Source organism: Methanoculleus sp. (assembly GCF_020696975.1).
Taxonomy (GTDB): domain Archaea; phylum Halobacteriota; class Methanomicrobia; order Methanomicrobiales; family Methanoculleaceae; genus Methanoculleus.
In genome coordinates this window covers 1-55,993 of sequence record NZ_JAJGBK010000019.1, presented here as the reverse complement: position 1 = coordinate 55,993, position 55,993 = coordinate 1, and the positions used below count along the sequence as shown (strand labels likewise).

Sequence of the window (55,993 nt, the reverse complement as noted above, 5' to 3'; positions counted from 1 at the left end):
GGCATATCGTTGTTCACGGCGATAACCGGTGTGGTATCGTTGTGGTAGAACGTCAGGGCGTCGAACTTATCCGTGGCTTCGACGACGCCGACCTTAACGCCGTGCTGCTCCAGCACGTCCATGACGCTCTCGATGGGGTCCAGCCCCAGGTCCCACTCATCGCGAACCCTCAGCGCCACGTCTTCGATCTCGTCCAGGGTTGTTATGCGGCAGTTCGCCGGGGAAGGGAGCGTGAGGGCCTTCTCCTCGCCCAGGATCAGTTCGATCTCGAGATATCTCTCTAACCATTCCCGGACCTTTGCATGGATCTGGCCCTCCTCTTTCTTTTTCAGTGGTTTCCGGCACCGGTACTGCGGTTGTGAGAGGTTCACCCATATGGAGCGAAAGAAGTAGTCGACGTTCACTCCAAGAACCTCGCTCAATTGAATGATAATCCCGGATCTCGGGACGACCTCGCCGGTCTCGTACTTCGAGATTGCCATGGCGCTCAGGCCCATCTCCCGGGCCAGGTCCCGCTGGCTCAAACCCGCGCCGATACGTGCGGATCTGATCCGCTCCCCGATGGTCATATCACCTCACCACTGCACGAGTTTACGATCTCAAAATATTTTATAGTTTTGTAAACTCCAGGGCACCCGTGATCGTTCCAGCTTCCCGGACGAGTCTGTCGGCCGGGGAGGGCGGGAAATGCCCGTCACTCCCTGCTCAATAAGCCTGCACCGGTTCGCATCATGCGATCACCCCAAAAAGGCATCTGAAGCCGGGAAAGGGATGCCTGCAGAAAACCGTGAAAGGGTCGTTTAAACGCGTCGGCAGGGCAGAGCCCGATTGATTACAATCCTTTTTCACTGCATCTCAAATAAGATGTGTACAGCGGCGGTACAGAACCGTCCGCCACGATTATGATCGCGCCAAAAAACGCAATCCGGAACGGATAAGAGTCATCCCGCCAGGAGTAACCACGATGATGCCCCGCCGCATCCGCACCGAACGCCTCGACCTGGTAGCGGCAACGACCGAGATTCTGGAGGCAGACCGCCAAACCCTCGCCCGCCTCCTTGACGCCGCCGTCCCGGGGTCCTGGCCGCCGCCGCTGCTCGACGACGCGATCATCGCGGAGTTCATCCGGATGACGGCGGAGAAGACCGATCCCTGCTTCGTCACCTGGTACTGGGTGCGGGACGACCCCGCCGAAAGCGAACGGGTCCTCGTCGGGACCGGGGGGCTTGCCTCATCGCCGTTCCCCGATACGGTCTTCATCGGCTACTCGGTCCTCGAGGAGTTCCAGTGCCGCGGCTACGCGACCGAGGCGGTCCGCCAGATCGTCGCCGCCGCCTTCTCCCTCCCCGGCGTCCGGCGGGTCATGGCGACGACCTACCCCGAGCTCGTCGGGTCCATCCGGGTGCTCGCGAAGAACGGGTTCGTCCACGCCGGGGAGGGGTTCGAGAAGGGGACGATCGCCTACGTGCTGAAGAAGCCCGGAACCGGAGCCTGATGCCGGAGCAGAGAAGAACTCGCAGCGGCTTTGTGGCCGAGCCAACCGACGCACCCATGGCCGGCAGGGCGGTGGGCCTCACCGGCCGCGCCTGCGTACCCGCGAATCGGGCGCACGGGGAGCCTTCTCCCCCCCGAAGAGCTCGTTCAGGGCTTCACCGAGGATCGTGAGTTCCCGGTCCACGCGGGATCTCAGCATAGGATCGGTGCGATACTCCTCGCAGGTCCTCCCCGCGGTGACCTGTGCCATACGGCCGGCAGCTTGTGCGATATCGGAGAAGCGTCTCCGGTCCTGGCGCGACGGCATAACCATCCTCCCTTGCAGACTCCTCACAGGCAAGCATTCAGAGACTCTGCTCACGCCCCGTAGAGATACCGCCCGCTGATATCCAGGATGTAGTCCCCCCGGTAGAACGGGTACTGCCCGACCAGGTGCTGTTTCAGGGTCGGGACGTCGCTGCTCGCCGCAAGGGCAGACCCAGCGGCCTCAAGGTACCCCACCATATCTGCAAGCGCCTGCTTGTTCGACGGGAGCCCGTGCCCCGGGAGGACGTAGTCGTACTCCTTCTCCATGTAGCGGCCGAGGTGAGCGAGCCAGGGCCCCATCTCCTTCTGCTGCAGGAAGACGTGGACGCGGTTGTAGACGAGGTCCTGGGCGAGGAGGACGCGGCTCTCCGGGAACTCGATGACGAGGTTGACGCCGGCCTCCGCACCCTCGGCCTTCTCATAGGCGAACGTCACACCGTCGATCGTCTCGGTCCCGGGCCGGATGATATGCTCCGGCGCCGTCACCGTCCCCGTGATCGCGTCGCCGAAGATCGGTGCGTAGGCCTGGATCATCGCCTCCCCGCCCCCCACGATCCCGTCCGCGACCTCGGCAAGGGCGTGGATGGGGGCGTCCCGGAAGTACTCGCAGCCGAACCAGTGGTCCGGGTGGCTGTGCGTGATGATGACGCGGTCGATCGGTTTATCCAGGCTCTCGGCATACCGGCGGAACTCCTCCGCGTGGGGACGGAGGAGCTGGGTATCGACGACGACCAGCCTCTTCTCCGTCTCGATGATGTGCGAGTTGACATAGACCGCCGTCTCCGGGGCCTCGTAGGTGTGAATCCTCAGGTTCTCCAGAGGGATGACGGTCATAACGCCGGCTGCCGGCAGCGCGACCGAAGGTCTCCGGGTCATTGACTCTACAATCCGCGAGGTCATAGCACCCGCCCACTGGCAGCTTCCCCCTATATCTACCTTGGGGATTTGGGGGAAGGACCCCCCGGATCCGCCCTGACAGCCCCCGCCGGGGCCAAAGGCCCATCCATCCTCGCGGCATACCGCCATCCCGGCCTCCCGGCACCCCGCACAGCAACGTATATATGAAGTGTTCACAACCAGAGAGACCGCCAACGAGCAGGAGAGATCAACCATGGCATGGCGAAGAACGGCCCGCGGGCCCTGGGGAGAGTTTGAGGATATGCTCGCGAATATGCAGCGGCAGTTTCGGGACACGATGGAACGCATATCGGGGTCTGCGCAGCAGGCACCCGTCCCGGGGGCTGGGACGATGATCGACGTCGTCGAGCACGAGGACGACGTCGTGGTCGTTGCCGACCTTCCCGGCGTCGAGAGGGAGTGGATAACCGTCCGGCTCCTTGACCCACGCACGCTCCGGATCTCCGCCCGGCGGGAGGAGGCACGCGAGGAGGAGCAGGCCGGGTACCACATGCGCGAGCGGAGGATCGGGGCGATCTCCCGGACAGTCTCCCTCCCCACCGACGTCAGGGAGGAGGAGGCACGCGCCACCTTCAAGAACGGTGTCCTTGAGGTGCGGCTAAAGAAGGTCGCCGAGGCCCGCGGCAGGGAGATCCCGGTGGGCGCCGAGGGGCAGCGGGTCGGCACGGCCGCAGAGGAGCGCCGGCACCAGATCGAGGAGGAGTACCGGGAGGACCGGGAGAAGATGAAGCCGTCCGGCTACCTGAGTTCCCGCGACCTGATGGAAGCGGCGCGGAAGATCGAGATCGAGGATACAGGGAGCCCCGAAGAGCAGAAGACGGCCGCAGAACTCCGCCGGCAGAAGGAGAGGATGTACGAGGAGGGGAGGAAGAAACTCCGGTGAGGCGGTCAGGCCACGAGGTCGCGGATGGCTGAGAACCCCGACTCGATCAGGTCCAGGCGGCACCGGTTGCGCCAGCCCGGGTAGGGCAGGCAGAGGAGGCGGGTCTCCTCGTCAGGCGGATCCCGCGCGACCTCCGTGACCTTCCCGGCGCCGGCAAGCGCCGTCGCGTAGGGCTCGATATTACGGAGTCCGGCAAGCGCCGTGCTCCCCAGGGCGACGACGTACTCCGGGGCGAGCGCGGCGATCTCGGGCCCCAGGGTCTCCTTGGCGCTCAGCCGGACGAGGTCCGCCGGGATGGCCGCCTTTCGGTTCTTCCGAAAGACGCACCGCACCGTATCGACAAGGAAGAACCCCTCCGCAACGAAGCGTTCGAGGTTCTCCCGGCGCGACTCTCCATCAAGCCCGAGAAGGAGAAAGAGGTTCTCGGCGAGCCCGCCGGAGAGCGGGCCCCGGGGTCGGCCGGCCGCGTAGCGATCGTTCCAGAAGTATGGGTAATCGGGGCTCCTGCAGTCGCCGGGTCCGGCGACCTCGCGCCTTCCAGCGGCCCAGGGCGGCGATTCCGCGACGAAGAGGACTTTGATGAGGCCGGGCTCGCCACAGGCGCCGCAGACGTCGTGGGGGAGGAGGTCCGCGAGCAGGATCCCGGAGAGATCGGGGCGGCCGGCGGCGTAGCGGCGGTAGACCTCCCGCATCGCGGCGGCGCTCACCCGTGGAGGAGACCGGGCAACCATTCCAGAACGTTCGTCTGCAGAGGAGATATACGTTGCAGGACGGCATCGCAATGCGACATATAAAGATGCATAAACGCCAAGGGATGAGGAGATGGAGAATAACATTACCTTCCAGGATCTCAATATATCGCAACAGACGCTCCGGGCAATAGAAGATATGGGTTTCGAGGAGCCCACGCCCATCCAGATGCGCACAATACCCACGATCCTCGGGGGACGTGACCTGACCGGCCAGGCGCAGACCGGGACCGGGAAGACGGCGGCGTTCGGCGTCCCGGCGATCGAACGGGTTGACCCCGATAGCCGGGAGACCCAGGTCCTCGTCCTCTCTCCCACCCGGGAACTCGCCATCCAGACGGCCGAGGAGTTCGCCCGCCTGGCGAAATACCATAAGGGGATCAGCATTCTCCCGATCTACGGGGGTCAGCCGATCGACCGACAGTTCAAGGCACTACAACGCGGTGTCCAGATCGTCGTCGGGACACCCGGCCGGGTGCTCGACCACCTCGACCGCGGCACCCTCTCGTTTGCCGGCGTGCATCTGGTCGTCCTCGACGAGGCGGACCAGATGCTTGACATGGGCTTTCGCGAGGATATCGAGAAGATCCTCGATGAGACCCCGGCTAAACGGCAGACGGTCCTCTTCTCGGCCACCCTCCCTAAACCCATCCTGGACATCTCAAAGAAGTTCCAGAAAGACCCCGAGTTCATATCGGTCGCACGCCGTGAGGTGACCGTCCCGCAGATCGAGCAGCTCTATCTCGAGGTGCGGAGCCGCGACAAACTCGAGATCCTCTCCCGGCTGCTCGATATGTACGATCCCGATCTGACCCTCGTCTTCTCGAACACCAAAAAAGGCGTCGACGACCTGACCACCCATCTCCAGGCCCGGGGTTACTTCGCCGAAGGCCTCCACGGCGACATGAAGCAGACCCTCCGCGACCGGGTGATGGCGAAGTTCCGTGCGGGGACGATCGATATCCTGGTCGCGACCGACGTCGCCGCCCGGGGCATCGACGTCGAGGACGTCGACCTGGTCATCAACTACGACGTCCCGCAGGATATCGAGTACTATATCCACCGGATCGGTCGGACGGCACGTGCCGGGCGAACCGGCCGGGCCGTGACGTTCGTGGGCCCGAAGGAGTACTTCAAGCTCCGGACGATCCAGAACTACACGAAGATCAAGATCGCCCGGATCCCGCTCCCGACCCAGGGAGACGTCGAGGAGAGCCGGACGCGGAAACTGATCGACCGGGTGCAGCACGTCATAAACGAGGGCGACCTCGAGCGCTACGTGAACCTCGTCGAACGGATCATCGCCGAGGACTATACCTCGCTTGAGGTTGCCGCGGCCCTCCTGAAACTGGAACTGAGTGGCGGCCCGGCCGAGCGGGGCCAGGGCCTGCCGCAGGATATCAGGCCGGTCCCGGGGCTGGCTCTCCTCAGGATCCCGGTCGGGCGAGAGCACCAGATCCGGCCGAAGGATATTGTCGGGGCGCTCGCGGGCGAGACCGGGATTCCCGGCAGCGCCATCGGTGCGATCAACATCTACGACACCTACTCGACCGTCGACGTCCCGCTCGAGTTCGCAGACCAGATCGTCGAGGGGATGAAGGGGAAGACCATCGCACGGGTCAGGCTGACCCGGCCGATCGAGATCATCGGAGCACCCGACGGGCAGTAAGAAGATTCAGACCGGTCCTGGGCGGGGCCGGTTCCAGAGACCTATTTTGCCGGGACGGTGCAATGTAATGGCAAACTCGAACCGGCCTCGAACGGCCATGGAATTGGACCGTCACAGAGCCAGAATACTTTTCCTGATACCAGAACCTCATGGGGTGCGGACCGGCGAAAGCACCTCACGGCAACCCGAAGTGCGGAGGAGTTCCCCAGGGTAGCAGCACTGTTCCCGGTCGTGAGAAACTGTTATATAGCCTGACGCATAGGTTGTCATCGTCTGGGGGGTGATGACGTCAACAGGTATGGATGCAATCACTGAATCTTCCGGAGTCTCATCGCCATCAAAAATATCGAGAATTATCTGCCCTTGACCCGCATACTCGCAATACTATATGGTGAGAAGGTGTGTCTGCAAACTCCTGCCCGGGTTCTGCCAGCCATCTGTGCCATCTGCCCTTGCACCAGGGAGGAAGGGGGCAAATCGACCCGAAGCCCCCTTCCCAGGATAAACCGGGGTTGATATACCGGGTGCCCGGAGCCATACGAGTCCGCCGGGCACCCGGGACGAGGGCGGCCGTGGGATGCCACCCACGGTCCCGCCCTCCGTGGGGGACCCGGAACGTCTCCTCTTTTTAGCACGCCTCCCCATCGGCCGGGGGTATGAGTTCTGCGGTGAGCATATCCAGGTAGTCGGAGAGGAGGCGGGTGATCAGGAAGTGTTGCCGGACGTGCTCTCTGCCGGCACGGCCGAGCCGCTCCCCGAGTTCCGGGTTCTCGAGAACCTGCCGGATCCGCCAGGCAAATCCTTCCGTATCGGTCGGATCGAGGAGGAACCCGGTCTCGCCGTCCTCGATCTGGAGCGGGATCCCGCCGACGCGGGAGGCGATGACCGGCCTGCCCTTCCAGAGCCCCTCGGTGACGGTCAGCCCGAACCCCTCGCGGAGCGACTTCTGGAGGATGACGCACGAGACCCGCTGGAGAGCGTTGACCAGCAGATGGTCTTCAGCGGTGATCAGGATGACGTCGCCGGCCTCGATGAGGGAACGCGCCTTCTCCTCGACCCGCCGGTAGATCGCCCAGCCTTCAGGGTCGTCGGGGGCCATGCTCCCGCAGAGGATCAGCCGGCAGTCGACATGCTTCTTCACCTGCATGAAGACGTCGACGACGCCCTCGGGGTCCTTCCACTTATCGAACCGCGAGATCTGGGTGATCAGCGGTTTGTCGATCGGGACGTTGTATTTTTCAAGGAGGCCCTGGATCTCCGCATCAGAGAGGTCGCGGTTCTTCTCCGAGAGGGGATCGATCGCCGGCCGGCAGATCCACTGCTCCATCGGCATACCCGCCCGCCGGTACTCCTCGTGCGATATGACCATCCGGTCGTAGCCGAGGACGAAGTCCTTGAGGAACGCCCAGAGGTCGGGGTTCGGGTTCGAGAGGTCGACGTGGCACCGCCAGACCCAGGGCTGGGCCTTCCTGTAGAACCGGATCAGGGGCAGGGGCTGGGGGTCGTGGATGACGACCAGGTCGTGGTCGATCGTCATCCGGCCGGAGAAGGACTCGTTCGTCCTGACGTAGAGGTCCTTCGCCTCGTTTGAGAACGCGATCGCCTGCCCCTGGAGCGCGTTATGGAAGTTCTTGGTGATCGTGAAGAAGTCACCCTCGCCGTTCAAGATGTTCCATTGCGTCTTGATCCCGACGTCGTTCATGAGCGGAACCAGCGAGAGGATCATCTCCGCTACGCCGCCGCTCTGGTAGGTCGAGTTCACGTGGAGGACCCGTTTTCCCTGGAGCCCCGCCGCCTTGCGGTGGATCTCGGAGATGACATCGTCGCCGACGATGGGCCGGTGGTCCTCGAGCGTCCGGCCGTTATCGCAGATGCAGGTTATTCCGTCCATGTAGGCCATCGCAGTTCACCCCTCAAAGGTCGTGTGGAGACTACTACATAGAGCATCTGTGCACCCAATTTTATAAAGATATGTATATAAAAATGTGATTTATAATCGAGCCTCACGGTCATACAGCGATTATCCCGGACATAAAAGGGATTAACGCCATGCAGCGCCGAGGAGTATGAGACGAAAAAGGTTAATAAAAGAGCACCATTCCGGGCCGCCCGGACGGCGCTGGACGGGGGAGCGCAAGAGCCCCGATGAGCCGGAGCGCCAAGGCAATCCGTGGGAGAAACGCCCATATAGACCGCAATCCCAACATTATCCAGCACAATGTACCGAATAGATGCCCCGAAAACGGACGGCGGTTCCGGATGCCCGCCCCCGGTCATCACCCACGACGGCGTAACCTTCAGGAGGATGCCGGACGGAACCGACGCCGTCTACATCATCGGCGAGTACCACTTCGACGATATCCGGCCGGACGACATCGTCATCGATATCGGGGCGAACGTCGGTGCGTTCTGCATCCGTGCCGCCCGGCGGTCACGCCACGTTCTAGCAGTCGAACCCGTCCTGGCGCAAGCCCTCCGCGAGAACGTCCGGGCAAACGGTGTGGACGTCACGGTGATCGGCGGGGCGCTCGGCAACGGGGAGAAGGAGCGGATCACCTGGGGGAGCGGGACCGTCACCGTGACGACCCATTCCCTCGGGGCGATCGCCGCGATGGCCGGAGGCTGCGACTTCCTGAAGTGCGACTGCGAAGGGGCGGAGTGGTCCATCCGGCCCGAAGACCTCGACGGGGTCCGCCGGATCGAGATGGAACTCCACATGCCCCCGATCGGGGGGCCGATGAACCGCACGCTCCTCGACTACATCGGGGAACACTACGATTTTACGATCGACCGGACACCCGGCTACGACGTGAAGGGCGTGATGGGGGTCCTGCACGCCGTCCGGAAGAGCGATCGGTGACGGCCCCGCGACCACCTCGCCTCCGGACCGCAACGACCCGAAAATATCACGAGATCGCGCCAGACACCCGCGATCCGGGCCCGGCCGGCACCCATAAATAGGAGCCCGGGATCACCACCCCGCCGGTGAAGCAGTATGGCACAGGCAAAGGAAGGCGATACCGTCAAGGTACACTACACCGGAAAACTGGAAGATGGCACGGTCTTTGACACCTCAACCGAGCGAGAACCCCTGGAGTTCACCATCGGCAACGGAGAGATCATATCCGGGTTCGAGCGGGTCGTGGTCGGCATGGAGCCGGGCGAGACGAAGACCGCCACGATCCAGCCCGAAGAGGCATACGGTCCGCGCCGTGACGACATGACGCTCACCGTGGACCGGGGACAGTTCCCCGAGGAGATCAAACCCGAGCCGGGCCAGCAACTCCAGATCCAGCAGCCGGACGGCCGGGCCGCCATCGTCACCGTCAGCGACGTCTCGGAGTCGACCGTGACGCTGGACGCAAACCACCCCCTCGCCGGGAGACCCCTGACGTTCGATATCCAGCTCGTGGATATCGTGAGGGCTGTACAGGAACAGGCGGCCGGGTAACCCCCTAAGACCGAAGCAGTCTTCGCAACTCCGAAAGCGGCCGGGTGTTCGCGATATCCCCGGCCGAGAGCCACCCCCGCCGGGCGGTCGCGACCCCGAACTCCATGAAGCGGAGGTTCTCCCGGTTATGCGCGTCCGACCCGAGCGAGAACCGGACCCCCGCCTCACGCGCCGAGCGGGCGTTGACGTCCGAGAGGTCCAGCCTGCCCGGGAAGGCGTTGATCTCCATCAGGACGCCGAGCGTTGCCGCGGCGTCAAAGACCGCCGGGAGGTTGATCCGGTAGGGCTCCCGCGCAAGAAGGATCCGTCCCGTCGGGTGGCCGATGATGTCGACGTGCTCGTTTCCCATCGCCGTGATGACGCGTTCGGTCAGTTCCTCCTCGGTCTGCTTGAACCCCGAGTGAACGCTCGCAACCACGACGTCGAGGTCGGCGAGGATGCTGTCCGGGAGGTCGACCGTGCCGTCCATACCGATGTTGCACTCGGTCCCGGAGAGGAGGGTGAACTCGCCGTCAGCCGCCCGGTTGATCCGCTCGATCTCGCGGACCTGGTCGGCCAGGCGTTCGGGGGAGAGGCCGCGGGCGATATGCAGGCTCTCTGCATGGTCGCATATGGCGATATACTCGTAGTCGAGCGCCCGTGCCGCCTCCGCCATCTCCTCAATGGAGTGGGCGCCCTCGCTCCAGCGGGTGTGGACATGGAGGTCGCCCCGGACCGCGTCGTAGCCGACCAGGTCGGGCAGCGTCCCGGCCCGGGCGGCCTCGATCTCGCCCCGGTCCTCCCGGAGTTCCGGCTCGATCCAGGCAAGCCCGAGGGCCCGGTAGACCCCGGCCTCATCCTCACCCGCGATCGTCCGGCCGCTCGCAAGGTCCGTGAGCCCGTACTCGTTCAGCCGCCAGTTCCGCGCGATCGCGAGCTTCCGCATCGCGATGTTATGCTCTTTTGACCCGGTGAAGTACTGGAGAGCGGCCCCGAAATGCCCGTCCTCCACCACACGGAGATCGACCTGGATCCCGGTCGCGAGGACCACCGATGTCTTGGTCGTCCCCCGGGCGAGGACCCGCTCGACCCCGGGGAGGGTGGCGAAGACCTCCATCACCTCTTTAGGGTCCGGGGAGGTCGCGAGGATGTCGACGTCCCCGATCGTCTCCTTTCTGCGGCGGATCGACCCGGCGAGGCTGACCTGCCCGACGCTGGATAGCGAGCGAAGCCGCTTCTCAATATCCCGGGCGACGGGGAGGATCTGCCCGAGGAGACGGCGTTCCTGTGCCGCCCGGCTCGCCTGGATGCTTGCCAGGATGTTCGCCTCCGTCTTCTCGGCAAACCCGGGCAGGTCCCGGATCCGGCCGGCCAACGCCGCCGCCTCCAGGTCGTCGACGGTCCGGACCCCGAGTTCCCGGGAAAGCGCGATCGCCTTCTTCGGCCCGATCCCGGGAAGCCGGGTCAGGTACTGCACGCCCTCGGGGAGTTCCTCGCAAAGGGTGGCAAGATACCCGAGACTGCCGGTCTCGACGATCTCGCGGACCTTTCCGGCGATGCCCTTCCCCACCCCGGGGATATCATCGAGGTCCCCTCTCCGCGCGATGTCGCCGATATCCTCCGGCAGCGTCTCGATCGCCTGCGCCGCCCGGCGATATGCCTGCGGCTTGAACCGGACACCCTTGATCTCCAAGAGATCGGCGACCTCGTAGAGGATCGCCGCGACCTCGATGTTGGTCACCCGTGAGAGCGTCTCCATGCCGCTACACCTCCCGCTGCCGGCCAAAGATCGCCGCGACCTCGGCGGTCGTCGTCGCCTGTTCCGGGCTTTTTTCGTCCCGCCACCGCACGAACCGTGGGAACCGCAGGGCAAGCCCCCGCCGCCGCGCCGGGTCCCAGTTGCAGGTATGGACCGGGCTCTCGGTGATCTCAAGGCCCAGCACCTCGACGACCTGGTGCGGCGCAAACCAGAAGTCGGGCACCGCCGGCGGGTTCACCATCACCCGCGCCGGCTCCCGGTCCACCCTCGCCCCGGCAAGCCGGCCGGGAAGATCCGCGAGGTCCCGGTCCGAGAACCCCGTCCCCATACCGCAGACCGTCTGGAAGAGGTCCTCCTCGTGGTTGTAGGCGGCGCAGAGGACCGAGCCGTAGGTCCCGGCCCGTCTCCCCCGCCCGGCGTTGCCGCCGACGATGACGAGATCGAGGGTATCGGAGATTCCGGGAGCGTAATCGCGCTTCCACTTGATCCACTGCCACTCCCGCGCCCCCGCCCGGTAGAACGAGTCGTCCGCACATGACTTGCAGACGATCCCCTCAAGCCCCCGCTCGATGCAGGCGAGGTAGAACTCCGTGATCCCGTCAGTATCCCCCGTCACGATCCGGTCGGCGGGGGAGATGTGGTCGTCGCGGCGAAGGACCTCCTCGAGCCTCGCCCGGCGGTCGGGGTAACTTTGGTGGAGATAGGACTCGCCGTTCGCGTAGAGGAGGTCGAAGGCCCGGTAGGTCGCGGGGATCTCACCCGCGACCTCGCTGACCCGGTGCTTCCGGCGCCGCCGCATCAGCGTCTGGAAAGGAAGGTAGGTCCCGGCCGCGTGGTCGAACGCAACCGCTTCGCCGTCGAGGATTGCCGTATCGGCCACGACGCATCGCCGGACGTGGCGGACGATGTCGGGGTACTGGGCGGTGACGTCGGTCAGCCGCCGCGAGAAGAGGGTGACGTCGTCGCCGTCCTTGTGCGCCTGAACCCGCTCGCCGTCGTACTTCTCCTCGACGGCGATGACGGGAGAGCCGATCCGTTCAAAGATCTCCGATATCCGGCCGACCCGCTGGGTGAGCATCGGCCGGATGGGGCGATGAAGGGTGACGGTGATCGCCCGGACCCCGGGCAGGCCCACCTCAAGAAGCGTCCGGGCCACGAGACCGATATCGGAGGAGATGTTGTAGGCGTGTTCGAGAGCCGGGCGCTCCGCCTTCGACCCCAGGAACCCCTCCGCCAGAGCGTCGAGTATGGTCATCTCCCCGACACCAAGCCGCATCTCTCCGGCGGCGAGCCGGACCAGGTAGCGCCGTTCCGGGGGCGGCGCGGCGGTAAGCAGCCGGGCGAGGATGGCCTTCTTCTCCTCGGCCGAGCCCGGGCCGGAGGCATGGGCGATCCGGGAGAGACCGCGGTAGACGTCGAGGACCGAGAGGTACCCCGTGGCAGGTGCCTCGATCAGCCGGGCGGCGGTGTCGCCGTAGTCGCCGGTCTCGCGCACCGCCGCCTCGACGTCGGAGAGATCAGTCCCGGCCGCAAGAGCAATCGCCGCCGCCACGGTCCGGTCCCCGACGCCCAGGTTCACAGCGCTGTAGCCGGGCGCGATCTCCCCGAGCACGAAGTAGCAGACGATCCCGATCTCGTCCAGGGCCGCCCCGGCAAGCAGCCGGGCGAGGAGCGCGATCATGCCGTTCCGGGACGGTGTCGACTCGAGCCGCCCAAAGCAGGAGGCGAGGGTTGCAAACTTCACGGTTATCCGTCTGTTCACTCGCGGGCCCTACTTGAACGTTGTGGTATCCGGCCCGGCGGGGGCTTTATGTATGACCGGGGCAGGGTAGGTGCATGGAGCCCCTGATCCGCATCAGACCCCCGGGCGAACGGGGCCGGGAGGTGCTGCGCCGGGACGCGGCGGTCATCTCCCCGTCGGTCACGCGGGAGTATCCCCTTGTGCTGGAGAAGGCAAAGGGCATGAACCTCTGGGACGTCGATGGGAACCGCTACCTCGACTTCACGGCCGGGATCGCCGTCATGAACACGGGCTGGAACCACCCGGATGTCGTCGCCGCGATCAGAGAGCAGGCCGACCGCCTCTCGCACGGGGCGTTCATGGACTTCTGCTCCGAGCCTCCCGTGCAGTGTGCCGAAGAACTGGTCGGGTTCCTCCCCGCGGGGCTCGACCGGGTCTACTACGCCAACTCCGGGGCGGAGAGTCTCGAAGCGGCGATGAAACTTGCCCGGCACCATTCGGGGCGGAACTACTTCATCGCGTTTCATCGCGGGTTTCACGGGCGGACCTACGGCGCCCTCAGTCTCACGGCCGGGAAGGCCATCCAGCGCCGCGGCTTCGGGCCGTTCCTCCCGGTGGTCCACGTCCCCTACCCCGACCCCTACCGTCCGTTCGGGGGCGATCCCGCCACCTGCGGCGCCGACGTCGTGGCGTACATCGAGGATACGGTCTTCCGGTTCGAGGTCGCGCCCGACGAGGTCGCCGCGATCGTCGTCGAGCCCGTGCTCGGGGAGGGGGGCTACGTCGTCCCGCCGCCGGACTTTCTTCCCCGGCTGCGGCGGCTCTGCGACGAGCACGGGATCCTCCTTGTGGCGGACGAGGTGCAGTCGGGGTGCTTCCGGACCGGGCGGTTCCTTGCCTCCACGCACACCGGGGTGGTCCCCGATATCGTCTGCCTCGGCAAAGCCATCGGCGGGGGGCTGCCGTTCGGGGTGACCGTCGCCTCAAGCGAGGTCATGGACTGGCCGCCCGGCTCGCACGCGAGCACCTTCGGCGGCAACAACCTGGCCTGCGCGGCATCGCTCGCCGTGATGAACCTTCTCCGCGAGGAGGGGTTCGGGGACCGGGTGACGGCCCGGGGCGATTACCTGGTCAAGCGCCTCCGCGAACTCGCGGAGCGCCACCCGGTCATCGGGGACGTCCGCGGCCTCGGGCTGATGGTCGGGATGGAACTCGTCCGGGACCGGTCCACAAAGGAGCCGGCACCGGACGAGCGGGGAATGGTTCTCCGGCGGGCGTTCGAGCGGGGTCTCGTCCTCCTCCCCGCGGGGGAGTCGGTGATCCGGGCGAGCCCGCCCCTGATCATCGGCGAGGAGGATATCGATACGGGGGTTGGAATCCTCGACCGGGCGCTGGAGGATATCAGGGGAGGTTGATGGTATGCAGGAGTCTGGAAGATTCACTTACGTCTCGCTCGAATCGGACGAGAGTTTTCACGGCGAGTATGAGGCCGCCCTGCTCGAGGTCGAGCGGGGGTTCGGGGAGCGCCACCCGATGTACATCGGCGGCCGGGAGGTCACCGCCGGCCGGGAGTTCGAGGCGCGGTCGCCGATCGACCCGGGCATCCTGCTCGGGACGTTTCCCGAGGGGGGAGAAGAGCACGCCCGGGAGGCGATCGCAGCGGCGAACGAGGCTTTCTTCGAGTGGAGCCAGCGGGACTGGCGGGAACGGCTCGCAATCATCAGGCGGACGGCCGATGCGATGGAGGACCGGCTCTTCCCCCTTGCGGCCCTCGTGACCTATGAGACGGGAAAGACCCGCTACGAGGCCCTGGCGGAGGTCGGCGAGGCGGTCGATATGCTCCGCTACTACTGTAACACCTACGAGCAGAGCAACGGTTACGTCTTTCCGATGCACTCTCCGGCGCCCGGGGAGGAGTGCCGGAGCGTCATGCGGCCTTACGGCGCCTGGGCGGTCATCTCTCCGTTCAACTTCCCGGTAGCGCTCGCCGCGGGCATGATCACCGGCGCGCTCCTGACCGGGAACACGGTCGTCTTCAAACCGACGAGCAAGACGCCGCTTGCCGGGGTGACCCTCTACCGGCTCTTTACCGGGTCCGGGGTCCCTCCCGGCGCAATCAACCTTGTGACCGGCCCGGGCGGCCCCTTCGGGGAGGTCGTGGTTGCCGACCCGGACGTCGCCGGGATCGCGTTCACCGGGTCGCGGGCCGTGGGGCTGTGGCTGGAGCGGGAGAGCGCCGCAACCCAGCCCTATCACCGGCCGCTGGTCACGGAACTGGGGAGCAAGAACCCGGTTATCGTCACCGCGAGTGCCGATATGGCAAAAGCGGTCGAGGGCGTGGCCCGGGGAGCCTACGGGTTTGCCGGGCAGAAGTGCAGCGCCACGTCCCGGGTCTATGTCCACGCATCGGTTGCGGAACGGTTCCTGACGGCGCTCCGGGCGAGGGGGGAGCGGATGGAGGTCGGCGACCCCCGGCGGCGGGAGGTCGCGTACGGCCCTCTGATCGACGACGATGCACGGCTGACGTTCCAGAAGGCGGTCGAGGAGGCGATCCGGGACGGCGGGAGGCTTGTTACCGGCGGGGACGTCCTCGATGACGGGTTCTACGGCCGGGGGGTTTACGTCCGGCCGACGGTCATCACCGGTCTTCCCCACAACCACCGGCTCTTCCGGGACGAACTCTTCGTCCCGGTCCTCCTGGTCGGGACCTTCGAGAGCCTGGAGGAGGCACTCCGCCTCGCAAACGCGACGGACTACGGCCTGACGGCCGGGATATTCGCAGAAGACCCCGAAGAGATCCGCTACTTCTTCGACCGGATCCGGTTCGGGGTCGTCTACGCCAACCGGCGCGGGGGGGCAACGACCGGAGCCTGGCCGGGCGCCCAGCCGTTCGGGGGCTGGAAGGCGAGCGGGTCGACGGGCAGGGGGGCGGGAGGGCCCTACTACCTCCTCTCGTTCGTCCGCGAGCAGGCGCAGACCCGGGTGACGGAACCGCCAGGCGGCGGGTGAGGTTCACGCGGGGAGAGCCGGGGTCCCAACAGGGCGTGGTTTCCTGCAGTATCCGTTCTACAGACGAATTCTCCTGCAAAGACCGCCCACCACGCCCATCTGTGGCATGCAGTTACTTTTATGGTGACCGCCCGGAATGTGGGCGACATGCCCGCCGGGGGATCAGCGGTACGACCGGCCGGGCACAGGGGTTGCAGGTGAGAGTATGGGTGAGAAGGGCAAGATACACAAGAAGAGCAAGCGGGAGCAGCTCGACCAATTCCGCCAGGACACGGAGCAGGAGTACCTGACGACGAACCAGGGCGTCAGGGTGAGCCATACCGACGACGCACTGAAGGCTGGCGAGCGGGGGCCGACGCTCCTTGAAGACTTCCACTTCCGCGAGAAGTTGACGCATTTTGACCACGAGCGGATCCCCGAGCGGGTCGTCCATGCCCGGGGGTCGGGCGCCCACGGCTACTTCCAGGTCTACGAGCCGATGACCGAGTACACGCGGGCGGCATTCCTCCAGGATCCGGCGAAGAAGACACCGGTCTTTGTCCGGTTCTCGACGGTCGTCGGGTTTCGGGGGTCGGCCGACACGGTCCGGGACGTCAGGGGGTTTGCGACGAAGTTCTACACCGAAGAAGGGAACTACGACCTCGTCGGCAACAACATGCCGATCTTCTTCATCGTGGACGCGATCAAGTTCCCCGACCTCGTCCACGCCATCAAGCCGGAGCAGCACCACCAGATGCCGCAGGCCTCCGCCGCCCACGACACGTTCTGGGACTTCGTCGGGAACCTGCCGGAGATCACGCACATGATCATGTGGGTCCTCTCGGACCGTGCACTCCCGCGGAGTTACCGGATGATGCAGGGGTTCGGGGTCAACACCTTCCGGTTCATCAACGCCGAGGGGAAGGCGCGGTTCGTCAAGTTCCACTGGCGGCCGCTGCTCGGCATCCACTCGCTGGTCTGGGACGAGACGCAGAAACTGGCCGGCAAAGACCCGGATTACAACCGCCGCGACCTCTGGGAGGCGATCGAGATGGGGGACTACCCGGAGTACGAGTTCGGGGTCCAGATGATTGAGGAGGAAGACGAGCATAACTTCGACTTCGACATACTGGACGCGACGAAGATCTGGCCCGAGGAGGACGTGCCGATCCGGTGGATCGGAAAGATGGTCCTGAACAAAAACCCGGACAACTTCTTCGCCGAAACCGAGCAGGTCGCCTTCTGCCCGGCGAACGTCGTGCCGGGGATCGACTTCTCAAACGACCCGCTCCTCCAGGGCCGGCTCTTCTCGTACCTGGATACCCAGTTGATACGCCTCGGCGGCCCGAACTTCCATGAGATCCCGATCAACAGGCCGCTCGCGCCAATCGCGAACAACCAGCGGGAGGGCTACCACAGGATGACAATCGATAAGGGGGTCGCGAGTTACTTCCCGAACGCGCTCGGCGAGAACAAGCCCCGGCCGGCCCGGGTGGAGGAGGGCGGCTACGCCCACTACCAGGAGAAGATCGACGCAAAGAAGGTCCGTGCGCGGAGCGAGAAGTTCAACGACCACTTCAGCCAGGCGAAACTCTTCTGGAACAGCATGTCGGATCCCGAGAAGGAGCATATCATCAAGGCCTTCCACTTCGAGCTCGGGAAGGTCTCGGACTTCGGGGTCAGGAAGAGGGTGGTCGACCTCATGAACAACGTCGACGGCGATCTCGCGATACGGATTGCTGAAGGGATCGGGGTGCCGCCCCCGGCGGAGAAGGGCGCGTCCTCCGGGACGAAAAAGTCGCCGAACCTCAGCCAGGAGAGGACCGTCATGGACACCATCAAGAGCCGGAAGGTCGCGATCCTCGCGATGGAGGGTTACAACCACGACGAGGTGATGCAGGTCAAGAAGGCGCTGAAAGACGCGGGGGCCCACCCGCAGATCGTCTCGCAGTTCCTCGGCACGGTCAAATCGGCCGACGGCAAGGAGATGGAGGTGGACAGGAGTTACGTCACCACCACCTCCGTCGTGTACGACGCCGTGTATGTCCCGGGCGGGAGGCACGCGGAGACCCTGAAGAACCAGGGCTACGCGGTCCACTTCGTCAACGAGGCCTTCAAACACTGCAAGCCGATCGGGGCGGTAGGAGAGGGGGTCGAACTCCTGAAGGTATCCGGCATCAAGGGCGTGGCCTTCGTCGATGCCAGTGCCGGGGGAGAGGCCGTCTCCGAGATGGGGGTCGTGACCTGCGGGAGCCAGGGAGATGTGAACTCGTTCGCCGAGCAGTTCAAGACAGCGATCGCCCGGCATCGCCACTGGGACCGGGAGATGAAGGAGCAGGTGCCTGCCTGAGGCAGATCGCTGCAAGAAGACGGGGGAGGACCTCCCCGGGGTTCATTTTTCTGATGGAACACTTTAACTGCGCAGTTTCGGCGAATTGAACCAGAGGCCGTCGAGCCGGTGCGACGGATCGTCCTTTTTGAAGACAAACCGGAGCGCCACCCCGTCCTCCCCCTCGAATTTCGCCCTGTAGGTGACGGCGATGTAGTCGCCGATCTCCGTGACGACAGGATCCCTCCGGGACTCATAGAGCCCGATCCGGGACGTCACGAACTCGCGGTTCTGCTCGAACGCGGCCTCGTCCAAGGCCTGCCGCATCTCCGGGCCAAAGTCGCGGGAGTACTTCGTGTAGTTGCCCTCGTTGAACCCCTGCATGACGTTCCCGGCGATCGGGTTGGCGTAGGCGAGCACCCCTGCCGCCTCCTCGCCGGAGAGCACCGTCTCCAGGCTCATGCAGCCGCAGGCCAGGACCGCGGCGAGGACCACCAGGAGCGAGAGATGGGATAGACGCATGATAGAGTGTCTCGGACCGGCAGACGATGAATGTAGGGGTCGAGCCGCCGGACATGTGAGGTATGCACCCATTTTTATAACGTCCCGGGTCATCTTAGGGATGACTGCACCCGATGAATCCCCCATCCCCGCTGCCGCCAGAACTACGATCCGCGCTGGCCGTACTTGACGCGCTCGACGAGGGGGCGCTCATCATCGATCGCAGCAACAGGGTGATCCTGGTCAACAGCCGGCTCGCGTCGCTCTTCGGCCTCGACCGGGACGCCCTCGGCGGGATCGATATCGACCGTTTCATGCACCGGCACCTCCCGGCGTGCACTACGGACGACCTCGCGGCAAGGATAACGGCACCGTTCCCGGACCGGCAGGTCTCCGCCGGTATCCCCTGCACCATCCGCACCCCGGAGGGCGAGGAGCGCAACCTCCTCATCTCCGGCAACCGGATCGAAGACGGGCTGCTCGGAGGTATGGGGGTCATCCGGTTCAGGGAGATCACGGGTGAGGCGTGTGCAAAACAGGAACTGTCCGGGTGCGCGGAGAAGTACCGGGCCATCTTCGACTCCCTTGATTCGGGGTTCTGCATCATCGAGATGATCTTTGATGCCGATGGCCGGCCGGCCGATTACCGTTTTATCGAGACGAACCTGGCATTCGAGAGGCTGACGGGGATGCGCGACGTGGCGGGCAGGACAATGCGGGAGCTTGCCCCGGGCCACGAAGAGCACTGGTTCGAGATCTTCGGCGCCGTTGCCCGGACCGGTGAGGCCAGACGCTTCGTCCAGACGGCAAAGTTCCTCATGGCCCGCTGGTACGAAGTCTATGCCTTCCCGTTCGGCAGGCCGGGGAGCAACCGGGTGGCCGTCCTCTTCAACGATATCACCGACCGGAGACGGGCGGAGGACGAACTCCGCGAGAACGAGGAGAAGTACCGGCAGGTTCTCGAGTCGATGGGAGCGGGGTTTGCGATCCTCGAGGCGATCCCCGGCGATGGGGGGGAGCCTATCGACTTCACCATCCTCGACGTCGACCCCGCCTATGAGAGCATCACGGGCTCAAAGCGCGACCAGATCGTCGGCAGGCTTCTCACCAGGGCCGTCCCGGGCATCGGGATGGCCTGGGCCGAGCGTTGCGCCGAAGGTCTGAGAACCGGCATTCCGGCGCGGTTCGAAGGCTACAACCCCGCCTGGGACCGGTGGTACAGCATCCACGCCGGCCCGATGCCCGGGAAAAACCGGTGTGCACTCATCTTCACCGATATCACCGAGCGCAAGCGCGCGGACATGGCGCTCCTCGCGAGCGAGGAGAAGTTCAGGGCTCTTGTCGAGCACTCCCTTGACGGCACGCTCATCCTTGACCCGCAGGGGAAGATCCTCTTTGCAAACCATGCCGCAGCCCGGCTCGCAGAGATCGAGTATCCCGACGAACTCATCGGGAGAAACGTCATGGAGTTTGTTGCCCCCGCGTCACAGGCCGACGCGCTCAGGGACTTTGAGCAGGTGGCAGAAGGAATCGACGCGTATGTCGCATGCTACGAGATCCTCACGGCGAGACAGGAGGAGCGGTGGATCGAGAGTCTCGGAAAGACCATTCTTTATAACGGCGCTCCGTCTATCCTCATATCGCTGCGAGACGTCACCGAGCGACACCTGGCCGAAGAGGCCCTGCGGGAGAGCGAAGAGAAGTACCGGACCCTCTTTGACAGCGCAGGCGACGCCATCGTCATCCACGATCTCGAAGGAAGGCTTCTTGACGTGAACAGGGTGGCGGTGGAGCGCTTCGGCTACTCGCGGGAAGAACTGCTGAAGAGAGATCTGGCGATGCTCACACCGCCGGAATTTTCCTCCCTGGCGCCTGAGCGAACCAGGGAGATTCTACGAAACGGCCACATGGTCTTTGAGACCGCCGACATCACCCGCGAGGGGAGGCGCATCCCCACCGAGATCTCGGCGCGCCTCATCACGTACCACGGAAAACCGGCAATCCTCGCCACCGCCCGGGATATCACCGAGCGGAAGCAGGCGGCGGAAGCGCTGGAGCGCCGCACACAGGACCTGATCCGGGCGAGCAGGGAGGTCGAGGCGGCACGCGACGAGGCGAACATGTACCTCGATATCATGACCCACGACGTCCGGAACGCAAACAACGTCTCGAGCATGTACGCCGACCTCCTGGTGGATTGCGCGGAAGGCGACCTGAAGGCGTACGCGGAGAAACTGCACGCCAGTATCGACCGGAGCACGGAGATCCTCATGAACGTCGCCACGATCCGGCGAGCCTCGGAGGAGCCGGGCAACCTCGGGCCGGTGGACCTTGACACAGTTATTCGAGAGGAGATGGAGAAGTTTCCCGGTGCATCGATCCGGTATCAGGGCGCTCGGATAAGGGTGCTGGCCGACGGCCTCCTCTCGACCGTCTTTAACAACCTGATCGGCAACGCCGCAAAACATGGCGGGCCGGCGGTCGAGATCACCATCCGGGTCGAGGAGCAACATGACGACATGCTGGTCTCGGTCGAGGATACCGGGCCCGGGGTGCCGGACGAGGTGAAGAGAAGGCTCTTTCGCCGGTTCGAGCGGGGCAGGGCCCGCAGGAGCGGCCAGGGGCTCGGCCTCTTCATCGTCCGGACGCTGGTCAAGCGGTACGACGGCAGGGTCTGGGTCGACGACCGCATACCGGGCCGGCCGGACTGCGGCGCGGCGTTCCGGTTTACGCTGAAAAGGGCGACGTGAACCGGCACGGAACACCGCACTCCCCTGACCACCGGGGAATATCCTTCATTCCGGGATCCTGTACCCCCCGCGGGGCACGAGCAACTCGAACCGTGCCCCCTTCCCGGGCTCCCCCGTCTCCGTGATGCTGATCCCCGTGATCCCGAGGATCTCCCGGATCAAAAAGAGCCCGAGCCCCGTGTTCTTCCCGACACCCCGGTAGAAGATCCGCTCCTTCTCTTCTGCAGGGATACCGGCCCCGTTGTCCTCCCAGACGAGGGTGAGGCCCCCGTTCTCCTCCGGCCGGTACCAGACGCGGACCCGGGTCGCCGACTCCCCGTGCCGGACCGTGTTGTCCATCAGGTTCGAAAAGACCGTTGCAAGCATCGGATCGGCGTAGACGGTAAGATCCCCGGCTTCGTCGTCAACCGGCAGCCCGTGGAGCGCCGCCGTCTGGATCACGCCAGAGACCCGTTGCCACTCCGGGGACCGGACGTCGAGATCCGTGTAATCCCGGGTGAACTCGATCTGGCGGCGTATCCGTTCTGCGGCAGTCTTCATCCGGGAGAGGTACCCCGCGATCTCCTGGCCCGGCCCGCTCTCCTCCGCAAGCGAGAGGTTGCCGAGCAGGATCGTCAGCTGGTTCAGAATATCGTGCCGGGTGATGCTGTTCATCAGGTTAAGTTTGCTGTTCGCGACCGCGAGGCTGTTCGTCTGCCGCACAAGTTCCTCCTCGTGATACGCGATCTCCCGCTCCATCTCCCTCTGCTTGGTGACGTCCAGCACGGTGAACGTCATGCCCCGGGAGAGATCCCCCGGATCAACGGGCGTGCTGGAGAGCACCACGTCGACGATCACACCGTCCTTGCGCACACAGCGGGTCGCAAGCGTGCACGTCCCGGCCTTCCGGATACCGGCATACATCTCCTGCACGAAAGACTCATACTCCGCGTCACCCGAATAGAACAGCCGCATGGGCCGGCCGATGAGCTCGTCGCGGGTGTAGCCAACGATATCGCAGAGCCGCGTGTTGACCTCCGTTAAGACTCCATCTTCAGCCATCCCGATACCGGTGGGGGCAGCACGGAATATGCTCTCCATCTTCTCTGCGGTCTCCCGCAACGCCTCCACGGCCCGTCTCTGCTCGGTGACGTCCAGGCAGTGCCCGATGTAGCCGAGGAAGTTGCCGTGGGTGTCAAATCGGGGAGAGGCGTCGTCCTGAATCCAGCGGTACTCCCCGTCGTGCCGCCGCAGCCGCAGGGTCATGCTGAACGGCTCGTGCCGGGCAAAGGCGCCCGCACTGATCCTGGTGCAGCGCGCACGGTCGTCCGGATGCACCCCCTCGACCCAGCCCTCACCCTTCTCCTGCTCAAGCGTCCGGCAGGTGAAGACAAGCCACGGCTCGTTGAAGTAGTCGCACATCCCGTCTGCTCCCGACCTCCAGATCAGCGCCTGGCCACGGTCTGCAAGGGTGCGGAAGTGCAGCTCGCTCTCCCGCAACGCCTCCTCGGCCTCCTTCTGAGCCGTGATGTCCTCCCACCCGCCGTACAGCCGTATCTCGCCGCCCCCGGTATCAGTACAGTTGGCCGAGACACGGAGCCACCGGACCGGACCATCCCGGCGGACGATCCGGATCTCATAGTGCGATGATGCGCCCGGAGAGAGCGAGAGGACCTCGCGTTCAAAGATAGCCTGGTCCTCAGGGTGGACGATCGCTTTCCAGCACCGCATCGCGACGATCTCCCCGGCGGTATACCCGGTGATCTCCTGCACCGCCCCGGCAATCCAGTCGATGGTGTAATCGCCCGAACTATCGAGGACGCATGAGTACGCGACGTCAGAGATGCTCTCGGAGATCCGCCGGTAGCGCTCTTCGCTCGCCTGGAGCCGGTGCTGGCTCCCGGCAAGGTCGTCGAAACTTGTCCGGAGTTCCTCCTCGATCGAGGCGAGCTGCTCGTAGGCCGCCTGGAGTTCGTCGTGCCGCGAGAGCAGTTCGAGTTCGGCGAGCTTGCGGTCCGTGATGTCGTGCACCATCCCAACAGAGCGGACGACCCTGCCGGACTCATCCCGCTGGTGCTCGCACCGTTCGATGACGTACCGGACCTCACCGGTACCGCCGAGAAGGATCCGATGCTCGACCTCCCAGGTCTCCGCCCCGTCCGCAATCGAGGCAGAGTACGTCGCATCGACCCAGGTCCGGTCGTCCGGGTGAACCAGCGCAAGAAACGCCTCGTAAGTCGGCGCATGCTTCGCGGGGTCAAGGCCGAGGATGCGGTAGACCTCGTCGGACCAGATCAACCGATCCGTCCTGCGGTCGAACTCCCAGCTGCCGATGTGGGCGATCTCCTGCGTCCGGCCGAGCCGATCCGCAGTCTCCTCAAGCGACCTCGTCAGGGCATCGCGTTCCGCAAGCGATCGGGCCAGCGTGATGTTGGTATAACTCAGACGCGAGATGAGGATGGCAAACTCCCTGAGGAAGGTCACCGCAGCATCCACGGATGCCCTGTCGAGGCGGGGAACGGCCCTGAACGCGGCGAGGTACCCCCCTCGTCAAACCCGCATCGCCGCGCCTGTGACCGGAAGACCTCGCAATCCGGTTCTTCGTCCTTGAAGAAGAACTGGCCGGCGTGCAGGTTGCCAAGATGCCTGCCGCCCACGATGATCGGCGTCACCATGTCCCACATGCCGTTGCGGCACCGGTAAATCTTCGACTCACCGGCGGCGATCTCTGCGGAGAGGACGGTATCACTCTCCACGCAGTGCCTGAAGGTATCGGGGTGGACCCGGTGATACTTCGTGCAGATCTCCTGCCACCCGGCGCCGATCAGCACCTGGCCGCGGGCATTGGAGATGCTCACCGGGATGTTCACGAGGGTGTGGAAACCATCGATGAGCGCCTGGACCACAGGCAGATCGATGATCTCGGCGAGGTCCAGGCTCCCGATATCCCCTTCGGGGGAGAGGATGCTCTCCAGTTTCTTCTGCGCACGGCTTTTGCTCTTCAGGAGCCGTTCCTGCTCCTGTTTCGCCTCGGTGACGTCTCTCCCGACCCCCTCAAACGCAACAACCCTTCCTGCAGCGTCGAAGACCGGGACGCTGCGGTGCTCGATCCAGACGACGCCTCCGTCTTTTCGTATCCACCGGAGCGTGAGCGGCCCTTCGGCAACCACACCCTCGTCAAGAGACGCAATCAGGCTGAGGTCGTCGGGATGGATGATCCGCTCCACGAAGTGCGCGTCAGCGTAGTAATCATCCGGCGTGTAACCGAGAATCCGGGTGACTGCCGGGTTCATGTACACGAACCGCATCTCCGGCAGGATCTCGACCAGGTAGATGATATCCCTCGCACTCTCTGCGAGGCGGCGGTAGCGCGCTTCGCTCTCTCTGAGACGCTGCTGGCTCCCGGCAAGGTCGTCGAAACTCGTTCGGAGTTCCTCCTCGACGGCGGCAAGCTGCTCGTACGCCCCCTGGAGCTCTTTATGCCTGCGCAATAGTTCGAGTTCGGCGAGTTTGCGATCGGTGACGTCGTGCACCATCCCGACGGAACGGACAACCCGTCCCGATTCGTCCCGCTGATGCTCAACCCATTCAACGACGTATCGGACCTCCCCGGTGTCGGCGCGAATGATCCGGTACTCTATCTCACGGTTGTCCTTTCCGTCAGCGCTCGATACGGAGCGCGCAGCCTCGACTGCGGCCCGATCGTCCGGATGGATACGCGCCAGGTAATCCTCGTGCGTTGCCGGCGGACTCCCGGGGCCAAGACCGTAGATGCGGGACAACTCGTCCGACCAGATCGTCTGCCTGGTGCCGGGGTCGAACTCCCATCTACCGAGGTGCGCAAGGCTCTGGGCCTTATACAGCATCTCCTGACTCTTGTGGTATGCCGCCTCCGCTCTCTGCCTCCCGGCCAGTTGCCGGACCGCGTTTGCAAGTTCGGCAAACTGCGCCTTCGGGTCGCCGCCTTTCTGGAGGTAAAAGTCGGCACCGTTGTTCAGCGCCTCGATTGCCACCTCCTCGCGTCCCCTGCCGGTGAAGATGATGAAAGGTACCCGGGATCCCGCCTCCCGGATCCGCTTCAGGAGAGCAATGCCGTCCATCTCCGGCATCTGGTAATCCGAGACGATCGCATCGTACCGCCCGGTCATGATCATGCGGAACGCCTCCAGGGGGCTTGCAGTGGTATCGACGGTGATGCCGCCCGCTCGCTCAAGGAAGACACGGCCGATATCGAGCAGTGCCTCCTCATCATCTACGTAGAGGATCCGGTCAGGGGTTGATGATGACATGCACGATGGCTCCTATATAGGGAAGGAATAAGGTATGTTTATTTGTTTCGAATTTATCAGTGCCACGTTAAGCCTGATACGGAAATATTACCAGTTATAATGCAACCTTTGAGTAAAAGAAGAGCGATGGTTGCACGGAGAATTTCCGCATCAAGCCGGGCCGCAGCCCGAGGAGTACCCATCTAGCGGCCTCGTTACGGGCGTACGACCCTCCGGTCTGCCATGCCGGGCCCGGCAGGTCCCGGAGCCGGTGCCGTTCGGGCCGGGTCAGGGCACCGTTGCGACCATCTCGATCTCGACCCTCGCCCCTCTCGGGAGGCCGGCGGCCGCCCGCGGATGCCGATCGGCCTCTACCCACGCCCTTCCTGCAGCAGGGTGGAGATATCTTTCTCGGTCCTGCAGAGGCGCACCATCGATTGCGCAATCCGGTATGGGTCAACCTCTTCACCGAAGAAGATCTGAAGCCCCGTCCATCCTGACGAGTCAGTAGCGAGTTCAATTCGTTGCGTCATCGGGATGGCCGCGGAGAGGTGCTCGCGGAGTCCGGGCAGGAAGTCCGCAACCTTCGGGTACTCCCTGTGCCTGACCCGTAACTCGATACTGATGGAGTCTCTCCAGTCGCGAAACTCGTAGTGCACCGCTGCCGGCCACCCTTCGCGGCATACGCGGACGTTCTCCTCGGTCGCGTGGGTTGAGAAGATCGGCAGCTTCATCTTCGAGAACGTCTCGACGATCAATCGGAGCCGCAGCCTCTGCCGCTTTATCTCCAGAGCCGCCTCCCCCGAGACCAGAAAGCGGGAATGGTAGAAATATTCATGCCTGCCGAGCCGGTAGCGCTCGACCACCAGCAACCGCAGGTCGAGATCACTGTGTTCGTTGAGGTAACTGAACTCACGGATAAGGTCATCCGGGGCAGTGTCGAGGACGATAATGCCCCGGATCCGCCCGGAACCCAGATCCGAGGCAAAGGTGCTCCTCACCTGGGCGAGCCGGGCCTCGGGGTTCTCTTCCCCCTCCGCACCGGCTATAGACTGGAATGTCTCCTCAAGAAGGCCTGCGGATCTCTCGTTCACCTCGTCGGGCGTAAGATTGCCCATCGCGGAGAGGTGATCGCAGAGCCGGCCGACTGCTTCACGCCGCGATTTCCCGTTCCGGGCCAGTTTCACCTCGACGATGACCGGCAGCCCGTTGTTATCGATGAGAAAGATATCGGCGAACCCACCCTCAAGCGGGAACTCCCGGCCGATCGTGACGAGCGCGGAATCCCCCCGGTCGACAAGGAGGACCGGGTGCCCGGCAAGGATCTCCTGCAGTTCGTACTCGTTCCTGAAGGGCTCCGGCTGCTGGGCCAGCTCGCTTCCTTCACCTATCCGTATCGCGGGCATTGAATCTCTCCATAGCGAATATGAGGGAGAGATTGATATGTTTATCAATAAAATCACCGGCAATGCGAGCATGAGCGAGTGAACCCATCTGGCCGCACGACCAAAAGAAGTGGTGGTGTCGTTACCACCCCCGGTGAGGAAGTCCGCCGCCTGCGTATCGAGGCAGAGTTCCGATTCGCAACCGACGATCAGATCATGCCGGAATCGGGATTTCCGGGATCCGTTCGATGCCGAGCTGCTGCATCAGACCGGCGGACTCCCATACAATCCATTCCTCTGCAATCTTGCCGTCGATGACCCGGGACACCGATATTCCTTGGAACGAATACTTCCGCCCGGTCGGCGGCCGGCCCCAGAGCCCGGTTCCGGAATCCGTTCCGCTCGATGTCCAGCAGGTCGTCACCAGATCGCCTTCGGCAACCTGACCCCTGACAGTGAGAATCTGGTCGGGGAATGCCTTCCAGTACGCCGCATTGATCCGTCTCCAGCCCTCCGCTCCTCCGCTGAATTTGTTCATCGGATCGTGCTGTATGTAGTCGCGGGCGAGCATCGATACGCCCATGTCCAGATCATGGGCTTTATAGACCTGCTCGTAAAACCTGCGTACAAGTGCCTTATTCTCCTCTATCGACATTACTACCACCATTTCACCCTTTCGGGCGGTCCACTGCGACGGCTGTGAGCGTCTTCGTCCGGGTGCTCTCGCATGTGCACGACCGCGTGTCTCCCGTTCACGCCGTCCCTGCAGGGTATTCGCTGTCGTCGGTCTGCATGCTCGATGAATGCCGGGAAAATGCACCGTGCCGTCCGGATGTCGCAGCTTGGGCGCAATAGGAATCCCCACTCCTATTAATGGTTTCCGGATAGGGGTTCGGTGTCGTCCCGGCCGGGTTACCGTACCCTCGCGACCATCTCGATCTCGACCCTCGCCCCTTTCGGGAGGGCGGCGACCTGCACCGTCGCCCGTGCGGGGTAGGGTTCCTGCAGGTATTCCCCATAGACGGCGTTGACCGCATCGAAGTCCGCGAGGTCCGTTACGTAGATCCGGGTCTGGACGACATCCGAGAAGTCGAGGCCGGCCTCGCGAAGCACAGCCCGCAGGTTCTCCATCGCCTGCCCCGTTTCGCCGGCGACGGTATCGGAGAGGTTGTCGGTCGCCGGGGCATCCTCCGGCATCAGGCAGGCACCTCATGGATTTTTACGAGTCGACGGGCGGCGTAGGTCCGGTCATCGCGGTATCCCCTGCAGAAGATGGTTCCGGCACGGCAGGCCCCGGCACCGGTGCGTTTCTGCCCGGGTCTGTTAGATCCACCGGGTCAAACGAGAGGTTGTGCAACGGTCCATTGCACTAACTTGATGGCGTAATGGTATTGGGGGCCGACGATACCCGGGAATGCGCCAATCCTCCAACCATCGGTTGGAGATCTGCAGGAGGAGTTTCTGGCATCGATGGTCTCTAGCGTATGGAATGTTGTCTTTGAGGCATGCGCCAGCCCTGAGAAACTCGCACAGCCTGTGCGAGATATCGGTTAGGTGAAAACTGTTAGTTTATTTCCCCATCACTGCGCCGCCTTCTTCTCCTGCACAGGGGGATTCTTGATCGTAATGTCGACTGACTTTGAGTTCTTCCCGCGAACCTCCACCTTATATGTTCCCGGCTCCGGGAACTTGTGCGCAAAGAACGTGTAGGTCTGGGGACCCTTGCCGGCAAGCTCCTGCTTCTTGCCGGCCAGCTTGCCGTTGATCCACAACTCCGCCGTGAAGAACGTGTCCCAGTTCGAGGAGGAGACACCCTCGTTGTCGAACCAGTAGCCGATACTTACGGAGACGTTCGGGAAGAAATACACGTTGCCCTTCTCGTCGCGGGCGCCGCCCGCGCTTCCGCTGACCGTTGCAGTTGCCTCGACGGCGTTGATGGTTGCAGGCCGATAGGTTGGTGACATGGCCCAGAGATTATAAAATAAGAATAATAATTTTCGCACCTGCGTGCTGCCGCCCGCAACCTCGCCGGGATGAGGGCCACTTCCGGTCCGATGTCGGGCGGCAGAGCTCGCGGTCTGCGCGGAGGGTGAGGGCGAGGCCGGCTCCTCATCACCTTCTGAAGACAGTTGCAATAGTGGTTGCAAAGGTGGTTGCAAAGAGATCCAGGATGATGGTTCTCCCAGGGATGAGGGGAATTTCCTGAATGATGGCGATATTGCAGAGATCTGTGCCGGTGATCCGGGGCCGTTTGCAACAAATCCCAGATCACACAGTTCGCCCGATCCTGCTCCACCGGAAGAACACCCTGATCGCCTGCACCCCCGGAGCACGCTATGTATTTCCGGAAACGTTGCAAATGAAAACAACAAAAATGATAATGATAGTTAGTTTTTGGTATATAACGGGTATGTAATCCACAGTGATCCCAGCATGTACACCACAATTCACAGAGCCGGGTCTTCCCTCTTCGTAAAACTCTAAATCGAGCACTGCATCGTTTTATCTTCTCGTATATCGCTTTTCCAGGTATGTAACCGGCATGTAATCGGCATGTAATCGGAAGTGTGATGTTCCGGGGAAAACTACCCGATCGATGTCGCCCGCGGCCGCATTCCCTCCGTAATACACTTCCAGGATCTTTGAGCCCGAACGGGTGTATAGGTACGGGAACGCGGGACATGATCCGGCACTGTGCTGAGGCCAGCAACCCGGGAAAAGCGTTATCCTGATGGGCGGGTAACAGGAGTATGATATGCTTACGGCTGATGGCATCCTCGGTGCGTTGGCGGAACACCGCGAACGGATCAGGAGGCTGGGTGTCCGGCGGATCGGAGTCTTCGGATCGTTTGCCCGGGGCGAAGAGAGCGATGAGAGCGATATCGATATCCTCATCGAGTTTGAAGAAGGAGGGCGCTCTTTTGACGCGTACATGGACCTCAAGTTCTTCCTCGAAGATCTCTTCGGAAGGAAAGTCGATCTCGTCGACCGCGATGCCATAAAACCGACTCTCGCACCGCATATCCTCAGGAGTGTTCGATATGTCCCGGGAGTATGACCTCTATCTCCGCGACATCCTTGAGGCCATCGGGAGAATTGAACGGTATACCCGGGGAATGGAATACGAGGAGTTCCTGGCAAACGAACTGGTGCAGGACGGAATAATCCGGAACCTCATGATCATCGGCGAGGCCGTGAAACTCATCCCCGACCGCTGAAATGCAAACATGCCGATATTTCCTGGAGAAAGATTGCAGGAATGCGGGATATCCTCATTCACGCATACTTCGGGATCCATAACGAGATCGTGTGGGATGAGTTGCACTTTCAGTGCAACTGCCTCAGATCTCCGATCTGAGGCATCATTAGAAACAAGATCCCGGAACTAGAGGTTGCAGTCAGGCAGATGCTTGATGACGAGGCTGCCTGATAGCCTTCTGCCGTGGTTCAGTGCCCAAAAACGGCTTATCCCGCAGACGTTGTCCGCCACGACCGCATGGTCGCCCTGAACAGGAGCCTCGCGACCGCGATGGGCGGGGTGGCGCCCCGGGGCAAAGAGACAGCAACGCCGGATAAGGAACCCCTCGCTTAACTAACTGCCTACAATCCTTTGATACGCCGATGGAGACATATCGGGGGAGCAAACAGGAAAAAACAATATCAGGTGGAGCTTCACATCACTTCATATGCCGATACGGTTAAAGATCGACGTCGGACACATCCTCGAGATCACTGACGAGTTCGAGCACATAGACGATCTCATCAACGCGGAGATCCAGCGGCGCGGCGGGATCCCGCCGGGGGTGGAGGCCTACGACGCGGTCGCCTTCCCGATCTTCGAGGCTCTCCAGGATCTTATCCGGAGTGAGTTCGGGGTAATCAAGGGGGAGGACCTCCGGGGCCCTCGGATGAAGGAGGTCGTCCACTCCTGGATCGAGGATCGGTTGGCAGAGATAGAGGGCTGAAACTGGCCAGGAGAAATTAGACCGCCGTTTACACTGCATCCGCTATAGAGGTTCAAGCACAGGTTCAGACCTGGAAAGCCGCTTCGTTCTTCAAAAGACTGATACGGGGTGAGTGTCATACTAACCAGCATAGTTACGGTCGGGCGCAATGGCAGGACGCACATTAACCAGGGCAGTACGGGAGATCATCGTCGCGATACTCACCAGGAACGACGCCGAGTGGATCGCGATCTTCGGCTCGTATGCGCGGGGATCTGCCGGCCCGGAGAGTGATATCGATATTTTGGTCCGGTTCGCTCGCAAAAAAAGCCTCTTTTCGCTCATCCGGATCGAGGACGAACTCGCCCGGGCTCTGGGCATGAAGGTGGATCTCGTCACCACGAACGCCGTGAGCCCGTACCTTGCCGATGCAATCTACCGTGATGCCGTGGTGATCTATGACGCCGGAGGACCTCGCATATCTCCAGCATATCCTTGATGCCATACTGAGCATCGAGGAGTTCTCCGAAGGCATCGAATCAGAAGAAGAACTCCGGAATCGCCGGCTGGAACGCGCCGGGATCGAGCGCATGCTGACCATTATCGGCGAGGCGGCAAAGATGGTATCGCCGGAGCTGCGCAAGGAGCACCCGGAGATCCCCTGGAGGGAGGCCGCGGGGATGCGGGATAAGATCGTCCACCATTACTTCGGTGTGGATTACGAAGCAATCTTCCTGACCCTGCGCGACGATCTCCCTGTCCTCAAGCAGGGGATCAGGACAATTCTTAGCGAGGCCGGACGCTAGATACTCTGGTTCTCACCCCCCGCCCAGCACCTTTACCAGCACCACCACCCCACCAACGACCCCGCCGGCCCCGGCGCTGACCGTCGATAACCGTCGTTCCTCGCCGGCCTTCTCTGCCCGCCACCCCTCCAACGCCCGGAGCCGGTGCTCAAACTCCTCGAGTCGCACCTTACGGTGCTCCTGCTCCGGCCCCGAAAACGCTTCGCGTTTTCTCAAACTCCGGTCCTTTGGACCATCGCACCCTGCGGCCCGTCGCGTCCGGCAGATCCACTTCACGTCCCGATTCGTCTCGTAGGCAAGTTCTCTGGTAGTCTTTGCATCGGTCATCCTGGTAACCCTCCTGGTGAACACCACGGCGGGGAAGAGAAAAAGCCTGGCCGTAACGGTTATATCAGTGAATCAAAGCCCAATCCAGGCTCTCGGGAGGTGGGGAGATCCTCGCGCACTCGAACTATTGGCGCCCCGGAGTTGCCATCAGGATATGGATATTCGAAAATATGCCCGCGAAGCAATGGAATCGATTCGATTGCGCCATGGACTGTAGGACACTTTCATTACACCGGGTAAGAGGAGAGATTAACTCCGTTGAACGGTCTCGAAGAAAGATTGGTTCATCTCGTATCTCTCATCGACTGCTGAGAGCAACTCGTCATGAACAGATTTCTTCGAGTAATAGAGGGTCGTAATCACCCCGGCGTCCTTTGCCGCCTCGATTGCCGGAACAAAATCGCTGTCGCCCGAAACGATGATCGCATGACCAATCTGGTGAGACCAACTCAGCCGCACCAGTTCCACAGCCATGAGGATGTCGACCCTTTTCTGCTCAAACGATCCATCGCGATTCTTGCGGAGTTTTCCAAGCCTCATCTGAAACCGGGGCAGGCTCTCGATGATATCCCGGAATTTACAGTAGTTTGCATAGCGGGCCTTCTCATCTTCGGTAGGTGGCTCACTCCGATACGGCATACAATCATAAAAATAGGTCCGCAACCGGTCCTTGTCACCGCAAGCAACATCACAAAATCTTTTAAAATCCACCTTTGTACCGTTGGGAATAACTTTGGATAAATATCCGTTATCGATGAAAACAGCGGCCCGATGTACCATAAATCACTAAAGGGCGACTTAGAAGAAGAAACTACCGTCCCAAATCAGGACGGTAGCGCGTATAACAGGTACACATTACGCCCTATGTTATAAGAGATTTTCGTTCCCTGATGAAAACAAAATGCGAGGGATGGGATTCGAACCCATGGACCCCTTCGGGAGTGGATCTTAAGTCCACCGCCTTTGGCCGGGCTTGGCTACCCTCGCTCAAAAAGATCCATTACCTATTGTCGATTGCAGGTATTAAGCCCGACGCCCGGCAACGGCCACGGCGGGGAGGGGGAGAGCGGCCAACCCCTGCCGCAGCCGGGAGCGGCCGGCCGGCCGGATGCACCGGGGCCAAAAGGTATTTCGGACCGGGCGGTATCTTCACCCAACCCGGAGTAACAGAGTTACCATGGAGACCGATCGTACCCCGCAGAGCGACGCGCCCGAGGTGCCCTACTGGCATGTCTGGACCGACGAGAACGGCGTGAGCCGCCAGGACCGTTGCCGGCTGACCGACTTCGCGTTCGCGAGCGTATCGGAGGGTGCGGCCCCGTCGTGGATCGAGCGGCTGAAGACCCCGGCCGCCCGCGTCGTCGTCCTCGTCCTCCCCGCGGGCTGGGTGGGGGAGTGGCACGAGAACCCGGAGCCGCAGTGGATCGTCTCCCTCTCGGGCCGCTGGTTCGTCGAGACCATGGACGGCACCCGCGTGGAGATGGGGCCGGGGGAACTCTCGTTCGGGAACGACCAGCATACCCGGAACCGCCAGGGCCACCGGTCGGGGACGGTGGGGACTGAGCCCGCGGTGCTGATGCTCGTCCAGGTGACGGAGGCCCCCGGCCGGCCCTGCCTCCCCAAATAGGGTGTGGCGCCGGTTCAGGCCGCGAGCCTTCGGACCACCCTCGCCAGCCGGTGGATCCCCTCGACGATCTCCTCCTCGCCCGCCGCCGAGAAGTTCAGCCGGATCGTATCCTCCCCGCCGCCGTCGACATAGAACGGCACACCGGGAAGGACCGCAACGCCCTCCCTGACACCCTCGCGGAAGAGTTCCATCGCCGAGACGCCGTCCGGCAGGGTTGCGGTCATGAACATCCCGCCCTCAGGCGTGGTGTGGGTCACGCCCGGCGGCATCAGGTCGTCGAGGAGGTCGCAGACCAGCCGGCAGTGCTCCCCGTAGACCGCCGAGACCCGGGCAACGTGGGCGTCAAGGTCGTGGGTCGAGAGGTAGCGGTGGAGGATCACCTGGGAGAGGAAGTTCGAGTGGAGGTCGGCAGCCTGTTTTGCGACGTTGAACTCCCGGAGGACCGGCTCCGGCGCGTATATCCAGCCGATCCGCATACCCGGCGCGACGGTCTTAGAAAACGACCCCGAGATCACCGTCTGATCCGGGAGGTAGCGCTTCACCGGCAGCCGGGGCTTCCCGTCAAAGAAGAGTTCCCCGAAAGCGTCGTCCTCGTAAAAGACCGTATCCGTCCCCTCGAGGATCTCCGCGACGGCCCGGCGCTTCTCCTGTGAATACGTCCTCCCCGAAGGGTTCTGTGAGTTCGGTATGCCGTAGAAGAACTTCGGCGCGTGGTCGTGGATAAGCGACTCGAACGCCGCGATATCCGGCCCGTCCTCCTCCAGGGGGACCGAATAAAAGTCCGGCTCGTAGAGGGAGAAGGCCTCGATCGCCCCGAGGTACCCGGGCCGCTCCATACCGACGGCGTCCCCCGGGTCGAGGAAGATCTTCGCGACGATGTCCAGGCACTGCTGCGAGCCGTTCACAATCTGGATCTCCTCGGGCGTCGCCGGAAGATCAAGTCGTCGCCGGTAACGGTCGGCGATGAACTCCCGGAGGGGCAGGTAGCCGTCCGTCGTTGTGTACTGGAGTGCTTTCTGCCCCATCTCATCAAAGACCTCACAGGCCGCCTCCCGGATTCCCTCGACATCAATAAAGGCCGAGGCCGGCAGACCGCCGGCAAACGATATCACCCCGGGGATTCCCGAGACCCGGAAGAGCTCCTCGAGGAACGACGCCGGGACCCGCCCCATCCGACCAGCGAACCGGTAGTTCATGATCGATCTTTAGGCGTATCAAAAGAAAAATGCCGGGTATTCTGCCCTACTGGAGGGCGATGTAGACGAATACCGAGAGCAGGAACGCAAGGAGGAGGATCATGAAACTGATCGGGGCGATGAACGCGAGCATCGCGTTGACGGTGCTTGCGAGCTGCGAGACCCGTTGCGACCCGAAGACGACGATCCCCTCGCACGAGGCCGTCGTCGCCCCCACCCGGGCCGCCGAGAGGTCGGCGACCGCCTCACCGACCGCCTGCTCGACGTACGGGACGATCTCCTCTGCCGGCACCCGGTAGCCGACCGGGTTCTTCCCGCTGACGGTGTTGACCGTATGCGTATCGGTGGTCATGATCTCGGCCTCATCTGCGTGGTTGAGCGCCACAGACAGCAGCCGCTCCCGGACACCCGGGGCCATGTTGTTCCCGTCGATCAGGACGTACGCCGCCCGAACCCCCCCGACCTCGGTCGCCAGCACCTGCACACCGAGCGACCCGAACCCCTGCTCGCGGCTGAACGGGACCCGGACATGCGAAACCCCGACTGCGAACGGTTCCTCCGGAAGGTCCCGCACGACCCGGAACCCTTCCCGTGCTGCGGCGATATACTCCGTCGCTACCCGCGTCGCCGGGAGGACCGGAGAACCCACGCTGGTCATGCAGTTGTGGGCGTCGACGAACGCGACCTCCGAGAAGGCGCACCTCCCTTCGCCCATGATCGCGAGGCCTATCGAGTAATCGAGATCCTCTGTCCGCTCCGGGGACCGGGTGCTCACCATCAGGAGAGCGTCCCCGAACCGCTGGCAGAGGATCGATACCGATCCCGATCCGACCCGAACCGGGCGGCTCGCGGTGCCGGAGAAGGTGAGTTCCTTCCGGGACGCCGCGACAGCGCGGGCGATCTTCTCGATCTCGCTCTCTGAGACCAGGTTGAAGTCGTGGGTGGCGCAGCCGTGGGCGACCAGCGTCTCCTCGGAAAACCTGTCATGAAGGATCCGGGGCAGGTTGCCCCCGCCGACGTCGCCCATCGGCCCGGGGTGAACGTTCGGGACCGTGAAAAGGGCGTCCTTCCCCGAACTGCGGGAGAAGAAGAGCGAGACCTGCGGGACGTAGACCTCCTCGCCAATCTCGCGGAAGAAATCCTCCATCCTCTTTGAGCCGTCGGTCAGGTGGGCGATGAAGGTGTTGAGGAAGTTGAGCCCGCTGATCTGGAACGCCCGTCTCAGCGGCCGCTCGATCAGCCAGATCAGGAAGACGATGACCAGCCCGAAGACCACCTGGAGGAGGAGGGCGTAGGGAACGAACCCCGGCGTGAAGAACCAGGCACCTACCGCTATCCCGGCTGCGCCCTGGAGAAAGGCGGGAAGAACCATCCGGGTGACCCGGTAGTCGGCCACGGCCACAAGGACCAGCAGCCGGAGGCCGGAGGTCAGGCCGAGGGCGACCGCGTAGAGGGCGGGGAAGATCCCCCGGCCGAAGGTCAGGACCGGCGAGAGGCTCAGGATAACCGAGAGGACCGTGCAGGCCAGGGCGAGGAGGGCCGACCGGTTCCAGGTGATCAGCCGGCCGGAGGCCCGGACCAGCGGTACGGTCAGCAGGAAGGCGACCACTGCCGGAACCGAGAAACCGAGGGTGCCGAGCAGGAAGAAATCGGGTCCCGCCCGGAAGGTGGCGGCATCGATGATGAAGCCGAGCACAGCGATAAGCGCAAGCGACCGCGGCCAGGAGGGGGCCGAGAAGATGTAGCGAGTGAGCCGTTCGACACGAACGTCGGGGCCGGACTCCATCTCAGACGCCCCCGGATGCCGCTCTCTGGCCGGGGGCAGGGGCCGGCATCATTCTGCCGGCAAATTGCACGTTATACCCCATAACTCAGGTAAATATTTCCCCGGGCTCGCCAAAGACTTTCCGGTACCGTTCAAGCATTTTGTCCCAGTCAGGGAGGTTCGTCTGGGTGCCCGCCTTCTCGACGACAAAGGACGAGACCACCGCCCCCGCACGGCAGCAGTCGACCGGCGCGTAGCCCCGCTCAAACGCCGTGAGGAAACCGGCCCGGTAGCCGTCGCCGGCACCGGTGGGGTCGACGGCGTTCACCCGGACGGCCGGAATCTGGTGCTCCTCGCCGTCCATGCAGAGGACGCTCCCCTCCGCCCCGCGGGTCGTGACCACCATCGGGACCGACGCAACGAGTGCGTCGCGTTCCAGTCCCAGCATGTCGCACATCCGGTCCATCTCGTGGTTGTTCGAGAAGAGGATATCGATGTTCGCGAGGATGATCTCGAGTTGGTCCGGGGTGTAGCGGAGCAGGTCCTGTCCCGGGTCAAAGGAGGCAAACTCGCTCATCTGGGCTACCCGGACATTGAAGTCGGGATCGGCCGTCGCCATGTGGACGAAGTCAAGGGCGGGTGCCTCGGCCGTAGCGAACGCAACGGACGCCCCCCACTCAAAAAAGGTCTCCTGGTCGCCGGCATCGTCCGTAAAGACGAATGCGGTCGCGGTCCGGGCCTCTTTGACCAGGGTGAAGTCCTGCATGATCCCGAGGTTGTGCATCCAGAGGTCGTAGTCGCTGCCCGGGAAGTCCCCGCCGACCGAGGAGACCAGCCGGCACCGCTCGCCAAGCGTCGCAATCCCGGCCGCGATGTTCGCCGCCCCGCCGCCGAAGTAGATCTTGTGGTCGGTGATGTAGGTCGAGTTGTGTCTTCCGGGGATCTGCGGAACCCGGAAGAGGTGATCGATGGCAGTATGCCCGACGACGGCGATCATAGTTCCTGCACGTCCTGGACTTTCAGCGGGACATCGCGCAGCGCTTTCCCGACAACCGACTTTGCGATCCGGGACGCGTGTTCACCGGACTCCGCACGGAAGACCTTCATCTGGAGCACGAGCCCGACAAGGGCGGTGTTGGCAACCACCAGGGCGGTGTTCAGTTCTCCCTCGCAGAAGGGGCAGGCGATCATCCCTGCCTCGATCTCCACAAACTTTGCCGAAGGGTTGAGCCGTTTCCCTGCCTCGCTGATCGCGATGCTCACGGCATCGTCCATAGACTTGACGTCTTTAATTATCCACGCTGATTCAAGCGTAACCAAATAATCCGGCATAATCTCTCCGAATAGATGACCTACCAGGTCTCACGATGCAGGTGCTCTTCCACCGGCATCCGCGTCATGGGTTCGAGCGGCGGTGTCCCCCGGCCGACTGAAAGGAGCGCGACAGGACGGACGTGTTGCGGGAGGCCAAGGACCTCACGGATATCGTCGTCGTTGAACGCCCCGGTCCAGCACGAGTGGAGACCCCGGGCATGTGCCGCGAGCATCATATACGTGCAGGCGATGGCAGCATCCTCGAGCGCGTAGAGGATCCCCCGGTCCCCGTAGTGCGACATGGACCGGATGTAGTTCGCACAGACCACGAAGACCGCCGGGGCTTCGCGGATATGCTGCTGTTCGAGGGCCGCAAGCGCAAGGTCCGTCCGGAGATCCTCATCGGTGACGACGACGACGTCCCAGGCCTCACGGTTGCCGGCGCTCGGCGCCGTGCTCGCACAGGCGAGGATGTAGTCGATATCCTCCGGATCCAGCGGCTTCCCGGAGTAGTCCCGGACCGACGACCGTGCTTTCAGGAAACGGAGCAGATCAAAGGAGTTCATGCTCTCTGAGCGTATCCCATGCGGTCTGGGCTGCAGTCGTGGCGGCGCTGACGGCTCTCGCTATCCGTTCCGAAGCGGTGCCCAGTTCCATGCTCTCGGTCAGACTGATCGCCTCGTTGAGATGATTGATGGCCGTCTTAAACTCACCGAGTCCCGTATCGCCATAAGCAAACTCGAGTTCCGAACGGATAGACTCGAGCACCATCACGAGCATCCGCTTCCCGCCTGGTTTCTCCTGGATTGGGAACTGGATCAGGGCTGTTATCAGCTGTGATCCGACAATCAGCTCGGATTTTGCCCGTTCGGCAAACTGATAGGTCCTGATGGCGGTTTTAAGATCCATACCACATACTGGAACTCGCTAGTATAAAAAGTATTGAAGGAGAAGAGCGGGACGGTTTATCTGGATTTCTGCTTGGTCCCGAGAGCCGACACCTTGGCGCGCCGGATGCTCCGGCGTACCCGCACGTCCATCGTGGGAGCGCCGCCGCCGCCTCTGCCGCCCCGGCCCCTGCCGCCCCGGCCGCCACGTCCACCACGCCGCTGGTCCTGCCCTTCACGGCTCGCCCGCTTCTGGATGGCCGCTGCCGGCTTGAACCGCTGGTTCGGGCCGGGTTTCTTCACTTCGCCTTCACTTGCAGGGACGAGTCGGATCTGCCCCTTCACGCCCTTAACCTGGGCCCACTGAACACTTCCTGTCTTTCCCATGATAAAACTCCTTTATATTTATGCACAGACCGGCTGATAAAAGTTACCTGGAGCCGGCCGGGGCCGGCCAGTACCGGGGGTCAGGAGATCAACCGCTTGAGCTCGCGCCGGAGGGTCTCGCTGACGACTTTCCCATCCACGCTCCCCCGGAGTTCCTGCATGACAACGCCCATCAGGGGACCGAGCGCGCCCATCCCTTTCTCGCGGGCAAATGCCTCACGTTCGGTCACGATACGGTGGATGATCGCTTCCACGTCCGCCTGCGAGACGGCGGGCCCCATCTTCTCGATGGCCACGTTCACGCGGTCTTCGGGCGTCCCGGCACCCGCACCCGCCGTCTGCGCGAGTTCGGTGATGAGGTCCGGGATTGCCTCCTTGGCAGCCCGGCCGGCCTCGACGGCCGAGAGGAGGAGGAGGAGTTCCTCTTCGCTCACCTGGCCGACGGCCACGCCGTCGCGGGCGAGCTCCCGGCAGGTGGCAAGGAGCGTCCGGGCCGCGAGGGTGGGGCGGACACCGGCGGCGACGGCTTTCTCGAAGAGCGGCAGCCTCTCAGAGAACGCCACCTGCCGTGCCAGCGCCTCGTCGAGCCCGAACTCCCTGACGAACCGCTCCGCCCGGTCGGTGAGGAGTTCGGGGACGGCGATCGCATCCCAGCGGTCGGCACCGATCGTGACGGAGAAGACATCGGTCTCGGGGTACATCCGGGCAGCCCCCGGGAGCGGGCGCATGTAGGCCGTGCTCCCTTCTTCGAGCATCTTCCGGGTCTCCTCGGGAACACCGGATAGGGCCATCTCTGAGCGGATCAGCACCTGCTCGATCGCACACCCGGCACGCTCTCTCCCCGCCGCCACGATGACGACCGCGTCGTTCTCTTCCGCGCCGACGAACTCCCGGAGGCGGGCCACCTCTTCTGCCGTGACGCCGTAGGCGGGGAGCTCGTCGGTGTGGAAGATCCCGCCGACGCCGCACTTCTTCGCGTAGTCCGACATCTCGCTCCCGAGACGGCGGCCGGGCTGGATCTCCCACCCGACAAGCCCCGCGAACCCGCAGAGCCTGACGGCCAGAACGGCTTTCGCCTTCTTTAAGATGGAAGATTTCGTCTCGCTAAAGAGGGTCGTGACGTCGACGACGGTATGGTCCACCCGGGCGCCCCGCTCCCGGAGTTCATCGCGGATTGCAAGGAGGTTCGTCTGCCGCTCGACCTCGCGGCGGACCACCTCGGCGATGAGGGCGAGTTCCTGGACACCCTTGATCTCGACCCGGGCGCCGCCGGCGATCGAGACGTTGATGTCCTGCCGGATCGTCCCGAGACCCCGTTTCACCCGGCCTGTCGAGCGGAGGATCATCCCGATGTACTCGGCGACCTTCTGGACGGCCTCGGGGGTGTGCATACAGGGAGCGGTGGTGATCTCGACGAGCGGGATCCCCAGGCGGTCAAGGGAGAAGGTCTCGTCCTCTACCCGCTGGGCCGCCTCCTCCTCAAGGCAGATCGTCTCGATCCGGCAGCCGTCAGGAAGCGCGCCGGAGAGCGCGACGAGCGCCGTCCGCTGGAACCCGCTGGTGTTCGAGCCGTCGATGACGAGTTTCCTCATCGTATGCACCTGCTCGACGGGGGTCATCCCGAGCATCTTTGCTATCGTGAGGCAGACGTCGAGCGCCTCGGGGTTCATCGGGGCCGGAGGCTCCTCGTCGTGCTCCACCAGGCAGACGGTATCGTAGGTGTAGTAGCAGAACTTCCGCACGAGCCGCATCTCCTCCCGCGCCGCCCGGTCGATCTCCCCGAGCTCGCTCTCCGTCGCCCGGAGGTAGCGGTAGAACTCCCCCGTCCGCTCGGTGGTCTCCCGGAGACAGGTGGGACACCGGCAGAAGAGTTTCTCGGCCGTGTCGAGCTGCTGGTGGATCTCAATACCGGCCTTGAGGCCGAGTTTCTGGTAGTCCATCATATCGACCTCCGCCGGATCTCGCCCGCAAGGTCGGTCCGCATCAGCAGCCCCGCCCGTTCGGGGTCCGGTTCATTCCCGAGCACCCACATCAGTTTGACGAGCGCCGCCTCAGGGAGCATATCCTCGCCCTCGATGACGCCGGCGGCAAGAAGGTCCCGTCCCGTGTTGTAGACCCGGTCGCAGACCCGGCCGTGGAGGCACTGGGAGGTCATGACGACGGTCGTCCCGCTCTCGATCATATCCCGGAGCGGGGCAATCCACTCCGTCGCCACGTGGCCAAGCCCCGTCCCCGATATGACCAGGCCCTTATAACCCTCGAAGGCGTCAAGGACCGCAGGGGGCATCCCCGGGTAGAAGTGGAGGAGAGCGCAACGCTCCTCGAGCGCATCGCGGAGTTCCGGCTCCTGTGCACCCCGCCGGACCGCCTCGTCCGAGAGGGTGACGGAGAGGGAGGGGTAGTCGACGTAGCCGAGCGGCTCCATCCCCATGCTCTGGAAGGCGTCCCGCCGGGAGGTGTGCATCTTCCTGACTCTCGTCGCCCGGTGGACGGCGCACCTGTCGTCGTTCGTCGTCGCGTGCATCACCACCGCCACCTCGCCGAGGTCGCCGGCGGCAACGGCGGCGCTGCAGAGGGCGTTCATGGCGTTGTCGGAGCTCGGGCGGTCGGCGGACCGCTGCGACCCGACGAAGACGACCGGCACCGGCGTCTTGAGCATGAACCTGACCGCCGCCGCCGAGTAGGACATCGTGTCGGTGCCGTGGGTGACGATCACCCCGGCAACACCGGCCCGGATCTCGTCGTAGATTGCCCGGGCGAGTTCCTGCCAGAGGTCCGGGCGCATGTTCTCCGAGAGGATGCTCGCGATCTGGCGGTCGCGGTAGCGGGCGATATCCCCGAGTTCGGGGATCGCCCGGAGAATGTCGCTTGCCGAGAACTGGCTCGTCACCGCCCCCGTCCGGTAATCCACCCTGCTCGCGATCGTCCCGCCGGTGGATATGATGGCGAGGTCCGGGAGGTCGGGGTTCTGGACGACGACCCCTGCGCCTGCCGGCGGCTGCGGAGCCGCCCGTCCGACCAGCTCGATCTTCTCGGGAGACGTCCCGATGTTGTAGCCGTTCTCCAACTTGACGACGGCCATTCCGTCGCGTTTTGTAATGTAGGTGCCGGTGAGGGCGGTCCCGCCGTTCACGTAGCGCACCAGGTCTCCGGTCTGCAATGTCTCCATTATGCTGCCAGCCTCCGTGATTCAAGGATAAGGTCTTCAAACGCGCTCGATAGTGCCGCGTCAACCTCCTCCGCCCATGCCGCGTCGCGGGCGAGGAGGTCTCTCTGCTCGGAAAGTTGCACCGCGACCGCCGCGGGCGCCGGACCGCCGGTGATGCTCCGCACGGCAACGGCATGAGCCGGGTCGAGGACCGCGGCGATCTTTGCCTCCGTCAGTCCCAGGTCCATGACCGAGAGGCCGGCGGCCTCCTGTGCTGCGGCCTCGACGGTGGCGAGGTCGAGCGACCCGTGCCTGACCGCCCGGCCGACGATGCGGTGGGCGGTCCGGAAGGCAAGTCCGTACTCACGGACGAGGACGTCGGCGAGTTCCGTTGCTGTGGAAAAGCCCCTCCCTGCCTCGGCGGCCATCCGCTCCGTCTGGAAGGTCGCGGTGCCGATCATGCCGGATAGCAGCGGGATGCTCTGCCGGGCGGCCGCGACACCCCGCCAGAGGTGCACCGTCAACTCCTGGAGGTCGCGATTGTAACTCATGGGGAGGCCCTTCACGATCGTGATCGCCGCAGCGAGTGCCCCGGCCGCCGATCCGGCCTTCGCCCGCATGATCTCCGCCACGTCCGGGTTCTTCTTCTGGGGCATGATCGAGGAGGAGGAGCAGTAGGCGTCGTCGAGCTGGACGAACCCGACGAACGCCGTGCTCCAGAGGACGAGTTCCTCGCAGAGCCGGCTTGCCGTCGTCATACAGACGGAGGCGTCGGCAAGCACCTCGATCGCGAAGTCCCGGGCGGCGACCGCGTCCATGCTATTTGGTGCCGGGCGGGCGAACCCGAGGAGCCGGGCGGTGTAGGCGCGGTCGAGGGGGAAGCCCGTCGAGGCGAACGCCGCGGAACCGAGCGGGGATACGTCCACCCGGGCATACGCTTCACGGAGCCGGGCAGTGTCCCGCGAGAAGGCCTGCTCGTAGGCAAGGAGGTAGTGGGCCAGCGTCGTCGGCTGGGCGTGCTGGAGGTGGGTGAACCCCGGCATCACCGTCTCCGTATGGGAGGCGGCGACGTCGAGCAGGGTCCGGCGCAGATCGGTGAGCGACCGGACGAGTGCGATGATCTCCTGCTTCAGCCGAATCCTCACGCAGGTCGCGACCTCGTCGTTGCGCGATCTGCCCATGTGGAGGCGGCCGCCGAAGTCCTCGCCCACCCGGTCGATGAGGTAGGCCTCTTTGCCCGCATGGATGTCCTCGAACCTCTCGTCGAACGCCTCCTCCGGGAGGCCGTGGTCGTAGAGGTCGAGGAGCGCCGCCATCAGCGCCCGTGCCGGGGCCTCGTCGATGATCCCCTGCCGCGAGAGGCCGAGGAGGTGTGCCATGTCCACGAGGAGGTCCGCCCGTGCAATCCAGCGGTCGGCTTCCATCGATGCAAGAAAGTGCTCGAGATCGCCTGAACGCTCGCCGGAAAGACGGCCCTGCCGAATCTGATCCGTCCGCATCCTATCAACAGTCCTGTCTGTACCGTTTGGCCGGGAAAGAGATTAAAACCACGCCCGGGGTGACGGAAGGAGATGGGGTGTCATGCGCCTGCTTTCTACTCAGAGGCAGTCATACTTTGGCGATCCCATCCCCACTCTCGCCCCGGAGCACAATCCTCACTCCCTGGCAGACCGCTCCGGCAACCCGCCGTGCACCCTCATCTCCGGCCACCCTTACACAGGGAGTATGTTCCCGGTCGACCTCCCGGGCCCATGCGGATCACCCATGTAAGAGAATTAATGATAATGAATTTGGCTTATAGTATAAAATGCACCGTAATTTTCGACAATACTATATACGGACAGCGTGAAGATTACACCGTATACCATTGTAATATCTGGTGGAGATACACATGAGACCGATTACTACAGTTCTTCTGGCCGTGGCCCTCGTCACGGCGCTCATACTCGCCGCCGGGTGCACGGGCACCGGTACCGGCGACGTGTCGCACCTGCGGATCGGCTACCAGCCCAGCACCCATCAGGTCGCCCACGTGACCGCGATGGAGAATGGATGGTGGCAGGAAGACCTCGCACCCCTCGGCGTCACGCAGGTGACCGACTACCAGTTCGGCACCGGCGCGCCCGAGATGCAGGCGATGCTCTCCGGCGATATCGATATCGCCTACGTCGGCTCCGCCCCGTTCATAGCGGCCGTCAGCAGCGGGCTTGACGCAAAGATCATTGCCGCAGTGCAGACGCAAGGATCCGACCTGGTGCTCCGGAACGAGGTCCCCTACTCGACCCCCGCCGACCTCGTGGGCAAGAAGATCGCCACCTTCCCGCCGGGGACCATCCAGGACACCATCCTCCGGACCTGGCTTGAAGAGAACGGCGTCGACCCCGCAAGCGTCACCATCGTCGCCATGGACCCCGGCGCCGCCACCACCGCCATCTCCGCAGGCCAGGTCGACGGCGTCTTCCTGCCCCACCCGTCCCCGTCCGTCATCGCGGCCGAGGGCACAGGGAGGACCGTCGTGCAGTCGGGCGATATGATGAAGGACCACGCCTGCTGTGTTCTCGTGGCGAGCGGTTCCTTAATCCGCGATCACCCCGAGATCGTCGATCAGATCGTGAAGACGCACATCCGGGCGACGGAGTATAACCTCGAACACCAGGACGAGGCCGCAGCCCTCTACGCAACAAAGACCGGGCAGGATATCGAGACCGTGAAGGCATCCTTCAGGGACTGGGACGGCACCTGGACGGCTGACCCGCACGTCATCACGACCTCGGTGGTCGACTACACGAACCTCCAGTACGAACTCGGCTACATCGACAAACCCCTCACAGAGGCCGACCTCTTCGACCTCTCGTTCTACGAGAAGGCCCGGGCATAACCCGGGAACCCTCCCATTTTCTCTTCCAAAAGTATCTTTTACGGCGATGCCGATGAAATAGGAGAGAAGATCCCGGAGCGGACAGGCCAATCCTCCGCTCCGGCAGTATTACTCTTGAGCAGCGGAATAAAGACATGAACCGACAGACACAGAAACGACTACTCGGCGTTGCAGCGCTCGTCATCGCGGCGGTGATCTGGCAGATCATCGCCGAATACGTGGTAGGCCGATCCTTCATCCTCCCGAGCGTCACCGACGTCGCCAGCGCGTTCGTCAATCTCCTCGGGTCCGGCACCCTTCTTGCCGACCTCACGGCAAGCCTCGAACACTTCGGGATCGGGCTCATAGCGGCGCTCCTTCTCGGCGTCCCGATCGGGATCCTGATGGGATGGTTCCGGGTGGCAGACTTCCTGCTCGACCCGATCATCGAGATCCTCCGCCCCATCCCGCCGCTCGCTTGGATCCCGTTCGCAATCATCTGGTTCGGGCTCACCACCCAGGCGGCGGGCTTCGTCATCTTCGCGGGAGCCTTCTTCCCGATCCTGACCGCGACCTACTCCGGGTTCCGCGACGTCCCGAAGGTCTTTGTCGAGGCGGGCAAGGTGCTTGGGTGCGACACCTCCCTTGAACTGATCCGCCACGTCGCCCTTCCGGCCGCCATCCCGGCGATAGCCTCCGGCATCAGGATTGCGATGGGTGTCGGGTGGATGTGTCTCGTGGCCGCCGAGATGTTCGGCGTCTCGAACTACGGGCTCGGCTACCAGCTCTGGCACAACTACTACCTCCACCAGATGCCCAACGTCGTCGTCTACATGCTGATCCTCGGCTTTGCAGGCCTCATCATCGACCGCATCTTCAGGAACTACGTCGAACGACAACTCCTGCGGTGGCGGGCAGGGGAGGTGGCCTGATATGAGCGGAGTTAAGATCACAAACGTCGGCAAGGCCTTCCCGAAGGAGGACGGCACTGCCACGCAGGCGCTCGCCGGCGTCAACCTTGAGATCAGGGACGAGGAGTTCGTCTGCCTGGTCGGGCCGTCGGGGTGCGGGAAGACGACGCTTCTCCGGATCATCGCCGGGCTTGAGACCGCGACCACCGGGGACGTGACCGTCGACGGCCGCCCGGTCACCGGCCCGGACCCGAAGCGGGGGATGGTCTTTCAGGAGTACTCCCTCTTCCCCTGGCGGCGGGTGATCGACAACGTGGCCTTCGGCCTCGAGATGAAGGGGGTCGGAAAGGAGGAACGCCGGAAGACGGCCGACCGCTACCTTGAGATGGTCGGCCTCTCCCAGTTCCGGGACGCCTATCCCTATGAACTCTCCGGCGGGATGCGGCAGCGGGTGGCGATAGCACGAGCGCTCGCAAACGACCCCGATGTCCTCCTCATGGACGAACCGTTCGGGGCGCTGGACGCGCAGACACGGAACAGAATGCAGAGAGAGCTCCTCTCCCTCTGGGAACAGACGAAGAAGACGATCGTCTTCGTCACGCACAGCGTCGACGAAGCGGTCTACCTCTCCGACCGGATCGTCGTCCTCTCCCCCCGGCCGGGATCGGTCCGAGAGGTCATCGAGATCCCCTGGTCCCGGCCGCGAGACCGCACCAGCGCCGGGTTCGCGGAGGTCCGCCGGAAGGTGCTTCGGATGATCGACGAGAGTGAGAACACCCAGTAAGGTTTATTAGAGGAGATCTCAATTTTATAAAGCACTCATAGATCGGCAGGAGTTTTTAACAATGGTACGAAAACCAGCGAAGATGTACAGGAATCTCGCAAAGAAAGCATATACACGCAGAGAATATATGGGCGGCGTCCCCGGGAGCAAGGTCGTGCAGTTCGATATGGGCAACCTCAGCCAGGACTTCCCGGTCGAGTTCTCGATCGTCGCCGAAGAGACCTGCCAGATACGGCACACGGCCCTTGAGGCCGCCCGTACCGGCATCAACCGGCAGCTCCAGAAGGAGGTCGGCAGGGCAAACTACCACCTAAAGATCCGGACCTTCCCGCACCACGTTCTCCGTGAGAACAAGCAGGCAACCGGTGCAGGTGCGGACCGTGTCTCGGAAGGCATGCGTCTCGCCTTCGGCAAAGCCGTCGGGACCGCGGCACGGGTGGAGAAGGGCCAGAAGGTCTTCACCGTCTGGACGAGCCCGCAGTACGCTGAGAAGGCCAAGGCCTCCCTCAAGCGGGGCATCTACAAGATCCCGACTCCCGCAAGGATCGTCGAAGAACGGGCAGCAACAGCCTAAAAACCCGACCCGTTCCATCCATTTTTCGGGGAGTGCCTCGCAGACGGCAGATCCGATACCTGCGGGAATATAGATTTTTATATTCTCTTCCCACCAGTATACATGATGGTTAATCCGGCAGATTCGACGCTTCCGGGCGCACTGGCAGACGCCACGGAGAGGGCCTTAAGAGAGGCGGAGATCCGGCTCCCTCAGGACGTCCTCGCGGCGCTCACGAGGGCGGCGAGTGCCGAGAGGAACGAGATCGCGCGGCAGGAGTTTGCCAACATCCTGGAGAATATCGCACTCGCAGAGGAGCGGCAGGTGCCGATATGCCAGGACACCGGCGTGCCGGTGATCTACCTCACCCTGCCTCCCGACGTCCCGTTCTCCCCCGCCCTCTTTGAAGGGGTGCGGGAGGGGGTGCGCCGGGCGACGGCCACGATCCCGCTCCGCCCGAACGTCGTCGATCCCCTTACCCGGGAGAACACCGGTGACAACACCGGTCCCGGGATGCCTGCGATCCACATCATGCCCGGGGACCGGCTCACCGTAACGGTCCTCCCCAAAGGCGCGGGCTCCGAGAACGTCTCGAGGATCGGGATGCTCCTCCCCTCGCAGGCGGGGGAGATCAAACGGTTCGTCGCCGAGACGATACTCATCGCCGGGGGCAGGCCCTGCCCGCCCGTGATCCTGGGCGTCGGGATCGGCGGGACGTTTGATATGGCGGCAGCCCTTGCAAAGGAGGCCCTGCTCCTCCCGGTCGACACCATGGATGACTACGAGCAGGAACTCTGCGACGCGGCGAACGCCCTCGGGATCGGACCGATGGGGCTTGGCGGCGATACGACGGCGCTCAGCGTGAAGGTCAAGCGGGCGGGCTGCCACACCGCATCCCTCCCGGTGGCGGTGAACGTCCAGTGCTGGGCCTGCCGCCGTGCAACCGTGGAGGTGGAACGGTGACGGACCTTGTGACACCCCTCGGCGACGAGGTTCTCGCGCTCCGGGCGGGGGATACCGTCACGCTCTCCGGGACGATCTACACCGCCCGGGACGAGGCGCATCTCCGGATGATGGAGGAGGGGATCCCCTTCGATCCCGCGGGCGCCGCGGTCTACCACTGCGGCCCGGTGGTGCAGGGCGATCGGCTCGTCGTTGCCGGCCCCACCACATCCGCCAGGATGAACACGCTCACGGGATTCCTCATCGACGCGGGCGTCCGCGCCCTCATCGGCAAAGGCGGCATGGGGCCCGAAGTGGTCGAGCAACTCCGGGGGCGCGCCGTCTACCTCGCGCTCACGGGCGGGTGCGCGGCGCTCGCCGCCGCCCGCATGAGCCTTAAAGGCGTTTATTTTGAAGACCTCGGGATGGCCGAGGCGGTCTGGGTCATCGAGGCAGATCGCCTGCCCCTGACGGTCGGGATCGATGCCCACGGCGGTGATCTCTTCGAGGTCGTACGCGGGAAAGCGAAAACACAATTTCACCAGCAATTCAATAGTAAACAGGATACCGTCTCATGAAACTCGTCATCGATGAAAGCCGCTGCAAAGGGTGCAACCTCTGCGTGCTGGTCTGCCCCTACGGGATCTTTCAGGAGGGGAAGGAACTCAACAGCCGGGGGATCGTCTCCCCGGCGCTCAACCGCCCCGAACGGTGCACGAACTGCAGGCTGCAGGCCCTCTACGGGCGGACGCTCTGCGGGGTCTGCCAGATGATATGCCCCGACCAGGCGATCACCTGGGTCGAGGAGAGGCCGTTCGAGCCGCACCGGGTGGAGGTGGAATTTTGAGCAGAACGGAGTTCATGCAGGGGAACACCGCCTGTGCGGAGGGGGCGCTCGCCGCCGGGTGCCGGTTCTTCGGCGGCTACCCGATCACGCCGTCGACCGAGATCGCCGAGACGATGGCCAGGAGACTCCCCAAGGCCGGCGGGACCTTCATATCCATGGAGGACGAACTCGCGAGCATCGCCGCGGTGATCGGCGCCGCCTGGACAGGGGTCCGCGCCATGACCGCAACAAGCGGTCCCGGGTTCTCGCTGATGATGGAGAATATCGGCTACGCGGCCATGACCGAGACGCCGTGCGTCATCGTCAACATCCAGCGGGGCGGGCCGAGCACCGGCCAGCCGACGCGGGCGGCGCAGGGGGATATGCTCCAGTGCCGGTTCGGGTCGCACGGCGACTACAGCACCATCGCGCTCACCCCGAACTCCGTCCAGGAGATGTTCGACCTGACGGTGAAGGCGTTCGACCTCGCGGACCGGTTCAGGGTCCCCACATTCCTGATGTCTGACGAGATCGTCGGCCACATGCGGGAACGGGCGACCATCCCCGACACGGTCGAGATCACTCCTCCTCGCGCGCTCGCGGAGGGCAGCCTTCCATACGAGGCCGGGGAGGATGGGATCCCCGGGTTCGCACCCTTCGGCTCGGGAAGGTTCGTCCACGTGACCGGGCTCACCCACGACGAGCGGGGCTACCCGGACACGACCGATCCCGAGGCGCACGACAAACTCGTGCGGCGGCTGGTCACGAAGATCGAGTCGGCGCGGCGTGATATCGCCGATTACGAGGTCACAAACCCCGACGCCAAGACGGTCTTCGTCACCTACGGACCGCCGTCCCGGACGGTCGAGCAGGTGATGCGCGACCGCCAGGACGACTCGATCGGCCATCTCAGGCTCAGGGTCGTCTGGCCGTTCCCGGAGTTTGCTCTCGAGGAGTTCCCGAACGCCAGGGTCTTCCTGATGCCGGAACTGAACATGGGCCAGATGGTCCGGGAGGTCCAGCGCCACGTGGACCAGCCGGTCATCTCTCTACCAAAGATCGGCGGCGAACTCCACACCCCCGCCGAACTCGTCCGGGCACTGGAGGCATACCGATGATCGCGCCCGACTGGTTCCGGGAAGACCGCCTGCCCCACATCTACTGCACGGGGTGCGGCAACGGGACGGTCATCAACTGCACCCTCGCGGCGGTGGAGGAGATGGACTGGAAGCGCGAAGAGACGGTCTTCGTCTCCGGGATCGGGTGTTCGTCCCGGGCTCCCGGCTACATCCTCACCGACTCGCTCCACACCACCCACGGCCGGGCGCTCGCGTTCGCTACGGGCGTGAAGATGGCGCGGCCCGAGTTTAACGTCGTCGTCTTCACGGGAGACGGGGACCTTGCCGCAATCGGCGGAAACCACTTCATCCACGCCTGCCGCCGGAACGTGGACATGACCGTGGTCTGCATGAACAACCATATCTACGGCATGACCGGCGGGCAGGGGAGCCCGACGACGCCGCCGGGAGCCATCTCGACGACGACACCTTACGGCGCGAGCGAACCGGCATTCGACCTCGCGGAACTCGCCGTCGCCGCCGGCGCGAACTACGTCGCCCGCTGGACGTCCTACCACGTCAAGGAACTGACGAAGGCCGTCACGACCGGGATGCAGACGCCGGGACTCGCCTTTATCGAGGTGCGGACCCAGTGCCCGACGAACTACGGCCGCCACAACAAACTCAGGACCGTCCCGGCCATGATCGAGTATATCCGGAGCCACGCGATGCTTGTCGAGAAGTATAACCGCCTGACGGCGGAAGGAAAGCCGATCCCCGAGGGCACCTTCACCGTCGGGGAACTGGTCCGACGGAGCCGGCCGGCGATGGGGGTGCGGCGATGAGGCACGAGGTCAGGTTCTCGGGATACGGCGGGCAGGGGATCATCCTCTCCGCGGTCATCCTCGGGCGGGCGGCGGCGCTCTACGACAACAAGTACGCCGTCCAGACACAGGTCTACGGCCCGGAGGCCCGGGGCGGGGCCTCGATGGGGCAGGTAGTGATCGACGACGCCCCGATCCTCTACCCCGAGGTGGCGGACCCGGACATCTACGTCATCATGTCCCAGCAGGGGTTTGAGAAGTACGGGGTCAGGGCAGGGGAGGACGCGGTCATGCTCCTCGACGCTGATCTGGTCAGGTCGCGCCCGGTCTCCCGCTACTATGAGATCCCGGCGACGACGGAGGCGAAAGGCAACCTCGGCCGGGAGATCGTGGCAAACATCGTCATGATCGGTGCACTCGTCACGGCGACCGGGGTTGTGAGCAGGGAGGCGATCGAGCGTGCGGTGCTCGACAGTGTCCCCAAAGGCACCGAGAACCTGAATTTAAAGGCATTAAAGCGGGGATTTGAACTCGGAGAGAGAGCGTGTAAACTATGAAGATGCTGGAGTACGAGGCGAAACCTATCTTTTCAACGTATGGCATACCGGTCCCGAAGGGAGTCCTCATTCGGGCGCCGGAAGAGGTCACGGCACACCTGCCGGAGTTCGGCGACAGTGTGGTGATGAAGGCGCAGGTGGATGTCGGCGGCCGGGGGAAGGCTGGCGGCGTCCTTTTTGCTGACGCAACCTCGGCGGTCAGGACCGCCCGGGAACTCTTCTCGCGGGAGATCAAGGGTATCCCCGTGAAAGAGATCCTGGTCGAGGAGCGCCTCCCCATCGAGCACGAGTATTACGTCAGCATTGCCATCGACCGGTCGAGCAAACAGCCGGTGATCCTCTTTGCCGACGCAGGCGGGGTGGAGATCGAGAGCGATGTAACTGCCGTCCGTAAGGTCGTTGTATCTCCTCTCCTCCGGGACATCCCGCCGTTCCTGATGCGGGAACTCCTCGGCGGAGCCCCGAAGGAACTCGCACCCGTCATCAACAGCCTCTACCACGTCTTCCAGGAGAAGGACGCCATGCTCGCGGAGATCAACCCGCTCGTGACGACCCCGCGGGGGGTCTATGCGGCGGACGCAAAACTGATCGTCGACGACAACGCCCTCGCCCGCCAGGGGATAGAGGTCAACCGCGACCTCTCGGAGCGGGAGCGGGAGGCCGAACGGCACGGTTTCTCCTACGTGGAACTCGACGGGACCATCGGGGTCATCGGGAACGGTGCCGGGCTCACGATGTCGACGCTCGACCTCATCGAGTACTATCAGGGGCGGGCGGCGAACTTCCTCGACGTCGGGGGCGGCGCCGACCAGGAGCGTGTGAAGCACGCCGTCCGGCTCGTGGCGAGCATGCCGAAGGTCTCGGTGATCGTGGTCAATCTCCTCGGGGGCATCACCCGGTGCGATGAGGTCGCAAAGGGGATCATCGCCGCCGGCGTCACACCGCCGGTCATCGTCCGGATGGCCGGGACGAACGAGGAAGAGGGACGGCGGCTGCTTTCCGAGTGCGGCTACCGGATGCTTGAGAGCATGGATGCGGCCGTGAAAGCGGCGATGGAGGCGAGATCATGATCTACGGCGACAAAGACCTCGGGGTGATCGTCCAGAACATCACCGGCAGGCAGGGAACATTCCACACGGAACTGATGAACGCCTACGCCCGCGAAGTCGGCGGACGGGGCGTCGTTGCGGGGGTCGCGCCCGGCAAGGCCGGCCGGGAGGTCCACGGTGTCCCGGTCTACAACACGGTGAAGGATGCTCTCGCCGAGCACGACGCCACCGCAAGCGTCATCTTCGTCCCGGGAGGGGCCGCGGGCGACTCGATCATGGAGGCGGCGCACGCGGGAATTGATCTGGCCGTCGTCATCACCGAGCACATCCCGGTCCATGACGCCATGTCGGCGATCGCCTACGCGAAACTCCACGACTGCACGGTCATCGGCCCGAACTGTCCGGGCTTCCTCTCGCCGGGCGAGTGCAAACTCGGGATCATGCCGGCCCACCTTGCCACCCGGGGGGCGGTCGGCGTCGTCTCCCGGAGCGGCACCCTCACCTACGAGGTCGTCGACGAACTCACCCGCGCCGGTATCGGCCAGAGCACGGTCGTCGGGATCGGTGGCGACCCGGTGATCGGCCAGACGTTCGTGGACGTCCTCGCACGGTTCGAGGAGGACCCCCAGACAAAGGCCGTCGTCGTCATCGGCGAGGTGGGCGGGAACCTTGAGGAGGAAGGGGTCCGCTCGACCAGCCTCCCCGTCGTCACCTACATCGCCGGCGTGAGCGCTCCCCCGGAGAAGAGGATGGGCCACGCGGGCGCGATCATCGAGGGCGGCGAGGGCGACGCCCGCTCCAAGGTGCGGCGGCTTGCCGCTCTCGGGGTCCCGGTCGCGTCCCGACCGTCGGAGATACCGGGGCTTATCCGCGAGGTGTTATGAACGGCGACCTGATGCTTGCCACCGCCTGCGAAGTGGCGGTAAAGATCGGTGCCCGGGCAGTCGTCTCGTTTGTTGAGCCGATCCCGGTCATCCCGGATCTCCCCGATATCCCGATCATCCGGGTGCAGGAGCTCCAGCTCGACGTCTTAAAAGACCTCACCATGCACGACATCCTGGAGGTGAGCGAGCGGCATATGCTTGATGCTGCCGTCCATCTCTACCTCCGGCGAAACCTGGAGACCGGCCTCGTCGTCGGCGTCTTCCCCTACGCCATCATCATCTACGACATCGAGGAGGGGAAGAACTTCATCAACCTCAAGGACTTCTCCGACATCGCCCCCCGCGAGGTGCTCCACGCGGCCCTCACGCTGGCCCTCGAGATCGGGGTCGAGGGCCGGGAGGGGCGGGCTATCGGGACCGCGTTCATCATCGGGGATCCGGAGGAAATCTTCAGGCACTCCCATCAGGCGATCCTCAACCCCTACCAGGGGCAGCCGCCTGCTCTCCGGGACATCAAGAACAGGGACAACTGGGAGAGCATCAAGGAGTTCGCCCAGCTCGACGGCGTCTTCGTCATCGATAAGACCGGCGATGTGCGGTCGGCAGGACGTTACCTGGACGTCACCGGCCGGGGCATCTCCCTCCAGGGCGGTCTTGGAGGGAGGCACCGCGCAACCGCGTCGATCACGCACGAGATCCCGGCCATCGGGATCACCGTCTCCGAGAGTGGTGGTATGGTGCGTGTCTTCAGGGACGGCAACTGCAAGATCGGCATTCGTTCCGACATCCGTGTCAGGAGTGACGGTTAGAAATGGTTATATGAATTGCAATCATTTCTTTTATCATACTTTAGAACTACGGTGGATTTGATGACGAGGAACATCAGCGTAGAAGGGCTTGACCAGATCCCGATCGAGAAGCAGCGGATAGAACTGGTGGAGAGGAAGTGCCTCGGCCACCCGGACAGCCTCGCGGACGGCATCGCCGAGTCGATCAGCCGGGCGCTCAGCAGGGCATACCTGGAGGAGTGCGGCAGCGTCCTGCACCACAACACCGACCAGGGCGAGGTCGTGGCAGGGGAGTCGATCCCGAAGTTCGGCGGCGGCCGGATCACCAGGCCGATCTACTTCCTGATATCAGGCAGGGCCACAAAGACCTTCAACGGCATAAACATCCCTGCAGACGCGATCGCTGTCGAGGCGGCACGGGACTATATCAAGGAGATCCTTCCCGCCATCAACATGGACCGCGACGTCATCGTCGACTGCCGGATGGGGAAGGGGTCGACCGACCTGCAGGACGTCTTCCGGTCCTGCGAGGGGAAGGTTCCGCGGGCGAACGACACATCGTTCGGTGTCGGGCACGCACCCTTCAGTGAGGCGGAGAGCATCGTCCGCGGCGTTGCCGCGTACGTTGACAAGACGCTCCGCCCGAAGTACCCGGTCATCGGCCAGGACTGCAAGATCATGTGCCTGCGTGACGGCGATGCCATCACCCTCACGATCGCTATGGCGTTTGTGGACCGCTACTGCTCGAGCATCACCGAGTACATCGAGCAGAAGAACGTCCTGACCGAGCAGATCGCCGCCGTTGCACAGCAGTTTACCCGGAGAAATATCAACGTCGCCATCAACACCGCCGACGACCTTGATGCCGGCAGCGTCTTCCTGACGGTCTCGGGAACCTCGGCCGAGATGGGCGACGACGGGTCTGTCGGCCGCGGCAACCGCGCGAACGGGCTGATCACCCCGAACCGCCCCATGAGCATGGAGGCGACGAGCGGGAAGAACCCGATCAACCACATCGGTAAGATCTATAACCTTCTTGCGACACAGATTGCCCAGGACTGCGTCAGGGAGGTCGACGGCATCGAGGAGATGTACGTCCGCATGCTCTCCCAGATCGGCTACCCGATCGACCAGCCGCACGTGGCAAGCGCCCAGATCCTCACGAAGCCCGGCTACGACATCAAGTCCATCAAGCCCGACGTCGAGGCGATCATCGACGGGTGGCTGGAGAAGACACCCACCATCACCGAGAAGGTCATCAGGGGAGAACTCTCCACCTTCTAATCCTCTTCTCCAAACATTCTGGAGCTTGTAACCCATGAGTAAACCATCATCCCGAAAGCACGGGCCCGGACCCGGGCTCGTCCGTCTCGCCATCCCGAACAAAGGGAGGATCGCCGGCCCCATCAA

57 protein-coding genes and 1 tRNA gene (1 of these 58 cut by a window edge) are annotated in these 55,993 nt (G+C 63.7%); 31 read left to right on the top strand and 27 right to left on the bottom strand.

Annotated features, from left to right (window positions below; translation table 11 throughout):
- Positions 1 to 569, bottom strand: the 5' portion of a protein-coding gene (locus QZ650_RS04955) for an XRE family transcriptional regulator (protein WP_292519600.1). It extends 460 nt beyond the left edge of the window; 569 of the gene's 1,029 nt are visible here — the first part of the coding sequence; its start codon is at positions 567 to 569; the stop codon falls past the left edge of the window.
- Positions 570 to 964: 395 nt separating this feature from the next.
- Here QZ650_RS04955 and QZ650_RS04950 point away from each other — a divergent pair, with 395 nt between their 5' ends.
- The gene (locus tag QZ650_RS04950; protein WP_292519602.1) at positions 965 to 1,495 is read left to right on the top strand and encodes a GNAT family protein; all 531 of its coding nucleotides are present in this window, start codon (positions 965 to 967) and stop codon (positions 1,493 to 1,495) included.
- A 78-nt stretch (positions 1,496 to 1,573) separates the two neighbouring features.
- On the opposite strand, the gene QZ650_RS04945 is transcribed toward QZ650_RS04950, so the two are convergent.
- Together QZ650_RS04945 and QZ650_RS04940 are read right to left on the bottom strand one after the other, a co-directional pair.
- On the bottom strand, positions 1,574 to 1,801 hold the full coding sequence (locus QZ650_RS04945) for a hypothetical protein (RefSeq protein WP_292519604.1): 228 nt from the start codon (positions 1,799 to 1,801) through the stop codon (positions 1,574 to 1,576).
- Between the two features lie 50 nt (positions 1,802 to 1,851).
- Positions 1,852 to 2,700, bottom strand: coding sequence for an MBL fold metallo-hydrolase (locus tag QZ650_RS04940; RefSeq protein WP_292519606.1), 849 nt, complete (start codon positions 2,698 to 2,700; stop codon positions 1,852 to 1,854).
- A gap of 211 nt (positions 2,701 to 2,911) precedes the next feature.
- Between QZ650_RS04940 and QZ650_RS04935 the strand changes: the two genes are divergently transcribed.
- Positions 2,912 to 3,601: an Hsp20 family protein gene (locus QZ650_RS04935; RefSeq protein ID WP_292519608.1), complete on the top strand. Its 690-nt coding sequence runs from the start codon at positions 2,912 to 2,914 to the stop codon at positions 3,599 to 3,601.
- Between the two features lie 5 nt (positions 3,602 to 3,606).
- Here QZ650_RS04935 and QZ650_RS04930 read toward each other — a convergent pair whose 3' ends face one another.
- The gene (locus tag QZ650_RS04930) at positions 3,607 to 4,332 is read right to left on the bottom strand and encodes a uracil-DNA glycosylase family protein (protein WP_292519610.1); all 726 of its coding nucleotides are present in this window, start codon (positions 4,330 to 4,332) and stop codon (positions 3,607 to 3,609) included.
- Between the two features lie 91 nt (positions 4,333 to 4,423).
- Here QZ650_RS04930 and QZ650_RS04925 point away from each other — a divergent pair, with 91 nt between their 5' ends.
- Positions 4,424 to 6,019, top strand: coding sequence for a DEAD/DEAH box helicase (locus QZ650_RS04925; RefSeq protein ID WP_292519613.1), 1,596 nt, complete (start codon positions 4,424 to 4,426; stop codon positions 6,017 to 6,019).
- Positions 6,020 to 6,647: 628 nt separating this feature from the next.
- Here the strand turns inward: QZ650_RS04925 and QZ650_RS04920 are convergent.
- Positions 6,648 to 7,919 carry a glycosyltransferase gene (locus tag QZ650_RS04920; RefSeq protein WP_292519615.1) on the bottom strand — a complete coding sequence of 424 codons (1,272 nt, stop codon included), beginning with the start codon at positions 7,917 to 7,919 and terminating at the stop codon, positions 6,648 to 6,650.
- A 318-nt stretch (positions 7,920 to 8,237) separates the two neighbouring features.
- Between QZ650_RS04920 and QZ650_RS04915 the strand changes: the two genes are divergently transcribed.
- Positions 8,238 to 8,879 carry an FkbM family methyltransferase gene (locus tag QZ650_RS04915; RefSeq protein ID WP_292519617.1) on the top strand — a complete coding sequence of 214 codons (642 nt, stop codon included), beginning with the start codon at positions 8,238 to 8,240 and terminating at the stop codon, positions 8,877 to 8,879.
- Positions 8,880 to 9,014: 135 nt separating this feature from the next.
- Positions 9,015 to 9,470, top strand: a complete 456-nt coding sequence (locus QZ650_RS04910) for a peptidylprolyl isomerase (RefSeq protein ID WP_292519619.1) — start codon at positions 9,015 to 9,017, stop codon at positions 9,468 to 9,470.
- Between the two features lie 4 nt (positions 9,471 to 9,474).
- Here the strand turns inward: QZ650_RS04910 and polX are convergent, their stop codons facing one another.
- A complete protein-coding gene (polX, locus tag QZ650_RS04905; protein ID WP_292519622.1) occupies positions 9,475 to 11,208 on the bottom strand; it encodes a DNA polymerase/3'-5' exonuclease PolX in 1,734 nt (577 codons plus the stop codon).
- Positions 11,209 to 11,212: 4 nt separating this feature from the next.
- Positions 11,213 to 12,952 (bottom strand): ATP-dependent DNA ligase, encoded by a 1,740-nt coding sequence (locus QZ650_RS04900; protein WP_292519624.1) that lies wholly within the window; start codon positions 12,950 to 12,952, stop codon positions 11,213 to 11,215.
- Between the two features lie 92 nt (positions 12,953 to 13,044).
- On the opposite strand from QZ650_RS04900, the gene QZ650_RS04895 reads away from it, so the two are divergent.
- The 3 genes from QZ650_RS04895 to QZ650_RS04885 all read left to right on the top strand — a co-directional run bounded on the left by QZ650_RS04895 (position 13,045) and on the right by QZ650_RS04885 (position 18,287).
- Entirely contained in the window at positions 13,045 to 14,364 is a 1,320-nt protein-coding gene (locus QZ650_RS04895; RefSeq protein WP_292519626.1) for an acetyl ornithine aminotransferase family protein, read from the top strand.
- Between the two features lie 4 nt (positions 14,365 to 14,368).
- Positions 14,369 to 15,958: an aldehyde dehydrogenase family protein gene (locus QZ650_RS04890; RefSeq protein ID WP_292519629.1), complete on the top strand. Its 1,590-nt coding sequence runs from the start codon at positions 14,369 to 14,371 to the stop codon at positions 15,956 to 15,958.
- Positions 15,959 to 16,163: 205 nt separating this feature from the next.
- Positions 16,164 to 18,287, top strand: a complete 2,124-nt coding sequence (locus tag QZ650_RS04885) for a catalase (protein ID WP_292519631.1) — start codon at positions 16,164 to 16,166, stop codon at positions 18,285 to 18,287.
- A gap of 63 nt (positions 18,288 to 18,350) precedes the next feature.
- Here the strand turns inward: QZ650_RS04885 and QZ650_RS04880 are convergent, their stop codons facing one another.
- Positions 18,351 to 18,788: a DUF3887 domain-containing protein gene (locus tag QZ650_RS04880; RefSeq protein ID WP_292519633.1), complete on the bottom strand. Its 438-nt coding sequence runs from the start codon at positions 18,786 to 18,788 to the stop codon at positions 18,351 to 18,353.
- 113 nt (positions 18,789 to 18,901) lie between these two features.
- On the opposite strand from QZ650_RS04880, the gene QZ650_RS04875 reads away from it, so the two are divergent.
- Positions 18,902 to 21,517: a PAS domain S-box protein gene (locus tag QZ650_RS04875; protein WP_292519635.1), complete on the top strand. Its 2,616-nt coding sequence runs from the start codon at positions 18,902 to 18,904 to the stop codon at positions 21,515 to 21,517.
- Positions 21,518 to 21,562: 45 nt separating this feature from the next.
- On the opposite strand, the gene QZ650_RS04870 is transcribed toward QZ650_RS04875, so the two are convergent.
- The 6 genes from QZ650_RS04870 to QZ650_RS04845 all read right to left on the bottom strand — a co-directional run bounded on the left by QZ650_RS04870 (position 21,563) and on the right by QZ650_RS04845 (position 29,113).
- Positions 21,563 to 23,980 (bottom strand): PAS domain S-box protein, encoded by a 2,418-nt coding sequence (locus tag QZ650_RS04870; protein WP_292519637.1) that lies wholly within the window; start codon positions 23,978 to 23,980, stop codon positions 21,563 to 21,565.
- Positions 23,977 to 25,785 (bottom strand): PocR ligand-binding domain-containing protein, encoded by a 1,809-nt coding sequence (locus QZ650_RS04865; RefSeq protein ID WP_292519639.1) that lies wholly within the window; start codon positions 25,783 to 25,785, stop codon positions 23,977 to 23,979. The genes QZ650_RS04870 and QZ650_RS04865 overlap by 4 nt, the downstream gene beginning before the upstream one ends.
- Before the next feature lie 350 nt (positions 25,786 to 26,135).
- A complete protein-coding gene (locus QZ650_RS04860; protein ID WP_292519641.1) occupies positions 26,136 to 27,170 on the bottom strand; it encodes a hypothetical protein in 1,035 nt (344 codons plus the stop codon).
- A 193-nt stretch (positions 27,171 to 27,363) separates the two neighbouring features.
- Entirely contained in the window at positions 27,364 to 27,804 is a 441-nt protein-coding gene (locus QZ650_RS04855; RefSeq protein ID WP_292519643.1) for an ester cyclase, read from the bottom strand.
- Positions 27,805 to 28,061: 257 nt separating this feature from the next.
- Entirely contained in the window at positions 28,062 to 28,346 is a 285-nt protein-coding gene (locus QZ650_RS04850; RefSeq protein ID WP_292519646.1) for a Rid family hydrolase, read from the bottom strand.
- Between the two features lie 383 nt (positions 28,347 to 28,729).
- A complete protein-coding gene (locus QZ650_RS04845) occupies positions 28,730 to 29,113 on the bottom strand; it encodes a hypothetical protein (protein ID WP_292519648.1) in 384 nt (127 codons plus the stop codon).
- Positions 29,114 to 29,904: 791 nt separating this feature from the next.
- On the opposite strand from QZ650_RS04845, the gene QZ650_RS04840 reads away from it, so the two are divergent.
- The 7 genes from QZ650_RS04840 (at position 29,905) to QZ650_RS04815 (ending at position 31,899) form a co-directional block, all read left to right on the top strand.
- On the top strand, positions 29,905 to 30,207 hold the full coding sequence (locus QZ650_RS04840; protein ID WP_292519651.1) for a nucleotidyltransferase family protein: 303 nt from the start codon (positions 29,905 to 29,907) through the stop codon (positions 30,205 to 30,207).
- Entirely contained in the window at positions 30,191 to 30,367 is a 177-nt protein-coding gene (locus QZ650_RS04835) for a HepT-like ribonuclease domain-containing protein (protein ID WP_292519653.1), read from the top strand. The genes QZ650_RS04840 and QZ650_RS04835 overlap by 17 nt, the downstream gene beginning before the upstream one ends.
- Before the next feature lie 41 nt (positions 30,368 to 30,408).
- Positions 30,409 to 30,507 carry a HepT-like ribonuclease domain-containing protein gene (locus QZ650_RS11860; protein ID WP_292519655.1) on the top strand — a complete coding sequence of 33 codons (99 nt, stop codon included), beginning with the start codon at positions 30,409 to 30,411 and terminating at the stop codon, positions 30,505 to 30,507.
- Between the two features lie 84 nt (positions 30,508 to 30,591).
- Positions 30,592 to 30,741 (top strand): hypothetical protein, encoded by a 150-nt coding sequence (locus QZ650_RS04830; protein WP_292522469.1) that lies wholly within the window; start codon positions 30,592 to 30,594, stop codon positions 30,739 to 30,741.
- A gap of 94 nt (positions 30,742 to 30,835) precedes the next feature.
- The gene (locus QZ650_RS04825; RefSeq protein ID WP_292519657.1) at positions 30,836 to 31,114 is read left to right on the top strand and encodes a hypothetical protein; all 279 of its coding nucleotides are present in this window, start codon (positions 30,836 to 30,838) and stop codon (positions 31,112 to 31,114) included.
- 148 nt (positions 31,115 to 31,262) lie between these two features.
- Entirely contained in the window at positions 31,263 to 31,592 is a 330-nt protein-coding gene (locus QZ650_RS04820; RefSeq protein ID WP_292519659.1) for a nucleotidyltransferase family protein, read from the top strand.
- Complete coding sequence (locus QZ650_RS04815; RefSeq protein ID WP_292519661.1) at positions 31,552 to 31,899, top strand: DUF86 domain-containing protein; 348 nt, start codon at positions 31,552 to 31,554, stop codon at positions 31,897 to 31,899. The genes QZ650_RS04820 and QZ650_RS04815 overlap by 41 nt, the downstream gene beginning before the upstream one ends.
- 12 nt (positions 31,900 to 31,911) lie before the next feature.
- On the opposite strand, the gene QZ650_RS04810 is transcribed toward QZ650_RS04815, so the two are convergent.
- The 3 genes from QZ650_RS04810 to QZ650_RS04800 form a co-directional block, all read right to left on the bottom strand.
- Positions 31,912 to 32,226 (bottom strand): hypothetical protein, encoded by a 315-nt coding sequence (locus tag QZ650_RS04810; RefSeq protein ID WP_292519664.1) that lies wholly within the window; start codon positions 32,224 to 32,226, stop codon positions 31,912 to 31,914.
- Positions 32,227 to 32,475: 249 nt separating this feature from the next.
- Positions 32,476 to 33,006 (bottom strand): NYN domain-containing protein, encoded by a 531-nt coding sequence (locus QZ650_RS04805; protein ID WP_292519666.1) that lies wholly within the window; start codon positions 33,004 to 33,006, stop codon positions 32,476 to 32,478.
- A 122-nt stretch (positions 33,007 to 33,128) separates the two neighbouring features.
- Positions 33,129 to 33,213: transfer RNA gene (locus QZ650_RS04800), tRNA-Leu, on the bottom strand.
- Positions 33,214 to 33,403: 190 nt separating this feature from the next.
- Between QZ650_RS04800 and QZ650_RS04795 the strand changes: the two genes are divergently transcribed.
- Positions 33,404 to 33,853, top strand: coding sequence for a cupin domain-containing protein (locus tag QZ650_RS04795; protein WP_292519668.1), 450 nt, complete (start codon positions 33,404 to 33,406; stop codon positions 33,851 to 33,853).
- A gap of 14 nt (positions 33,854 to 33,867) precedes the next feature.
- On the opposite strand, the gene QZ650_RS04790 is transcribed toward QZ650_RS04795, so the two are convergent.
- From QZ650_RS04790 to argH, 10 genes are all read right to left on the bottom strand, one after another.
- A complete protein-coding gene (locus QZ650_RS04790; protein ID WP_292519670.1) occupies positions 33,868 to 35,049 on the bottom strand; it encodes a PLP-dependent aminotransferase family protein in 1,182 nt (393 codons plus the stop codon).
- A gap of 46 nt (positions 35,050 to 35,095) precedes the next feature.
- Positions 35,096 to 36,835: a DUF2070 family protein gene (locus QZ650_RS04785; RefSeq protein WP_292519671.1), complete on the bottom strand. Its 1,740-nt coding sequence runs from the start codon at positions 36,833 to 36,835 to the stop codon at positions 35,096 to 35,098.
- A gap of 85 nt (positions 36,836 to 36,920) precedes the next feature.
- Positions 36,921 to 37,811 (bottom strand): carbohydrate kinase family protein, encoded by an 891-nt coding sequence (locus QZ650_RS04780; protein ID WP_292519674.1) that lies wholly within the window; start codon positions 37,809 to 37,811, stop codon positions 36,921 to 36,923.
- Positions 37,808 to 38,146 (bottom strand): DUF555 domain-containing protein, encoded by a 339-nt coding sequence (locus QZ650_RS04775; protein WP_292519676.1) that lies wholly within the window; start codon positions 38,144 to 38,146, stop codon positions 37,808 to 37,810. The genes QZ650_RS04780 and QZ650_RS04775 overlap by 4 nt, the downstream gene beginning before the upstream one ends.
- A 20-nt stretch (positions 38,147 to 38,166) precedes the next feature.
- Positions 38,167 to 38,694: a nitroreductase family protein gene (locus QZ650_RS04770; protein WP_292519678.1), complete on the bottom strand. Its 528-nt coding sequence runs from the start codon at positions 38,692 to 38,694 to the stop codon at positions 38,167 to 38,169.
- Positions 38,681 to 39,037 (bottom strand): hypothetical protein, encoded by a 357-nt coding sequence (locus QZ650_RS04765; RefSeq protein WP_292519680.1) that lies wholly within the window; start codon positions 39,035 to 39,037, stop codon positions 38,681 to 38,683. Before QZ650_RS04765 ends, QZ650_RS04770 begins: the two co-directional genes overlap by 14 nt.
- Positions 39,038 to 39,093: 56 nt before the next feature.
- The gene (locus QZ650_RS04760) at positions 39,094 to 39,402 is read right to left on the bottom strand and encodes a DUF5350 domain-containing protein (protein ID WP_292519683.1); all 309 of its coding nucleotides are present in this window, start codon (positions 39,400 to 39,402) and stop codon (positions 39,094 to 39,096) included.
- A gap of 80 nt (positions 39,403 to 39,482) precedes the next feature.
- A complete protein-coding gene (gene gatE, locus QZ650_RS04755) occupies positions 39,483 to 41,342 on the bottom strand; it encodes a Glu-tRNA(Gln) amidotransferase subunit GatE (RefSeq protein ID WP_292520105.1) in 1,860 nt (619 codons plus the stop codon).
- Entirely contained in the window at positions 41,342 to 42,571 is a 1,230-nt protein-coding gene (gene gatD / locus QZ650_RS04750) for a Glu-tRNA(Gln) amidotransferase subunit GatD (protein ID WP_292519686.1), read from the bottom strand. The genes gatE and gatD overlap by 1 nt, the downstream gene beginning before the upstream one ends.
- Positions 42,571 to 44,049: an argininosuccinate lyase gene (gene argH / locus QZ650_RS04745; RefSeq protein ID WP_292519689.1), complete on the bottom strand. Its 1,479-nt coding sequence runs from the start codon at positions 44,047 to 44,049 to the stop codon at positions 42,571 to 42,573. Before argH ends, gatD begins: the two co-directional genes overlap by 1 nt.
- Before the next feature lie 392 nt (positions 44,050 to 44,441).
- On the opposite strand from argH, the gene QZ650_RS04740 reads away from it, so the two are divergent.
- The 14 genes from QZ650_RS04740 to QZ650_RS04675 all read left to right on the top strand — a co-directional run bounded on the left by QZ650_RS04740 (position 44,442) and on the right by QZ650_RS04675 (position 55,867).
- Entirely contained in the window at positions 44,442 to 45,428 is a 987-nt protein-coding gene (locus QZ650_RS04740; protein WP_292519691.1) for an ABC transporter substrate-binding protein, read from the top strand.
- A 134-nt stretch (positions 45,429 to 45,562) separates the two neighbouring features.
- Complete coding sequence (locus tag QZ650_RS04735; RefSeq protein WP_292519694.1) at positions 45,563 to 46,339, top strand: ABC transporter permease; 777 nt, start codon at positions 45,563 to 45,565, stop codon at positions 46,337 to 46,339.
- 1 nt (position 46,340) lies between these two features.
- A complete protein-coding gene (locus QZ650_RS04730; RefSeq protein WP_292519696.1) occupies positions 46,341 to 47,102 on the top strand; it encodes an ABC transporter ATP-binding protein in 762 nt (253 codons plus the stop codon).
- A 61-nt stretch (positions 47,103 to 47,163) separates the two neighbouring features.
- On the top strand, positions 47,164 to 47,676 hold the full coding sequence (locus tag QZ650_RS04725) for a 50S ribosomal protein L16 (protein ID WP_292519698.1): 513 nt from the start codon (positions 47,164 to 47,166) through the stop codon (positions 47,674 to 47,676).
- 102 nt (positions 47,677 to 47,778) lie between these two features.
- Positions 47,779 to 48,618 carry a fumarate hydratase gene (locus QZ650_RS04720; protein WP_292519701.1) on the top strand — a complete coding sequence of 280 codons (840 nt, stop codon included), beginning with the start codon at positions 47,779 to 47,781 and terminating at the stop codon, positions 48,616 to 48,618.
- Entirely contained in the window at positions 48,615 to 49,175 is a 561-nt protein-coding gene (locus QZ650_RS04715; protein WP_292519702.1) for a FumA C-terminus/TtdB family hydratase beta subunit, read from the top strand. The genes QZ650_RS04720 and QZ650_RS04715 overlap by 4 nt, the downstream gene beginning before the upstream one ends.
- The gene (locus QZ650_RS04710; protein WP_292519703.1) at positions 49,172 to 49,444 is read left to right on the top strand and encodes a ferredoxin family protein; all 273 of its coding nucleotides are present in this window, start codon (positions 49,172 to 49,174) and stop codon (positions 49,442 to 49,444) included. Before QZ650_RS04715 ends, QZ650_RS04710 begins: the two co-directional genes overlap by 4 nt.
- A complete protein-coding gene (locus tag QZ650_RS04705) occupies positions 49,441 to 50,541 on the top strand; it encodes a 2-oxoacid:acceptor oxidoreductase subunit alpha (protein WP_292519705.1) in 1,101 nt (366 codons plus the stop codon). The genes QZ650_RS04710 and QZ650_RS04705 overlap by 4 nt, the downstream gene beginning before the upstream one ends.
- Complete coding sequence (locus QZ650_RS04700) at positions 50,538 to 51,326, top strand: thiamine pyrophosphate-dependent enzyme (protein ID WP_292519706.1); 789 nt, start codon at positions 50,538 to 50,540, stop codon at positions 51,324 to 51,326. The genes QZ650_RS04705 and QZ650_RS04700 overlap by 4 nt, the downstream gene beginning before the upstream one ends.
- Positions 51,323 to 51,862 carry a 2-oxoacid:ferredoxin oxidoreductase subunit gamma gene (locus tag QZ650_RS04695; RefSeq protein WP_292519708.1) on the top strand — a complete coding sequence of 180 codons (540 nt, stop codon included), beginning with the start codon at positions 51,323 to 51,325 and terminating at the stop codon, positions 51,860 to 51,862. The genes QZ650_RS04700 and QZ650_RS04695 overlap by 4 nt, the downstream gene beginning before the upstream one ends.
- Entirely contained in the window at positions 51,859 to 52,932 is a 1,074-nt protein-coding gene (locus QZ650_RS04690) for a succinate--CoA ligase subunit beta (RefSeq protein WP_292519709.1), read from the top strand. The genes QZ650_RS04695 and QZ650_RS04690 overlap by 4 nt, the downstream gene beginning before the upstream one ends.
- Positions 52,929 to 53,795 (top strand): succinate--CoA ligase subunit alpha, encoded by an 867-nt coding sequence (gene sucD, locus QZ650_RS04685; RefSeq protein ID WP_292519710.1) that lies wholly within the window; start codon positions 52,929 to 52,931, stop codon positions 53,793 to 53,795. The genes QZ650_RS04690 and sucD overlap by 4 nt, the downstream gene beginning before the upstream one ends.
- Entirely contained in the window at positions 53,792 to 54,604 is an 813-nt protein-coding gene (locus QZ650_RS04680) for a diadenylate cyclase (RefSeq protein ID WP_292519712.1), read from the top strand. The genes sucD and QZ650_RS04680 overlap by 4 nt, the downstream gene beginning before the upstream one ends.
- A gap of 60 nt (positions 54,605 to 54,664) precedes the next feature.
- Entirely contained in the window at positions 54,665 to 55,867 is a 1,203-nt protein-coding gene (locus QZ650_RS04675; RefSeq protein ID WP_292519713.1) for a methionine adenosyltransferase, read from the top strand.
- The last annotated feature ends 126 nt before the right edge of the window (positions 55,868 to 55,993 follow it).

Coding starts and splice junctions, on each gene's coding strand:
- argH (WP_292519689.1), bottom strand. CDS start 44,049: ATGCGGACGGATCAGATTCGGCAGGGCCGTCTTTCCGGCGAGCGTTCA.
- QZ650_RS04775 (WP_292519676.1), bottom strand. CDS start 38,146: ATGCCGGATTATTTGGTTACGCTTGAATCAGCGTGGATAATTAAAGAC.
- QZ650_RS04725 (WP_292519698.1), top strand. CDS start 47,164: ATGGTACGAAAACCAGCGAAGATGTACAGGAATCTCGCAAAGAAAGCA.
- QZ650_RS04815 (WP_292519661.1), top strand. CDS start 31,552: ATGACGCCGGAGGACCTCGCATATCTCCAGCATATCCTTGATGCCATA.
- QZ650_RS04795 (WP_292519668.1), top strand. CDS start 33,404: ATGGAGACCGATCGTACCCCGCAGAGCGACGCGCCCGAGGTGCCCTAC.
- QZ650_RS04765 (WP_292519680.1), bottom strand. CDS start 39,037: ATGGATCTTAAAACCGCCATCAGGACCTATCAGTTTGCCGAACGGGCA.
- QZ650_RS04895 (WP_292519626.1), top strand. CDS start 13,045: ATGGAGCCCCTGATCCGCATCAGACCCCCGGGCGAACGGGGCCGGGAG.
- QZ650_RS04785 (WP_292519671.1), bottom strand. CDS start 36,835: ATGGAGTCCGGCCCCGACGTTCGTGTCGAACGGCTCACTCGCTACATC.
- QZ650_RS04820 (WP_292519659.1), top strand. CDS start 31,263: ATGGCAGGACGCACATTAACCAGGGCAGTACGGGAGATCATCGTCGCG.
- QZ650_RS04805 (WP_292519666.1), bottom strand. CDS start 33,006: ATGGTACATCGGGCCGCTGTTTTCATCGATAACGGATATTTATCCAAA.
- sucD (WP_292519710.1), top strand. CDS start 52,929: ATGATCTACGGCGACAAAGACCTCGGGGTGATCGTCCAGAACATCACC.
- QZ650_RS04720 (WP_292519701.1), top strand. CDS start 47,779: ATGATGGTTAATCCGGCAGATTCGACGCTTCCGGGCGCACTGGCAGAC.
- QZ650_RS04790 (WP_292519670.1), bottom strand. CDS start 35,049: ATGAACTACCGGTTCGCTGGTCGGATGGGGCGGGTCCCGGCGTCGTTC.
- gatE (WP_292520105.1), bottom strand. CDS start 41,342: ATGGACTACCAGAAACTCGGCCTCAAGGCCGGTATTGAGATCCACCAG.
- QZ650_RS04920 (WP_292519615.1), bottom strand. CDS start 7,919: ATGGCCTACATGGACGGAATAACCTGCATCTGCGATAACGGCCGGACG.
- QZ650_RS04845 (WP_292519648.1), bottom strand. CDS start 29,113: ATGTCACCAACCTATCGGCCTGCAACCATCAACGCCGTCGAGGCAACT.
- QZ650_RS04910 (WP_292519619.1), top strand. CDS start 9,015: ATGGCACAGGCAAAGGAAGGCGATACCGTCAAGGTACACTACACCGGA.
- QZ650_RS04850 (WP_292519646.1), bottom strand. CDS start 28,346: ATGCCGGAGGATGCCCCGGCGACCGACAACCTCTCCGATACCGTCGCC.
- QZ650_RS04690 (WP_292519709.1), top strand. CDS start 51,859: ATGAAGATGCTGGAGTACGAGGCGAAACCTATCTTTTCAACGTATGGC.
- QZ650_RS04915 (WP_292519617.1), top strand. CDS start 8,238: ATGTACCGAATAGATGCCCCGAAAACGGACGGCGGTTCCGGATGCCCG.
- QZ650_RS04930 (WP_292519610.1), bottom strand. CDS start 4,332: ATGGTTGCCCGGTCTCCTCCACGGGTGAGCGCCGCCGCGATGCGGGAG.
- QZ650_RS04865 (WP_292519639.1), bottom strand. CDS start 25,785: ATGTCATCATCAACCCCTGACCGGATCCTCTACGTAGATGATGAGGAG.
- QZ650_RS04935 (WP_292519608.1), top strand. CDS start 2,912: ATGGCATGGCGAAGAACGGCCCGCGGGCCCTGGGGAGAGTTTGAGGAT.
- QZ650_RS04780 (WP_292519674.1), bottom strand. CDS start 37,811: ATGATCGCCGTCGTCGGGCATACTGCCATCGATCACCTCTTCCGGGTT.
- QZ650_RS04770 (WP_292519678.1), bottom strand. CDS start 38,694: ATGAACTCCTTTGATCTGCTCCGTTTCCTGAAAGCACGGTCGTCGGTC.
- QZ650_RS11860 (WP_292519655.1), top strand. CDS start 30,409: ATGCGGGATATCCTCATTCACGCATACTTCGGGATCCATAACGAGATC.
- gatD (WP_292519686.1), bottom strand. CDS start 42,571: ATGGAGACATTGCAGACCGGAGACCTGGTGCGCTACGTGAACGGCGGG.
- QZ650_RS04885 (WP_292519631.1), top strand. CDS start 16,164: ATGGGTGAGAAGGGCAAGATACACAAGAAGAGCAAGCGGGAGCAGCTC.
- QZ650_RS04835 (WP_292519653.1), top strand. CDS start 30,191: ATGTCCCGGGAGTATGACCTCTATCTCCGCGACATCCTTGAGGCCATC.
- QZ650_RS04940 (WP_292519606.1), bottom strand. CDS start 2,700: ATGACCTCGCGGATTGTAGAGTCAATGACCCGGAGACCTTCGGTCGCG.
- QZ650_RS04855 (WP_292519643.1), bottom strand. CDS start 27,804: ATGTCGATAGAGGAGAATAAGGCACTTGTACGCAGGTTTTACGAGCAG.
- QZ650_RS04810 (WP_292519664.1), bottom strand. CDS start 32,226: ATGACCGATGCAAAGACTACCAGAGAACTTGCCTACGAGACGAATCGG.
- QZ650_RS04730 (WP_292519696.1), top strand. CDS start 46,341: ATGAGCGGAGTTAAGATCACAAACGTCGGCAAGGCCTTCCCGAAGGAG.
- QZ650_RS04740 (WP_292519691.1), top strand. CDS start 44,442: ATGAGACCGATTACTACAGTTCTTCTGGCCGTGGCCCTCGTCACGGCG.
- QZ650_RS04840 (WP_292519651.1), top strand. CDS start 29,905: ATGCTTACGGCTGATGGCATCCTCGGTGCGTTGGCGGAACACCGCGAA.
- QZ650_RS04700 (WP_292519706.1), top strand. CDS start 50,538: ATGATCGCGCCCGACTGGTTCCGGGAAGACCGCCTGCCCCACATCTAC.
- QZ650_RS04925 (WP_292519613.1), top strand. CDS start 4,424: ATGGAGAATAACATTACCTTCCAGGATCTCAATATATCGCAACAGACG.
- QZ650_RS04680 (WP_292519712.1), top strand. CDS start 53,792: ATGAACGGCGACCTGATGCTTGCCACCGCCTGCGAAGTGGCGGTAAAG.
- QZ650_RS04735 (WP_292519694.1), top strand. CDS start 45,563: ATGAACCGACAGACACAGAAACGACTACTCGGCGTTGCAGCGCTCGTC.
- polX (WP_292519622.1), bottom strand. CDS start 11,208: ATGGAGACGCTCTCACGGGTGACCAACATCGAGGTCGCGGCGATCCTC.
- QZ650_RS04875 (WP_292519635.1), top strand. CDS start 18,902: ATGAATCCCCCATCCCCGCTGCCGCCAGAACTACGATCCGCGCTGGCC.
- QZ650_RS04710 (WP_292519703.1), top strand. CDS start 49,172: ATGAAACTCGTCATCGATGAAAGCCGCTGCAAAGGGTGCAACCTCTGC.
- QZ650_RS04945 (WP_292519604.1), bottom strand. CDS start 1,801: ATGCCGTCGCGCCAGGACCGGAGACGCTTCTCCGATATCGCACAAGCT.
- QZ650_RS04825 (WP_292519657.1), top strand. CDS start 30,836: ATGCCGATACGGTTAAAGATCGACGTCGGACACATCCTCGAGATCACT.
- QZ650_RS04880 (WP_292519633.1), bottom strand. CDS start 18,788: ATGCGTCTATCCCATCTCTCGCTCCTGGTGGTCCTCGCCGCGGTCCTG.
- QZ650_RS04760 (WP_292519683.1), bottom strand. CDS start 39,402: ATGGGAAAGACAGGAAGTGTTCAGTGGGCCCAGGTTAAGGGCGTGAAG.
- QZ650_RS04890 (WP_292519629.1), top strand. CDS start 14,369: ATGCAGGAGTCTGGAAGATTCACTTACGTCTCGCTCGAATCGGACGAG.
- QZ650_RS04860 (WP_292519641.1), bottom strand. CDS start 27,170: ATGCCCGCGATACGGATAGGTGAAGGAAGCGAGCTGGCCCAGCAGCCG.
- QZ650_RS04950 (WP_292519602.1), top strand. CDS start 965: ATGATGCCCCGCCGCATCCGCACCGAACGCCTCGACCTGGTAGCGGCA.
- QZ650_RS04675 (WP_292519713.1), top strand. CDS start 54,665: ATGACGAGGAACATCAGCGTAGAAGGGCTTGACCAGATCCCGATCGAG.
- QZ650_RS04695 (WP_292519708.1), top strand. CDS start 51,323: ATGAGGCACGAGGTCAGGTTCTCGGGATACGGCGGGCAGGGGATCATC.